Origin of the sequence: uncultured Massilia sp., assembly GCF_913773735.1 — a bacterium.
Lineage (GTDB): Bacteria > Pseudomonadota > Gammaproteobacteria > Burkholderiales > Burkholderiaceae_D > Telluria.
Genome location: NZ_CAJYEB010000030.1, coordinates 57,672 through 115,342, shown reverse-complemented (window position 1 = coordinate 115,342; position 57,671 = coordinate 57,672). Strand labels below are relative to the sequence as shown.

Annotated in this window: 37 protein-coding genes and 1 pseudogene (2 of these 38 cut by a window edge); 20 read left to right on the top strand and 18 right to left on the bottom strand. The window is 65.7% G+C overall.

Translation table 11 applies throughout. The annotated features are described in order from the left end of the window. The 6 genes in view from QZ749_RS14885 to QZ749_RS14860 are tightly spaced (at most 47 nt apart) and all read left to right on the top strand, a layout consistent with a single transcriptional unit that may run on beyond the window. A protein-coding gene (locus tag QZ749_RS14885; RefSeq protein ID WP_296948403.1) for a virB8 family protein crosses the window boundary here: on the top strand, window positions 1-720 show its 3' portion. It extends 147 nt beyond the left edge of the window; the window shows 720 of its 867 coding nt (coding positions 148-867); the start codon falls outside the window, past its left edge; the stop codon is at window positions 718-720. Then, complete coding sequence (locus QZ749_RS14880) at window positions 717-1,523, top strand: TrbG/VirB9 family P-type conjugative transfer protein (protein ID WP_296948400.1); 807 nt, start codon at window positions 717-719, stop codon at window positions 1,521-1,523. The genes QZ749_RS14885 and QZ749_RS14880 overlap by 4 nt, the downstream gene beginning before the upstream one ends. Next, the gene (locus QZ749_RS14875; RefSeq protein WP_296948397.1) at window positions 1,520-2,731 is read left to right on the top strand and encodes a TrbI/VirB10 family protein; all 1,212 of its coding nucleotides are present in this window, start codon (window positions 1,520-1,522) and stop codon (window positions 2,729-2,731) included. The genes QZ749_RS14880 and QZ749_RS14875 overlap by 4 nt, the downstream gene beginning before the upstream one ends. A gap of 47 nt (window positions 2,732-2,778) precedes the next feature. Continuing rightward, window positions 2,779-3,810 (top strand): P-type DNA transfer ATPase VirB11, encoded by a 1,032-nt coding sequence (gene virB11 / locus QZ749_RS14870; RefSeq protein ID WP_296948395.1) that lies wholly within the window; start codon window positions 2,779-2,781, stop codon window positions 3,808-3,810. A 10-nt stretch (window positions 3,811-3,820) separates the two neighbouring features. Beyond that, window positions 3,821-5,764, top strand: coding sequence for a type IV secretory system conjugative DNA transfer family protein (locus tag QZ749_RS14865; RefSeq protein ID WP_296948393.1), 1,944 nt, complete (start codon window positions 3,821-3,823; stop codon window positions 5,762-5,764). 1 nt (window position 5,765) lies between these two features. Beyond that, window positions 5,766-7,451, top strand: coding sequence for an LPD7 domain-containing protein (locus QZ749_RS14860; protein WP_296948392.1), 1,686 nt, complete (start codon window positions 5,766-5,768; stop codon window positions 7,449-7,451). A 159-nt stretch (window positions 7,452-7,610) separates the two neighbouring features. Here the strand turns inward: QZ749_RS14860 and QZ749_RS14855 are convergent. After that, window positions 7,611-7,990: pseudogene (locus QZ749_RS14855) on the bottom strand (transposase); the annotation flags it as partial. A gap of 199 nt (window positions 7,991-8,189) precedes the next feature. Between QZ749_RS14855 and QZ749_RS14850 the strand changes: the two are divergent. Together QZ749_RS14850 and QZ749_RS14845 are read left to right on the top strand one after the other, a co-directional pair. Further along, window positions 8,190-10,550 carry an ATP-binding protein gene (locus QZ749_RS14850; RefSeq protein ID WP_296948390.1) on the top strand — a complete coding sequence of 787 codons (2,361 nt, stop codon included), beginning with the start codon at window positions 8,190-8,192 and terminating at the stop codon, window positions 10,548-10,550. Then, a complete protein-coding gene (locus tag QZ749_RS14845) occupies window positions 10,547-11,458 on the top strand; it encodes a hypothetical protein (protein ID WP_296948388.1) in 912 nt (303 codons plus the stop codon). The genes QZ749_RS14850 and QZ749_RS14845 overlap by 4 nt, the downstream gene beginning before the upstream one ends. A gap of 119 nt (window positions 11,459-11,577) precedes the next feature. Here the strand turns inward: QZ749_RS14845 and QZ749_RS14840 are convergent, their stop codons facing one another. From QZ749_RS14840 to cphA (QZ749_RS14785), 12 genes are all read right to left on the bottom strand, one after another. Beyond that, entirely contained in the window at window positions 11,578-12,027 is a 450-nt protein-coding gene (locus tag QZ749_RS14840) for a very short patch repair endonuclease (protein WP_296948385.1), read from the bottom strand. Between the two features lie 33 nt (window positions 12,028-12,060). Continuing rightward, complete coding sequence (locus tag QZ749_RS14835) at window positions 12,061-17,592, bottom strand: ATP-binding protein (protein WP_296948382.1); 5,532 nt, start codon at window positions 17,590-17,592, stop codon at window positions 12,061-12,063. Then, complete coding sequence (locus QZ749_RS14830) at window positions 17,585-19,120, bottom strand: hypothetical protein (protein ID WP_296948380.1); 1,536 nt, start codon at window positions 19,118-19,120, stop codon at window positions 17,585-17,587. The genes QZ749_RS14835 and QZ749_RS14830 overlap by 8 nt, the downstream gene beginning before the upstream one ends. After that, window positions 19,117-21,048 carry a hypothetical protein gene (locus QZ749_RS14825; RefSeq protein ID WP_296948378.1) on the bottom strand — a complete coding sequence of 644 codons (1,932 nt, stop codon included), beginning with the start codon at window positions 21,046-21,048 and terminating at the stop codon, window positions 19,117-19,119. Before QZ749_RS14825 ends, QZ749_RS14830 begins: the two co-directional genes overlap by 4 nt. Before the next feature lie 211 nt (window positions 21,049-21,259). Continuing rightward, window positions 21,260-22,591 (bottom strand): DNA cytosine methyltransferase, encoded by a 1,332-nt coding sequence (locus QZ749_RS14820; RefSeq protein WP_296948375.1) that lies wholly within the window; start codon window positions 22,589-22,591, stop codon window positions 21,260-21,262. Window positions 22,592-22,834: 243 nt separating this feature from the next. Further along, the gene (locus tag QZ749_RS14815) at window positions 22,835-24,562 is read right to left on the bottom strand and encodes a DNA cytosine methyltransferase (protein WP_296948373.1); all 1,728 of its coding nucleotides are present in this window, start codon (window positions 24,560-24,562) and stop codon (window positions 22,835-22,837) included. A 480-nt stretch (window positions 24,563-25,042) separates the two neighbouring features. Then, window positions 25,043-25,366: a hypothetical protein gene (locus tag QZ749_RS14810; protein ID WP_296948370.1), complete on the bottom strand. Its 324-nt coding sequence runs from the start codon at window positions 25,364-25,366 to the stop codon at window positions 25,043-25,045. A gap of 170 nt (window positions 25,367-25,536) precedes the next feature. Continuing rightward, on the bottom strand, window positions 25,537-26,670 hold the full coding sequence (locus QZ749_RS14805; protein ID WP_296948367.1) for an NYN domain-containing protein: 1,134 nt from the start codon (window positions 26,668-26,670) through the stop codon (window positions 25,537-25,539). A gap of 1,299 nt (window positions 26,671-27,969) precedes the next feature. Further along, window positions 27,970-28,599: a PEP-CTERM sorting domain-containing protein gene (locus tag QZ749_RS14800; protein WP_296948366.1), complete on the bottom strand. Its 630-nt coding sequence runs from the start codon at window positions 28,597-28,599 to the stop codon at window positions 27,970-27,972. Window positions 28,600-28,736: 137 nt separating this feature from the next. Then, window positions 28,737-29,108, bottom strand: coding sequence for a hypothetical protein (locus tag QZ749_RS14795; RefSeq protein WP_296948363.1), 372 nt, complete (start codon window positions 29,106-29,108; stop codon window positions 28,737-28,739). A gap of 270 nt (window positions 29,109-29,378) precedes the next feature. Next, entirely contained in the window at window positions 29,379-31,949 is a 2,571-nt protein-coding gene (gene cphA, locus QZ749_RS14790) for a cyanophycin synthetase (RefSeq protein WP_296948360.1), read from the bottom strand. A 64-nt stretch (window positions 31,950-32,013) separates the two neighbouring features. After that, window positions 32,014-34,194 carry a cyanophycin synthetase gene (gene cphA / locus QZ749_RS14785; protein ID WP_296948357.1) on the bottom strand — a complete coding sequence of 727 codons (2,181 nt, stop codon included), beginning with the start codon at window positions 34,192-34,194 and terminating at the stop codon, window positions 32,014-32,016. A 331-nt stretch (window positions 34,195-34,525) separates the two neighbouring features. Here cphA (QZ749_RS14785) and QZ749_RS14780 point away from each other — a divergent pair, with 331 nt between their 5' ends. Both QZ749_RS14780 and QZ749_RS14775 read left to right on the top strand, forming a co-directional pair. Continuing rightward, window positions 34,526-36,805: an ABC transporter ATP-binding protein gene (locus QZ749_RS14780; RefSeq protein WP_296948354.1), complete on the top strand. Its 2,280-nt coding sequence runs from the start codon at window positions 34,526-34,528 to the stop codon at window positions 36,803-36,805. A gap of 3 nt (window positions 36,806-36,808) precedes the next feature. Further along, a complete protein-coding gene (locus tag QZ749_RS14775; protein ID WP_296948352.1) occupies window positions 36,809-37,279 on the top strand; it encodes a DUF1854 domain-containing protein in 471 nt (156 codons plus the stop codon). Between the two features lie 131 nt (window positions 37,280-37,410). On the opposite strand, the gene QZ749_RS14770 is transcribed toward QZ749_RS14775, so the two are convergent. The 4 genes from QZ749_RS14770 to QZ749_RS14755 form a co-directional block, all read right to left on the bottom strand. Then, on the bottom strand, window positions 37,411-37,893 hold the full coding sequence (locus QZ749_RS14770) for a nucleoside deaminase (protein WP_296948349.1): 483 nt from the start codon (window positions 37,891-37,893) through the stop codon (window positions 37,411-37,413). 57 nt (window positions 37,894-37,950) lie between these two features. Then, window positions 37,951-39,030, bottom strand: coding sequence for a BMP family ABC transporter substrate-binding protein (locus QZ749_RS14765; RefSeq protein ID WP_296948347.1), 1,080 nt, complete (start codon window positions 39,028-39,030; stop codon window positions 37,951-37,953). 32 nt (window positions 39,031-39,062) lie between these two features. Further along, the gene (locus QZ749_RS14760; protein WP_296948344.1) at window positions 39,063-39,947 is read right to left on the bottom strand and encodes an outer envelope protein; all 885 of its coding nucleotides are present in this window, start codon (window positions 39,945-39,947) and stop codon (window positions 39,063-39,065) included. 310 nt (window positions 39,948-40,257) lie between these two features. Continuing rightward, window positions 40,258-41,151 (bottom strand): GntR family transcriptional regulator, encoded by an 894-nt coding sequence (locus QZ749_RS14755; RefSeq protein WP_296948341.1) that lies wholly within the window; start codon window positions 41,149-41,151, stop codon window positions 40,258-40,260. A 276-nt stretch (window positions 41,152-41,427) separates the two neighbouring features. Between QZ749_RS14755 and QZ749_RS14750 the strand changes: the two genes are divergently transcribed. From QZ749_RS14750 to QZ749_RS14740, 3 genes are read left to right on the top strand one after another with little or no spacing between them, the layout of a single operon-like run. Next, window positions 41,428-43,032 carry an ABC transporter ATP-binding protein gene (locus tag QZ749_RS14750; RefSeq protein ID WP_296948339.1) on the top strand — a complete coding sequence of 535 codons (1,605 nt, stop codon included), beginning with the start codon at window positions 41,428-41,430 and terminating at the stop codon, window positions 43,030-43,032. Then, on the top strand, window positions 43,019-44,125 hold the full coding sequence (locus QZ749_RS14745; RefSeq protein WP_296948338.1) for an ABC transporter permease: 1,107 nt from the start codon (window positions 43,019-43,021) through the stop codon (window positions 44,123-44,125). Before QZ749_RS14750 ends, QZ749_RS14745 begins: the two co-directional genes overlap by 14 nt. Next, window positions 44,115-45,038 (top strand): ABC transporter permease, encoded by a 924-nt coding sequence (locus tag QZ749_RS14740; RefSeq protein ID WP_296948335.1) that lies wholly within the window; start codon window positions 44,115-44,117, stop codon window positions 45,036-45,038. Before QZ749_RS14745 ends, QZ749_RS14740 begins: the two co-directional genes overlap by 11 nt. Here the strand turns inward: QZ749_RS14740 and QZ749_RS14735 are convergent. Next, window positions 45,025-46,653: an ATP-binding cassette domain-containing protein gene (locus QZ749_RS14735; RefSeq protein ID WP_296948332.1), complete on the bottom strand. Its 1,629-nt coding sequence runs from the start codon at window positions 46,651-46,653 to the stop codon at window positions 45,025-45,027. The two genes, QZ749_RS14740 and QZ749_RS14735, sit on opposite strands and share 14 nt — an antisense overlap. Before the next feature lie 112 nt (window positions 46,654-46,765). On the opposite strand from QZ749_RS14735, the gene QZ749_RS14730 reads away from it, so the two are divergent. From QZ749_RS14730 to QZ749_RS14700, 7 genes are all read left to right on the top strand, one after another. Continuing rightward, window positions 46,766-48,211, top strand: coding sequence for a nucleotide disphospho-sugar-binding domain-containing protein (locus QZ749_RS14730; RefSeq protein WP_296948330.1), 1,446 nt, complete (start codon window positions 46,766-46,768; stop codon window positions 48,209-48,211). A 2-nt stretch (window positions 48,212-48,213) separates the two neighbouring features. After that, window positions 48,214-49,305: an SDR family oxidoreductase gene (locus QZ749_RS14725; RefSeq protein ID WP_296948328.1), complete on the top strand. Its 1,092-nt coding sequence runs from the start codon at window positions 48,214-48,216 to the stop codon at window positions 49,303-49,305. A gap of 202 nt (window positions 49,306-49,507) precedes the next feature. Beyond that, window positions 49,508-52,060: an excinuclease ABC subunit UvrA gene (locus QZ749_RS14720; RefSeq protein ID WP_296948704.1), complete on the top strand. Its 2,553-nt coding sequence runs from the start codon at window positions 49,508-49,510 to the stop codon at window positions 52,058-52,060. A gap of 114 nt (window positions 52,061-52,174) precedes the next feature. After that, the gene (locus QZ749_RS14715) at window positions 52,175-55,639 is read left to right on the top strand and encodes a response regulator (protein ID WP_296948325.1); all 3,465 of its coding nucleotides are present in this window, start codon (window positions 52,175-52,177) and stop codon (window positions 55,637-55,639) included. Continuing rightward, complete coding sequence (locus QZ749_RS14710) at window positions 55,612-56,466, top strand: protein-glutamate O-methyltransferase CheR (protein WP_373896823.1); 855 nt, start codon at window positions 55,612-55,614, stop codon at window positions 56,464-56,466. Before QZ749_RS14715 ends, QZ749_RS14710 begins: the two co-directional genes overlap by 28 nt. Next, the gene (locus QZ749_RS14705) at window positions 56,466-57,131 is read left to right on the top strand and encodes a chemotaxis protein CheB (RefSeq protein ID WP_296948321.1); all 666 of its coding nucleotides are present in this window, start codon (window positions 56,466-56,468) and stop codon (window positions 57,129-57,131) included. Before QZ749_RS14710 ends, QZ749_RS14705 begins: the two co-directional genes overlap by 1 nt. Next, window positions 57,128-57,671, top strand: partial view of a hybrid sensor histidine kinase/response regulator gene (locus QZ749_RS14700; RefSeq protein WP_296948319.1) — the start only. Its footprint extends 680 nt past the window's final position; the window shows 544 of its 1,224 coding nt (coding positions 1-544); its start codon is at window positions 57,128-57,130; its stop codon lies off the right edge, out of view. The genes QZ749_RS14705 and QZ749_RS14700 overlap by 4 nt, the downstream gene beginning before the upstream one ends.

Sequence of the window (57,671 nt, the reverse complement as noted above, 5' to 3'; positions counted from 1 at the left end):
AGGACGGCATGGCGGGTGGCGGCCGGCGCCTCCGGACTGTCGGTTGCTGCCTTCGCGATCGCCGCCGGCGCGATCCACACGTCGATGCGGCCGGCGCCTCCGCCGGAAGTGCTGGTCGTCGACAAGTCGACCGGCGCCGCCAGCCCGCTGATGTCGCTCGCCGCCTACCAGCTGACGCCGGAAGACGCGACCATCCGGCGCAGCGTCTCGGCATTCCTCCGGGCGCGCGAGGGCTACACGTTCGACACCGCCGAGGACAGCTACTACGACGCCGCCGCCTTCATGAGCCCCCGCCTGCGCGCGCAGTGGGCCGAGTACTGGGATACCGCGAACCCGGCATCGCCGATGAACGTCTACAGGAAGGACGGCAGGGTCAGGGTGCAGATCGGGGCGATCACCATCCTGCGCAACGGCTTCGACACCGCCACCGGCGTGCGCGTCAGCTTCACGTCGCGCGTGTGGCGCGCGGACCAGCCCTCGGGCGAGGCGACCAGCTGGATCGCGACGATTCCCTTCCGCTGGGTGAACGTGGCCAGCGACGAGCGCACCCGCCGCGTCAACGACCTCGGCATGGAGATCACGGACTACATCAAGGATCCCGACCTCGGCGCCGCGTCGCCGGCGGTACGCCAGCCGGAGGCGCCGGCCGCGGAGACGCGGCAGGGACGTCCCGTCGCGCTGGCCGCGCCCGTCGCCACCGCGAGGGAGGTGTCGCCATGAAAACCAGGCTGATGGTATGCGCGCTGGCCGGTGTGCTGTCGCTGGACGCCCGCGCCGCCCAGGAACCGGTGCCGTCGAAGGCCGATGCGCGCGTGCGCTTCGTCGACTACGACCCGAACAACGTGGTGACGATCTACGGCAAGGTCGGCACCGCGACGATGATCCTGTTCGAGCCGGACGAGCAGCTGATCGACATGGTCGGCGGTAACACGGACGCGTGGCAGGCCGCAAGCACCGGCAAGCGGAACGGCGTGTTCTTCAAGCCGGCCGTGAAGGCGCCGACGACCAACATCCAGGTCGTCACCGACAGGCGCGCCTACACATTCGACATGAGGCTGGCCCCGGCCAACGAGACGGGCTACCTGACCGTGCGGTTCCGCTACCCGGCGACGGAACGCGCCGCGGAAGCCCGGGCAAGGGAGCGCGAGCGCGTCGAGAAGCTGCTCGACCAGGGCGCCCCGGTACGCAACCGTGACTACACGGTCCAGGGCGCGGGCGAACTGGCGCCCGTCGAGGCGTGGGACGATGGTGTCGTGACCTATCTCCGGTTCGCGGCACGCACCCAGCTGCCTGCGATCTACGGTGCAAGCGAGAGCGACGACAGCGTCAAGCGGATCGAGAACTTCACCGTCGGCGCAGACGGGACCGTCGCGATCCATGGCGTGCGCCCGAAGCTCGTGCTGCAGTCGGGATCGCTGGTGGCCTGCGTGTTCAACGAAGGCTACGACCCGGGCGCGCCCCGGGCGGCGACGAACACCTCTTCGCCGCAGGTCGAACGTATCGTGAAAGGGGAGCGGAAATGAACATCTTCCGGTTCAGGCAGGACAAGGACAGCGCGGACGATGCTGGCATCGACGAGGTCATCGAGGGCGAGCGCGACGCCGCCGAGATGCGGCGCGGACTACGCCTGCAGAGCAAGCTGACCAACCTGCTCATCGTCGCCGGCGTGGTGGGAGTGGCGGGCCTGGCCCTGTGGCGCTACTACGCCGCCATATACGACCGGCACCAGGCGGCGACCGGGCCGTCCAGCGAAACCGTCGCCGCCGTACCCGCCACGCTTCCGCCCCTGAAGACGCCAGTGTTCCAGGAAGCCCGCCAGGAGGCGCCATTGCCTGCGATGCCGGCGGCGGCACAGGCCGCGCTTCCCGCTGGCCCGGCGGTCCAGGCCGGAAGCGTGGGCACCACCGGCATCGCGAGCGGTCCCCGACCGCTGACGCCGGCACAGGAGCGCATGCGGCAGCGGCTCGAATCTCCCCTGGCCTTCAAGCTGGCGGATTCGCAGGGGCCGAGGCAGGCCACTGGCGGCGGCGTCGACGGGATGGTGCCGGGCGGCACCGCCCCGTCCGGGCAACCGGCGCCGGACCGCGCCGGCCACCAGCTGCGCGGGACGGGTTCGCGGGCCTACATGCTGGCCGACCCGGGCATGATGATCACCCAGGGCACCAGGATTCCCTGCAACGTGGTCGAGGCGCTCGACACGACCTTGCCGGGCCTCGTCACCTGCATCCAGGCCGAGGACGTGCGCAGCGCCGATGGCAGGGTGGTACTGCTCGAGCGCGGCACGAAGTGGGTCGGCGAGCAGGCCAACGGCATCGCGCAGGGCCAGCGGCGCGTTGGCATTGTCTGGGCGCGCGGCGAGACGCCGAACCATGTGCTGGTCGACGTCGACTCCGGCGGCGCCGACTGGCTGGGCCGTCCCGGCATCGCCGGGGAGGTCGACAACCATTTCTGGGACCGCTTCGGCGCCGCGATCCTGCTGAGCGTGATCGGCGACGTCGGCCCCTACCTGACCGCGCTGCGGCAGGGCGGAGGCAGCAACAACACGACCATCGCCTTTCCCAACATCACCGGCGGGGCGCAGCGCGTCATGAGCGACGTGCTCAAGTCTTCCCTGGACATCCCTCCGACCCTGACGGCACCCGAGGCCTCCCGGATCGTCATCCACGTCGCGCGCGACCTGGATTTCCGGGATGTGTACGCGCTGCGGGAACGTCCGACCGCAACCCGATGAGGCCCGCCATGCATGCCATGACAAGCAGCACGCACGAGAAATCCACGATGGCGCTCGCGCTCGAACCGCTGTCCGCCTTCCTCGACGATACCGGGATCACCGAGATCGTCGTCAACCGGCCCGGCGTTTTGATGGCCGAGCGGGAAGGGCGGTGGGAAACGCACCGCCTGCCCGCGCTGACCTTCGAGTGGTGCCTCGACCTGGCGAAACTGCTGCGCAACCGCGCCAGCCAGGACATCACCGAAGCGCTGCCGCTGCTGGGCGCCCAGCTTCCCGACGGCCAGCGCATCCAGGTCGTCATACCGCCGGCCGTCCCGACCGGGACCGTATCGATCACGATCCGCAGGCCGAGCACGACGGTGTTCGCACTGCCGGAACTGGTCGCGAAGGGCGCATTCGCGGACACCCGTCGCGAGCAGTCGCTCCTCGTCGGGCAGGACGAACGCGAGCGACTCGAGGCGGCGTTGCCGCCGCTCGATCGCGAGCTGCTGGACCTGTTCCACGCCGCGGAGTGGGAGGCGTTCTTCGGCCTCGCGGTCCGTGGCCGCAAGAACATCGTCTCGTCCGGGGCGACCGGCTCCGGCAAGACGACGCTCGGCAACGCGCTCGCCGTGCTGATTCCCCGGCACGAGCGCATCGTCACCGTGGAAGACGTCCCGGAAATGCGCATGGCACAGGAGAACCAGGTCAACCTGTCGTATCCGAAGGGCGGCAACGGCGTTTCGCAACTGTCCGCGCGCGACCTGCTGGAAGCCGCCCTGCGGATGCGCCCGGACCGGGTACTGCTGGCCGAACTGCGCGGCGACGAGTCGTTCTTCTTCATCCAGAACGTGCTCAATTCCGGCCACCCGGGAACGATCACCACGGTACATGCCACGCGCGCGAAGCTGGCGTTCCGGCGCCTGGCGCTGATGATCAAGGGCAGCCCGGAGGGAGGAGGACTGGACCTCGCCGACATCATGGCGACGCTGCACGCGCTGGTCGATGTCGTCGTGCAGATGGAGCGCTTGCCGGATGGACGGCGCGTGGCCTCTGAGGTCTATTTCGACCCGGCTTTCGCGATGCGCCAGCTTGGATAAGGAGACGGACATGCTCATCACTCCCGCTGATACCGACCGACATCGCCTGCTGGCCGTGGCCGGCATCCTTGCCGGCGGCGTCGTACTCGCCTTCTACCTGGCCAGTTATCTCTTCCTGGTCAAGCTGCACAGCCCGCAGCTTCCGCCCCACGCGGCCACGCCGTTCACCGTGCTGGCCTACTGGCAGCAGTATGGCGACGAGCCGTACACGCGCCGCTGGCTGGTCATGTGCCTCGCCGGTGGATGGATCGCCGCGATCACGATCGGCGCCTGCCTGCTTCGCCCCGCGAAGCGTTCGCTGCATGGCGATGCCAGGTTCGCGACCCGCCGCGAAGTGGCGGAGGCCGGCCTGTTCGACGAGGGCGGCCTCGTGCTCGGCCGCTGGGGCGGCTTCCTGGGGCTGGGCGGCAGGCTGATCATGCTCGGGCAGCAACGGGGCGCGTTCTGCGCCGCCGGCCCGCGCAGCGGCAAGGGCGCCGGCCTGGTCCAGCCGAACGCGCTCACATGGCGCGGCAGCTTCGTCATCAACGACACGCGCAAGGAGTGCTACCGGATCTCGGCCGGGTGGCGCTCGCTGTTCTCGCAGGTCTTCCTGTTCGATCCGCTCTCGCCGACCGGCCGCACGGCGCAGTGGAATCCGATTTCGCGCTTCTACGTACCGGACGATCCGGCCCTGCGCATCAATGCGCTGCAGAAGATCGCGAACATGCTGTCGCCCGACCCGGCAAGCGGCGATCCGTTTTGGCCGGCGTCGTGCCGCGACCTCTTCCTCGGCCTGGCGCTGTACGTGATGGAGACGCCGGCGCTGCCGCGCACGATGGGCGAGATGCTGCGGCAGATCATGTATGGCGAGGCCGAAGGCATCGGCGACCATTGGCGCGCCGTGATACGGCGCCGCGACAGGAGCCGAGAACCGCTGTCGCCGACCTGCAAGCGCATGCTCTACGACTTCATCAACCTGAGCCCGCAAACGCAATCGTCGATCCGCAAGACATTCACCGCCAAGCTGCAGCTCTGGGCGAACCCGCTGGTCGACGCGGCGACCAGTGGCGACTCCTTCGACCTGCACGACCTGCGTCGCAAGCGGATATCGATCTACTTCGGCGTGAATCCCGACGACCTGGGCATGCTTGGGCAGCTTCTCAACCTGTTCTTCACGCAGCTCTATGGCTGCAACATGGACAGGATGCCGGAGGACGATCCGGGCCTGAAGTACGAGGTCGCCGTGATCAAGGACGAGTTCACGGCCATGGGACGCATGCCCATCGTGCTCAATTCCATCGGGCTGATGGGCGGGTACGGGCTGAGGCCGTTCATCATCGTGCAGGCGGTATCACAGCTGCGCCAGGTATATGGCGCCGACGGCGCCGAGACGATCATGAGCTGCTGCGGTGCGTCGGTCATCTATGCGCCGCGCGAGCAGAAGTACGCCGAGGAGATCTCGCGCATGCTTGGCACCTATACGGCCGAAGTGGTGTCACGCTCGCGCCAGCGGTTCACGTTCTCCGGCAAGTCTGGTGGTGGTGGCAGCACGGTCTCGCACTCGGCGCGGCCGCTGATGAACCCGCAGGAAGTCAAGCAGATGGGCAAGGACAACGAGATTATCGCCGTCGAGGGCATGCTGCCGATCCTGTGCAGGAAGATCTGGTTCTGGAAACTCGGATTGTTCGCGGGACGGGCGAACCTGCCGGTACCGCCGATCAAGCCGATCAGGATCACGATGCCGCAGGCCGTGACGATGCCGGAGGGCAGTATCGAGGCCGATGGCGCCGCAGGTTCGCCAAGGTCCGTCGAGCCGGCGGATTTTGGCAGGCTTGGCGCGCTGGACCTGACCGCGTACGCGGTCGACTTCGCGAAGGTGGAGCTACCGAAAGGAGAACCTGTTACCGATAACGACCTGGCGAAGGCGTTTGGTTCATTCATGAAGGCCGTTGAAAACTCTCAGGAGCAATGATATGAGCGAACAGCAGAAACACAGCGGCGCCGATGGCGCAGCGGATACGGTTCCGGCGGCGCAGGCGTCGGACAACCCGGCGCAGGTGGGCATCGAAAACGCAGGAGCGGAGGTCGCCAAACCGAAACGACGGTCGTCCAGCAAGGCCAAGGCGGCGGCCGAGATCGGCGATGAGCCGGCGAAGCCGAAAAAGACGCGCTCTTCAACACGGGGCGCGAAACCCAGGAACGTGCTCGACGAACGGACGCCGACCAGCGCCGAAGGAGCGCCGGCGGAAGTGGCGGCGCAGGTCGATCCGGACGGCCTGCCGCCACTGCCCCCTGCGCCGGTGCCGACGCCCGAAGGTATAGCGTTCATGCAGCAGCATGCGGTCTACCAGGGTGCGCTCGAGGAAAGGATGCGGCTGCGGCACGAACGGTTGACGCGTTCGATGGAGGCGGCGAGTGGAAGTGTGCGGACGGCGGATGCATCGACCGCAGAGCTGCTTGGAGCTAAGGAGCCTGCAGCGGAGTCGCGCGACGGGGCCGACGTGGCGGCGACTGCCAATACGGTGAAGCCAGCCGCCTCCAGGCGCGCCAAGGCACTGGTCGAGAACTCGATCGAGCCGGGGCCGGAAATCAGCAAGGAGCAGGTCAGCGAGGCCGAGATACAGGTGGTCAAGGACGCCGAGGATGCCGGGCTGCTACGCAAGCTGCTGGAACGCTCCCGGGCGCTCATTGGCGCGCGCAATACCGCGCCCGCCGGCGAGCGCGGCGCGGCGACGGCCCAGTCCGATGTCGAGACGCTGCGCACCATCAAGGATGCCTTCGCGCGCAGGCTGGGGCTCGCGGTTGCTGACCGTAACAGGCAGGCGGAGTCGGAATATAGGAAGGAATTCGACAAGCTGGCGCCGGACCTGAGGACGGCTGCGCAGGACGCCGGCGCTTCCGCTTCGGCTGTCTTACCGCCGCCGAGTTCCCCGACTGGCGAGCCGGACATGAAAGCGAAGGCCGCGTCGACGGCCGTGCCAGACTCGGTAAGCAAGCGATTCCTGAAGGTGGACAGCGAATATTACTTTCCCGACCGTTCGCCGGCGTTCGTGGACCGGGGCGCGAAACTCGCGACGAGGGGAGAGCATCCGGAGGTGGTCGCGGCGCTCATCGAGATCGCCAAGGAACGTGGCTGGAACAGCGTCACCGTGAAGGGTACGGAATCCTTCCGCAGGGCCGCATGGATGGAGGCCGCCCGGAACGGGTTGCAGGTTACCGGCTACAAGCCATCCGAACTCGACCTGGCACAGCTGAACCAGAACCAACCGAAGAACCTTGTCGAGCCAAGCGCGGTTAGGGAACAGGCCACTACGCGTCCGGTGTCGCTCGAAAAACCGGTGGATAAAAGCGAGGAAATCGCCCTGGGCGAGAAGCTGTCGGCCTTCGCGAACGACAAGCCGACGCTGGCGGTGAAGAAGTATCCGGAACTGGTACAGGCATATGCCTTGCTCGACGCTGCCCGGAAGTTTGCCGAGGCTTACATGCCCGGACAGGAAAAGCAGTTCGTGGCGATCGGGAAGGAGTTGATTGCACAGCAGATACGCGAGGGCAAGGATGTGATCGGGCCGAAGGTTGATCCGGAGCAGATGCGCCAGCCTCGACGTCAGAAAACAGACGTGACCGTCACGCGGTCGGATGCGCCGGTGCAGGAGCGATAGGTAAATGGCCGTCGTCCCGGGCATAATTGGGAAGATCAGAGGTTGCGGTTGGGCTGTCCGGATAAGGGGAGCGCCGCAGCCTCAGGTACTCTGATTTTTTCGGACACTCTTGTTTGATAAATTTCACCAACAAGCGTGTCCGTTATTGACAGTATGCCTTATTTTGATGCGCGTACTGTCGACTGGCAGGTGCAATCCTGTCGTCAACTGTGCCCCGATTGTTACCGAAAGATGCTTCTAGCGCCGGCTAACTGTGCTGAAGTCGGGCACTTGCCAGTCCAGTCCAACCAGCGCGAGCAGACTCTGCGTCATGCCCATCGCCTGACGCAATGGCAAATTGAACAGGCCCTTGAAGGTCGGGCAGAACTGGATAGTTGTCTCGCTGTACTTCCGACTGCGGCCTCGCTTGCCATTTGCACTGCCGTTCCAACACATCTCCTTGTCATCTAGCCAGATCAGCAGCGAGCCACAGGCTTTCAATGCCGCGTTGTAGTCTTCCAGTTAGTCGTTCGGCACTTCGGTTTTGCACGGGCTGCCATGCCTTCAGTTTACCCCGTGCGCTACTCTGGCCGGTGAGGGCCAATTTGTGCAACAAAGCCACTCGTTTCGCTGAACAACATCGTGGTACACAATTGCTTAAAAGAGACAATATTCTCACCATAATGGGTGTTTGGAATATAATGCATCTGGGTAATTTTGCGATCGAGTGATCTCCGCAATGGGAGCGTAAGGAATGACGTGGCAACTGATTTACACTTTGACGTAAGTAGTGGTCTCAAGAGTGTGCTGGGCAGCGACCTCATTACAGATGATGAGGTCGCAATATTCGAGTTAGTCAAAAACTCGTTTGACGCTGGCGCAAAGCAGGTCGATCTTTATTTCGGGGATCGACGGATAGTTATCGCTGATAACGGCGTCGGCATGACCTACGACGATATTCGCAATAAGTGGCTATTTGTCGCTTATTCATCAAAACGCGGGAAGAATAGGTCAAACGATTTTCGGGATGACATAGCTGACCGCCATCACTATGCCGGTAGCAAGGGCATCGGCAGGTTCTCTTCAGACCGTCTAGGGCAGGTAGTCCGCCTCCAGACGAGACACCGTACGGAAGGTGGCAGCAACGTACACTCGTTGGTGGTCGATTGGAGCCTTTTTGATAGAGACCACTTGAGGCATTTCGAGGATATCGAGCTTGGCTATTCAGCCCATTCGCCGGCTTTCGAATTGCCAGAGGAAGTCGCTGATCGAGCGCATGGTACAGTCATAAGTATCGAGAACACGCGCCGCGAATGGAATAGAAGTGCAATTTTAAGGCTAAAGTCGGCGCTTGCAAAGCTCATCAACCCGTTCGGGGCAGAGGTCGACGGATTTAATATTGCGATCCATGCTCCCGCAGAGATCCAGCAGGACCGTTTGTATCTAACAAATGGAAAGCGAAAAGACAGCGAGCCAGCTCCAAATTCCATAGTAAATGGCCCGGTCGGGAATTTCATTTTTTCGACGTTGCAGGAAAAAACCACGTTTATAAGTGTTCGTATTGACACTGTCGGTGAATTTATAGAGAGTTCCCTGATCGACCGAGGTGAGCTAATCTATCGGATCCGGGAGCCGAATGAATATCCTTTGCTCCTTCATTCTGGTTTTCGTTGCCAGATTTTTTTCTTGAATCAATCAGCAAAGCAAACTTTTTCTCGACGTATGGGGGTCCCCTCCGTTCAATTTGGTGCTGTATTCCTTTTCCGAAATGGTTTCCGAGTTTTTCCGGTTGGAGAGGAAGGTGACGATTGGTTCGGAATGGATCGGCGCAAGCAACAAGGGTATGCGAGATTTCTAGGAACGCGAGACGTAATCGGACGAATCGACGTATCAGGGACAGATGATGATTTTCATGAGCCATCGAGTCGTGATGGCGGTCTGGTAGAGACACCGGCAGTCGTTCAACTCAAAAGATGCTTCTATGAACATTGCTTGAAGAGGCTTGAGCGCTATGTCGTCCCTGTCACATTTGTTGATAAGGAGGACAAGCATTCAGGCGATATATCCAGACTGTTGACTGACTCAGGCAAAGCCCGCGTAGCAACGGCAGTCGCCAAGCTTGTAGATAGTGCTGGAATTGAGTTAATCGAGTACAGCAAGCAGCTCATCAATATTCTAGACGAGCGATCGACTCAATTTGAAGGCTCTCTAATAAGTTTACGGGCCATCGCCGAAAAAACAAAGGATGCCGATCTTTTCCAAAATATAGAGAGCGCGGAACGTAGATTTGTCGAGTTACGTAAATCGGAAGAAGCAGCAAGGCGACAAGCTGATGAAGAAAGAGCTGCAAAAGAAGTTGCCCTTGAACGAGCTCGAGTAGCTGAATATGCATCAGCAAAAGCGCAAGAACAACTGTTAGAAGAGAAGAAGCGCAATTTATTTCTGACTTCGATCTCTACGCTGGATACGGATACAATCCTTAACCTGCATCATCAGGTGACAATCTATTCTGTTGATATCAATCAGCAACTCGAGAACTTTTTTGTTCATATTGCTGGGAAAGAAGTCGTGCGGACAGAGGATATTGTTAACGCGCTTGAACGGATTGCCTTGATCAATAAGCGAATTATGGGTGTCTCCAAATTTGCCACGAAGGCCAATTTCAGGTTGGCGTCTGAGAAGATCGAAGCCGATGTCGGTGAGTATGTGAGGGAGTACATCGATGGTGTTGCTCGTGACTTCCTCCATGGTCCCATGGAAATAAAGGTGGAGAGCGACGGGCAACTGTTTGTGCAAAAGTTCAAACCCATCGATATTTCAGTCGTAATAGATAACCTTGTTGCCAACGCAAAGAAAGCGCGCGCTGGAACTATAACTTTCAAAATTAGCCATCCCAACAAAGGCGGTTTGCACATTGACGTCATCGACGATGGTAAGGGATTTAGTAGCAAGATAGAGCAGCTTGATCGAGTCTTCGAAAAAGGGTTTACTACTACTGATGGGTCGGGGCTCGGGCTGTATCATGTCAGGCACGTTTTGGGTCAGATGAATGGTTCGATTGACGTTTTTCACGGGCCCAACGGTCGCGGCGCCCACTTTTTGATCAGGATTTCGGAATGAGGCTGGATTTTAACGTTTTATGGGTCGAGGATCTGCAGGATAGTGTTCAAGCGCAGAAAGAGAGGCTCGAACGACTAATCAGGGCAGAAGGCTTTCGTCTAAAGGTGCAGTTTGCGATTTCGGTCGAGGAGGCGAAAAAATATATAACGGACAATGTGTTCTCCGATCATATTGACCTGATTTTGATGGACTATAACCTTGATAATGGTCCTAATGGTGATGAAGGCCTGAAGGAAGTGCGCCGTAACCTACCGTTCAAAGATGTAATATTCTATTCAGCCCAAGCGAACAATCTTCGCGAGTACCTTAGGGCAGCAGATGTTAGCGGAATATATTTATCCAGTCGCGACGATTTACCTGACACTGCAGAGGGGGTTTTTCAAACCCTTGTAAAAAAAGTACTGGACATCGACCATTCACGAGGCTTGGTGATGGGGGCTACGAGTGACATTGATCATTACGTGAACGATAGCCTGCTTCATATATTCGAGAAAGGTGACGATGAAAGACAAAAAGAAATATTGGAAAAGATTCTCGAGAAAGTCGACAACATCAAGGAAAAATTCGAGGCGCATATAGGTGAGCTCCAGAAGATTAGCCACATTTCTGAGCTATTTGATAAGCATCTCGTTTATACAAGCGCGGATCGATTGCATCTATTGCGCAAGGCTTTGCGGCTCATAGGTGGCCATGATAAGCACGATAAGGAATTGCTGGAGTATGCTGAAAAAATTATGCCAAAAAGAAACGATCTTGCGCACGTACGCGTCGAGATAGACGGCTTTTCAAGGAAGCTTCTAAACAAGAAGGGAGAGGAATTTACTAGCGAAGAAATGCGCGAACTGCGACTTGCACTGCTGAAAAAACAAGAGGCGTTCGAGGAGATCTTTGCCTTGTTAAAAAACTGAGGGTTGGGCACAAGTGGTGGGGCATGTAATCGCTTACCACTCGAAACATCTCTATTACACTGACCGACATTGGAGCGGTAGGCTTGCTGATCTATTGTCCAGCTGGTCATTACAGCTATTTATTGACATACTTCGTTGGCCGCCGGTTGGGTACCGCTGCGGATTGCTGACACGAGCTGCTCTCCAGTACTCTGTAGTTTGCTCGGTGAAAGCTCGCATTCCCATACGACAAATACGCGCCATCCGAGTTCCCTGAGCGTAGCCGCAACACGCGAATCACGTGCCACGTTCTTCTCGAACTTCTCGACCCAGAAGGGTGTGTTGCTCTTCGGGGTTGTGGCGATGTTGCATCCTCCGTGCCGGTGCCAGAAACAGCCATGGACGAAGACGACTGCCTTGTAGCGCGGGAAGACAAGGTCGGGCTTCCCCGGCAGTTCCTTGGCGTGCAACCTGTAGCGCAGGCCCTGGCGGTGGAGGACGCGTCGCAAGGCAAGCTCTGGCTGGCTGTCCTTGCCGCGGATGCGGGACATCCGCTCCGACCGCTGGGCAGGAGTAAGGAAATCAACCATCTCGCGGCCTTTCACCTAACCCTTGCGCCATGCCTATTCCTCCTTGATGACCTCGTAGAATGGATTTCCCCTGATCACTTCCCCCGCCACGTTGAACGACTTGTAGAGGCAGTGATGATTCGGCAAGGTCTTGACCCGCTCCGACAAGTCCCCGAGGTCGGAAGTGAACCCCAAGGTGCCGAGTTCCCCTGGTGCCACGTTGGGTACCTTGTGGATGAACCATGTCATCAATGGTTCCTTATAGTCGGTTGCGTTGGCCTTGAAGTGTCTCAGGTACTGCGACGCCAGGATTATCCCTGCACCGAACTCCCGTCCTTGGAGAAGCAGCTTCCGAAGCACGTCGAACTCGTAGCGCATGATGTTATCTGCCTCGTCTACAAGCAAGTACGAGTCAATGACGCGCAGCTGCGGGTCGCTTCCCTCGAAAGGGCGCTTGGGTGTCCGGAGCATGTTCTCGTAGAACATGTTTAGCATTATAGCGACAAGCATGTTCTTGCTGCGGTCGTCTTGTCCTAACGTATCCAGCGACACGACCACGATGCCATCCATGAACTCGTCGAACGTCTTCGTCTTGCCGGAATCGCGCTCGAAGATCTCCATGTCCACGAGGTCGTCGATGATCGCCATCGGGGAGTCGGATTTTCCACCGAGTAGTTCACGATATTCGGCATGAATATCGTATATGGTCGGCTGTGCCTCCCGCGCATTGCAGGATTCGTAGGCATTGCGGACAGCCCCCTTCAGCTTGTCGCGCTGGACCGGCCCGATGCCGGAATACACCTTGTCGAGGACATCCGTGAAGAAGCGGAACCTGTCCAGCCAAGGCGTGAACGACTCGGAAATCGGCGTCGTGTCGAAGAGGTTCAATGGCAAGTGCTGCGGTTTTACTACCTTCGCGCCGGTGGCTGCAACGAATTCCGGGTTGCTATAGTCGCGCTTGTAGTCGAAGATGAGGAAGCGTGGTTTGATTCCCCTGTTCTCCTCTCGGGCTCTGGAGACTTGGAAGATGAGTGACTTCAGGAACTGCGTCTTGCCCGTGCCAAGGTCTCCGACGACGCCGATGTTCAGGTTGTTAAGCCTGGTATCGGAGATATTCAAGGCAAGGCGCCTCGGCTCGAAGCCGTCGACGGTGCGGCCGACGGAGAGTTGGATGCCCGTGCAAAGCTTGGCTGCAGGGTGCGGGACCGCGTCCGCCTGGTCGTCGTCGCGCTGCGGCACGCAAGCACCGGCCCCGGTTCCTGCCTCGCTACTGGCGTCCAGGCCAAATAGGGTTGGCTCGGCCGCGGGAAGCACCTGCTCGCCGTCGTGGGGTGCGGTCTCGGGACCGGCCGTGCCGCCGGTCTCCCTTGCGACGGGAAGCAAGTCCCAGTCGCCGACCTTGGCGCGGACCGCGTCGTAGAACGCTTGTGCATCGCCCGCCACGACCTTGCCGGCATCCGACGTGGATACCACGATGGTCTCGCAGAAGCCATCCCCGTCGTGGTCGCGCGGGAGGCTTTCCGGGGTCGCGTCGACGACGACGAGGCGTCCCTTGTCGTCGATGCCAATGGCCGAGGGGGCGGCCTCCAGGATCGCCGAGGCGATGCGCTCGTGGTAGCTGGCCCAGACCTTCTGCTGCTGGGCGACCAGCGGGTGCAGGCTGTACACTCGCAGGCCGAAGCCAACCATGGAGAGTAAGAGGTGCTGGAAGGCCAGTTGCCAGGCCACGGACTTGGTGGCACGTTCCTGCATCGAGTGGAACAGGGTGGAGAGCGCCTTGGCTTGCCCGAGCGCGTCCTTGGCATCGGCCGAGGTAAACGTGCTGCCTTGGCGGAACTTGACCTCGATGGGCGTCAGGTGGAGCCTTGTCCCGCCTTCCCCGGCCTGGATGCCAACGACTAGCAAGTCGGGGCGTGACAACGACAAGTCCTTCTTGCCATTCCCGAGCGACCGGGCGATGTCTGCAAGGTAGCCGCGGAACGGGTCGACCGGGATGACGAGGGCGATTGAGGCGTCGCCTTCGGTGCCAGAGAGCACCGGCAACAGGCTGTCCAGATTGCCCGATGGGCGGAACTGGTCTTGCAGCAGCCGGGCGGCGATGAAGAGCCCAAGGTCTCCCGTGGCCCCCGTGTCGTCGCCCGATAGTCCGCGGACTGTCGGGATGCCACGCCGCGCGACTTCGAGCAATACCCCGTCGAGGGCGGTCGTCGCCAGCGCCGTGGTTCCCAGCAATGGCTTGAGGACGCGCGACAACGCATCGCGGTCGGCTTCCCTGACTTGGGACAACAGGTAGTACCCGCTTGTATCCCCGGCCCGCTGGGAGTAGGACGGCAGGTCGTAGTCCCACAGGTAGGTGCCCGGGATCCATCCTCCCAGGAAGCAGGCAGGGTCGATCGCCGAGGACGATACCGCGACGAATCCAGCGCGGTGCTCGTCGAGCATGCTCGAGACTGCATGCACGTCGGGTGCGAACTGGAGGCCGGTCCGGCCGTTGCTGCCGTTCTCGAGGGCGAGGATGCAACTAGCGACTTTGTCGGCGAAGGTGTTGCCGGACGGCGGCCTCGGGCGTGCCTGCCGCGACTCGCTAAGGAAGAAGCTGTTGAGCTGGCGCCTGACCCGGTGGCGGACCAGGCCGCCCAGCCCAAGCGGCGAACGCGTGCCCACCTCGGCCGTCTCTGGCTGGGTCGAGTCGAGTTGGGCGATGATGCCGAGGTCGGGCTTGGTTCCAGGCGGTTGCTTGTCGAACCAGCGCACTAGGTTGTGCGTGTCCTCGGAAAGGTTCGCGATCGTGGCCTGATCGGGCCGCAGGTTCGCCGCACGGGTGTCGTACACCTCCATGAGCCTTGGCCCGACGCCTTGCCGGGGAGCCGTCCTTTCGTCGCTGCCGAACCGACGCGCGCACCAGGTGGCGAGTCCTTCGTTGCACGCATCGGTGGTACCGCCTGCGCTCGAGACCACGAGGCTGATCTTGGGCTTCGCGGCAAGGAGGTCGGCCACGTCTTCCAGTGCACGGCCGACTTGTGCCGGGCTGAAGCCACTCGCGATCCCGCCGACCTTGAGGCCGAATACGCCGTCGAAGGGCGCTTGCTGCGAGCGCGCTGGGAGCGTCCCTAGCTGGGTGCCGTTCCATAATACCGACCAGTAGTCGGAGTCGCATTCCACGGAGATGAAGTCGTGGCGGTCCACGCCACTAGGCCCGCCGGGGGACTGGAGCGGCAGCTCCAAGATGTCCGGGACGCAATCAGGATCCAATATGCTTGCTGCAGGGCAGGGCATGTCCTCGTCGCCCTCCACGCCGTCATGCAGTACTTGCTGCGCAAGGCAATGCCACGCCAACCGGAGCGGGTGTAGCGGCGATAGGATGATGGCCTCCGGGACCCGTGCGAGGGTCCGCCCGCCTGGCTCGCGCCGGCACACCGCGATCGTGTCCACCCAGCTGGCCACGTCGCGATCCGACGCGAGCCAGCTCGAATAGCTGTCGAGGTATGCCTCGACGAGCTCGCGGAAGCCGTCCACGTCCCTGGCGAGCCACTTCCCGAGAGGCGACGACTCCACCAACCCGAGCTGGTCGTCGCCCGTGCTGGCCCTAATGCGCGCCGCGATCTCCTCCCGTGCCTCGATGAAGCGTGGTGGCGGGGAGAACCGGGCTGGCTCGGGCCTGGGGTCGTGGAGGAAGCGAGCCTTGGACATGACCGGGCCGCCGGGAGAGTCCCAGTCCGGGGGCGCCCAGACGGAGCCATAGTCGTCGGAAAGCACGACCGGGACGAAGGATCTGGCAACGGCCTTGTCGTCGAGCAGCCACGACTGCAGGCTGGACAGGCGAGCGTTGCGGTCGAGCCGGATGACCGACTTGCTATCGAGCCGGTCAAGGTGCTGGCGGTTGCGCCTGATGAGCCGCTCGAACTCGCTCCGGCAGCCTTCTTCCCGTGCTTCCTCGCATGCGATGAATACCGTGCAGGTCTCGGCAGCCTTGCTCCCTCCGCGCACGTATGAGACGTCGAGCTGGTACTTGCCCTCTACCTCGACCTCGACTTGGTACTCGCCTTCGCGCAACTCGCGGACGTCGAGTGACTTCCGTTCGCTGTCGAGTGTTTCCGTGGCGTCGTCGGGCATGCAGTTGGCCTCGACAATGCTCGTGCCGGGTCCGACTAGCAGGAGGAGTTCGTAGCGTCCCGAGCCGGGTAGCGACAGCGTGGACACCCACTGGGCGCCGCCGCTGGCCCGCGCGGGCTTCTTAGGAGGCGCGAGCTTGGTCGCCATCCTCGCGGTCACGATGATTCCCGGTATCCAAGTGAGGAGCGAGATGACCTTGGTCGACGCCGGCTTGTGCGAATCGGATTGGACCTTGTACGCGATGGGCGACCTTTGGCCGGCATGGGGTGGCACGTCTACCACCGGCTCCTTCCCGCCTACCTCGACGGGGAACCCGTCCTTCCCGCGCGAGCCACCGGCCAATGTCGCCTCCACGGGCCGGTCGTCACCGCGGGCGGTGGCAGATATCGCGAGCTCGACATTGTCGCGCACGATGGCTGGCATCCCCCTTGCCACGGGGATGATGGCGTTCGTGCACGCGATCGACAGTTCGCCCATGGTGCCGTCGTCGCCTGGCCCTTCGGACAGGAGCTCGGCCCATTGGTCCGTGGCCAGATGCAGCCACCAGAAGGGCGGAGTCTCCAGGGTGTCGCCGCCGGATGGCAGGTAGAACGCAGGAGTCGCGCGATCGAACGCCGTGGGGATGTTGCACTTGGCCTGGACATGCGCCAGGAAGCCGGCAAGTGCTTGTCGCGTCGGATCGTCGGCCCCGGCGGCGATCCGGTCGACGCCGGTCCTGAACCCGTCGGCCATTTCGTCGGCGACCTTCGAGAGGACGTCGAGTTGCTCCCTGGCCGAGACGCTTCCATCCGCCATCGGCGGGACGCCGCAGGCCAGCGCCAGAGCCTGGCCGGGCGACAAGTCCCCCTTGGCGTCCGCGATCGCGAAGATGCGCGCGAGCAGCCGCCACGCGGCCTTGCGGCTTCCCTTGTGCTGGTCCATGTCGTCGAGCGCCTCGGCGGCATGGCCGACCATGGACCTTGCATCCTCGGAGTCCCGTTCAAGCCCGGCGACCCGCAGTCCCTCTAGTAGCAGGTCCTGGACAAAGCCATCCTTCCACCATTCATCGAAGCTCGCATGGACCCTGTTGCCGGCCGGGGCGATCCCGAATTCCTCAGTGGTCGAGGTGACCGACCGGTTGTTGTACTGTCCGGGGGGCACCAGCGCGACGAAGCTCGGGCTACCGGGATCGTTGCGAATGTCGAGGAGGTGGCTCTCGTCGCATCGCCCCGAACGGCCGATGCCGGGGTTGGGGCCAGCGATCGCCTCCTGCGGGAGTTGCAGGAGGACGGGAATGGACGCAGGCGCCTGTCCCGCCTGGCTGATCTGGATGCCGCCATCCCTGGCTAGTTCTTCGAAGACCGCGTCGAGGATTTCCAGCGGCGGGCCGTTGAAGATGAAGCGGGATTCCAGCCGCCCGGTGCCGCGCCCCTGGGTGGCCGCGACTACCTTGTTGCGGACGATGCTTGCGAGTGCTTGGACGAGTCTATTCATTTGTCGGGGTCTTGCCGGGCTTGTTCAGGGTAAACGGAGGGAGCAACAACATGCCGCTCTCGGCATCGGGACTGTCGAGGACCAGGCCGAGCATGCGCAACTGGTGCCCGAGGTCGTTCGCGGCAATCTCGTGCCGGTCGATCGCGATGCCGTAGGCGCCGAGGTGCTGGCCCAGCCGGTGGATCGAGCGAGGCCCCGACATTCCCGCCAGCGAGCAGTGCACCAGCGCGAGCACCGCCACGGGACCCAGGGATACTACCCAGGGCGCGGAAGCACTGTTCCCTTTCTTCTTGAGGACGTAGCCTTGGTCGTATCCACGGAGCAGGGGTTCCGCGGTATCGCGCTGGCCCAGCACATGTCGCGCGAACTCGAACATGTTCGCGCCGATGCCCTTCTTGCAGCCCATGGCGCGGGATTCTCGTTCGCGCAGGTCCAGGAAGGCTTGCACCGTCCCGCGGTCCGACAGGACGGCGTGGTGGTCCCGGACGTGCTGGCACAGCGCCGAGATGCCATGGCTGGACGAGATGTCGCCTGTGTAGGGGCTCCCCGCTTCTTCCAGCGCCCAGAGGACCGTGTTGATGCCCAGGCGCGCGCCAAGGTAGCCGGAGATATAATCCTTCAGCCCAGGCAAGGCCTTCCCGCCGTAGGTCATGTATTGGGGGCGCGACGGGAAGATCGACTCGCGTACCTGATCGGCGCCCACCGGGCCTCCACGCGATAGCGCATCCGACAAGCATTGCCAGGTACGCGCCTGCACTTCGCACAGCCAGGTGACGTGGGCGACCGAGGCAAGCCTGAGCATGGCCTCTAGCAGGCTGGTCCACTGGCGCCGCGTCATTGAATCCTTGGCCTCCATGACTGCCCGCAGGTCCTTCGCAAACTGCCTGGCTGGCAAGAATCCCACTTGGGCAAGGTCGTCCCCGTCCAGGCTTGCTTCTTCCGGGGGGATGGCAACCAGGTTCCACTCCTGGCCAGGCAGCCAGGCGTGGTTTTCCGCCTCGAGCCACTGTGCAAAGATGTCGTCATTGTCTTCCACGGACAGTGCCGAGAAAAGATCCTTCCACAGCGATTCGGCTTCCTCGCGACCGAGTGAGCCAAGCGACACCATCCTCCGCACCAGACTGCCTGCCGGCCAGGAGTTCGCGGTAAGGCGGGCGGATCCGGAGAAGAGGGCGGTGCCGGGCACTAGCGGCGTGACCTGCAGGAACCGCTTGGAGGACTGGTTCTTGAGCTTGGGACTCTCGAGGATCCCATGGAGAACCGTGTTCCAGGTATCTGCGCTGGCGCTGGCGCCATCGCCGGCCGGCTTGCGCTTTTCCCTCAAGCGCTGGATTTTCTTGTCTAGGTCGCGCCCTGCCTGCGGGATGCCTCGCTCGTTGACGCCATCGAAGCCGATCGTCCGGCAAAGCGATGCCAGGATGACCTCGGAGCTTGCATATTCCGGCGCCGGGCTTACCGCGAGAGAGGACTTACGGTAGACCTCATGTGATTTCTGCCAAGGTGCCTTCTTGAACTCGTCGAGGCTCATGCTTGTTGGTCCTTCCCGGTAACGACGAAGCGATCCCATGACTTGCTAACGCTGGTCCCGTCCGCGCCGATCATGATCGTCGCGTTCTCGAGGACCTCGGGGTCTCGCACGATGGGACCGGCCAGCTTGGCGCGGGTCGTGTCGAGCAGCGCGACCACGGACTGTGGCAACGACGCCGGGGAAAGGCCGCGCTCCAGTTCCTCGACCGCCTTGAACAGGTCGTAGGTCAGCGCGATCGGCTGGGCGGACCTGCCTTGCCCGACACGGAGGAAGCGGATCGGTGGCGGGGGACGGCCCCCGGTCGCCGGGGGAAGCGGGACCACTGATTGCGGCGGTACGACAAGGATTGCCTGGCGCGAGCCTGGCGGCATCGGTTGCCCGAACGTAGTCGTCAAGGAAATCTCGAAGCCGTGCCCTTCGTTCAAGAGGTTTTTTACCTGCTTGGCGACTTCATGGATTCTCTTGCCTTGGCCGTCCTCTACCACGAGCTGGAACGAGCGCAGGCTCGACGCGTCCGCGACGACCGCGCTGCGGGTACAGATGCTCCGGCGCACCAGGCGGCATGCGAAGTCGCGCACGGTCCGCTGGACACGGCCTGCCGCCCCGGGCCTCTTGCGCCGGACCGCGGGCGTGGAAAGCAGCTTGTCTGCCTCGCCGAGCCTCGAAAGAAGCTCGAGCTCGCTCGGGGAAAGCACCTGACGTTTCCGCATGAAGTCGATCCCGTCTGCAAGGGAACGACTGAACCTCGCGTCGATGTCCGCCAGGACGACCGGCCGGAGGCCAGTAAAGGCGACCTCGCCATCGGGGTCGGCAAGCGCCGGGTCCAGGGAGGCGGCAAGGCTCGAAAGCACCGGCGCAATGGTCGCGGGCAAGTAAGGCTTCTTGCGGTCTTGCAGAAAATACTGAAGTCCTCGCAACGTCGAGTGGACAGCCTGATCGTGGTCGCCAAGCGAGAGTTCCTTCAGGTCCTGGGCGAGGGACGCCGCCGCGCTGTGGTCCCACGCATGGAAGAGGGCATGCTGGTAGCTCGACGTGGCAAGCTGGAACATGGCGACTAGTTCGCCTCGCGACGGACGCGCCAGTCGTTTTCGCGACTCGTCCAGATGGAGCAACCGGGCAGCCCATCCACAGGGGTCGGCATCCTGGCCTGGCTGCCCTTGGTAGTGGCCTGCCAGTAGGTAGGACATGAGGGAGAACAGGTCCCTGAAGCTCCATCGCTTGCCACTCCCGAGCTCGTACCAGCGAAGTACCTGTAGCAGGGCGTCGCGCTCATCCTGCTTCTCGAGCAGCGCCTGGCCATGGCAGAAGGGGCAGTATTGCCCTGCCGCGCAGCTCCCCGCGGCCGGCCAGTCCCGCCCGTTGGTAGCATGCTCGAGGAGCACCGACGCGGGCGAGGGCACGCCGTCGCCGGGCGCCACGAGCAAGGATTCGGCATCCATCGGCCAGATCGCGACGGCATCATGTCCCTTGAGTGGCCAGCATGATGGCGCATCGCTGGAAAGGCTGACCGAGCGGGTGATGTCCTCGAGGAGGGATTGTTCCCTGTCCAGCCTGCGGTCGAGCGCAAGGATCAGGGCGTCGTCGAGCACTCCGCGGTTGACGCAGCATAGGTAGAGCGACGAGTCGCCTGCATCGAGAAGGCTGGATAGTTCCTCGAGGAGCAGCTCGGGCGCGGTCCTGCCACCTTGGTTGGCGGTCACGGACGCATCCTGGACGATGCCCAGTTCCAGCCCGTGCCGGCCCGGGACGAGGCCATCGAGGCTGGCACGGACCATCCTTGGCACTGGCTGGCCGGCAGGCGGGTGGAACTCGCTGGCGAGCCTGGCCACGAGGTTGCCGCCCGCCCCGAGCGCGTCGTCGAGGTGCCTGATCGTGTGCTCGATCGCCTCGGTCTTGCCGTTCCCGGGGCCTCCGACGAGGAGGAGCATGCGCGGGGCGCAGGGCCCGCCAGCCGCGATGTCCTTTGCCCAGGCCTCGAGCCTTGCTATGAGCCTGGTCCGGAGCAACTCGCGTCCGGGTCGCCCGCTAAGGTCGTCGAAGAGCCGCTTGACGCCGCCGGAATGATGCCCGGCCCATTCTATCAATCCCTTCGGGAACCTCGGGTTCCCTGCCTGCCCATGCTCCATGGTCCAGCTCCTCTCATTCCAATGCAAATTCCATCTGCCCCGGCTTGGGCGTGTCCAGCGGTCGCAATGGCCCGGTGAACCTCGTTGCTTCGTCGAGGGAGGCGACGATTGCCAGCCCGATCGCGCGACCCAGGTACGGCGGGACCGCATTCCCGACCTGCGTGTACCGGGGGCATTCCTTCGTGCGCCTATCGCCCCCGGTCGTGAAGTTCCCCCGGAAGCGGAACCAGTCAGGAAAGCTCTGGAGCCGTGCACTTTCCCTGACAGTAAGTATTCGTGGCTCGGCGTAGTGGAGCACGTCGTCCGGAAGGGTGGTGATGGTTGGTGCCGGCTGGTCGGGCGACATCGGGTGTATGCGATGCTTCCTTAGCCCGTGCTTGTCCCGGCTCGCCTTGTCCATTAGGACGCCAAGCTTGCATCCGTCCTGGATCGCAGCGAAGCGAGACCGTACCGCAGGCGAGTGCCTTGCAAGGCGCATGCTGTCCATGGAGCCAGCGTTGCAGTCGTCGTGCATCAGCCGTTGGTAGGGAGTTCGTGGCTCGCGATACAAGACTTCGTCGAAGCCCCCCCGGGAGTCGGGGTCGACGCAGGGCCTCTTCTCGGCACGGTCGGCCTCGAGGTCTGATATCGCTTCCGGCGCCGTGATGGCTTCGCCAAGGCCTAGGTTGCGTAGCTGGGCGACGCGTTGTTCCTCGAGTAGCTCGAAGACTCGCTCGATCCCGCCGGGCAGGCGCGCGGCGAGGTGCTTGTCCAGGCCTAGCACGATCAGGCGCGACCGCCTCTGGGGTACTCCGAAGCGCGATGCATCCAGGACCTTTGCATGGACTTCGTACCCGGCCGCGTCGAGTTTCTGCCGGAGCTTGTCGTAGTAGGACTCGCGAGCCTTGCTCCGTCCCTTGCCCGATCCGTCCTGGGTCGAATGGGCCACGCCCATCCCAGGTACGTTTTCCAGTACCAAGGCACCGGGCCTGATCGCATCGACGACCTGAACGTATTTCTCGAAGAGCTGGTTGCGCGGATCCGATGCCTGGCGCTTGCCTGCAAAGCTGAAGCCTTGGCAGGGCGGACCGCCTGCCAGCACGTCGATCTGATTCCTGAGTCCCGAGAGGTCGGCAAGGTGCTTGCCAAGCAGTTCGTCGATCAGCCATGCCCGCCGGTCCAGCCACGGAGGCCAAGCGAACTTCGTGATCGGCACGTCCCGTTCACTCAGGAAGTTGTGCTCGAAGGTCTTGAATGCCATCTCGTCGCGCTCGATCGCGAATTGCCCCTCGAGCCCTGCCAGCGACAGGCCCAGCGAGAGGCCGCCGCAACCAGCGAAGAGGTCTATGAATTTATGCTTGCTCATCTCGGGGTCGTGCTGGTCGCGCCTCCGTGGCGGGGCAGTGCAGGCATGGACTTCCAACGACGGGATCAGGCGGACGGCATGGACTGCGGCTCTACATCCAAGCTTGCTCGCTTGGCGTGTTCATAATTATTGTAGTCGAGAATTTAACAATAAGAAATGGCAGTTGCGCCCGAGTCACATTGGAAAGACATGCTGCACGGCGTCCAGCCTCCATAGGCGCCGTCACATGCTCTATCAGGCTGTCTAGGCCGCATCCTTTAACAAAGCGTCCGAGGCAGGGGACAATTCTTCCTCACACGTGGCGAGGAGGTACTGCACGAGTTGCCCTAGCGCCTTGCCAAGCAGTGGCGGGACGGCGTTGCCGACTTGAGTGTACTGCGGGACCTGGTATTTCCTCTCCGGGCCGCCGGTTGTGGCCTTTGAGCGAAACACGAAATTGTCCGGGAAGGACTGAATGCGCGCCATTTCCCTGACCGTCAGCGTACGCAGGCCATTCAATTCGCCATGGAAATGACACATGTCATCAGGTATGGACAGTGCAGCTGGTGCCGGTTCGTCGTCTATCAACGCTTTTTGGGAGTGCTTCCCTGTCTTATGTCCGATAAGGAATTGTTCGAGCGCACCCTGATTCGGAAATTTTCCGAATGGCAGCCCTTCGTTGATATAGAAGGTCTCATGACGTAGCTCTTCCCACGCATCGTTGGGCAGGACAGTTTTCTTGCCCTTGAGTATCTTTGAGGCGGCCAGTGCAGTATCGGGAGAAACCTTGCTCAGCACCTGATATATCCGGAAGCGGCGCTTGACCTCAATACGGTGGGTGCGCTGAACATGGTTCGCCAGCGGCTGCGGTCCGGCCTGCGTGCCGGGAACCGGTCGTACTGAGCGGCCTAGCGCTTTGTCTAGGCGCCGGACGTATTCCGACGGCGCAGGCCCGCCCGGCAGGAGGTCGTCGATTGCGGCCCTGGCCGTGGTCGGGGCGAAATGCACTAAGCGCTCGAGGAGCGTCCCTTTGAAGCTGGCAGGACCCTTAGTCGCATCGTGGACAAGCAGGTCCGCCCTGCCTACAGGGTCCCCGGCCCGTACCTTCTTGAAGAATTCTTCCGCGGATAGCAAGAGTTTGCGATCCTCTCCCCTCAACCGCAGTTTCAGGCGGTCGAAGATGTCCTGTCGGAAAGAGAGCATGATGAATCTAGTCCGATTCTGTGCCACGCCGGCATATTTTGCGTTGACGTGCAGGCACAGCGGTACGTAGCCTTTCACGGCCATGCCAGGACCGTCGCACGTTCCCGTGCCAATTTGTACGAACGCCTTCGCTACCTCGACGTGGGCAAAGACCTCGTTCCCATCCACTTGGAAAGGCCTGAGGATGCCGGTTACGTTCTCGAGCAGCGCAAACTTCGGCTGGACGAGCTCGACGAATCTGGCGAATTCCCACGGCAACACGTTACGCGCATTAGCATATTCACGCATACCAGCCATGCTGAAGCTCTGGCATGGAGGCCCGCCAGAGACGAGGTCGACGTTCCCCGTCCCGAAACCACGCCGCAATGCCTCCAGCGCGCCAAAGTTGCGGGGATCCTTTAGCCATGCATTCAGCTGGACCACGCTGCCGACGACCAGCGAACCCTTAAGGTCCTTTCGGTCGCTATCCTTCTGATCGCCCTGCAGATCTCCGAACTTTTCTCCCAATGCAGGGTATTGCTGGGGGTTTTCGTTCAAGCGCGAGGTCAGGTCGCTCGATCCATGCTTGCTGCTCAGCCACTTCGTTTTCAGGAGAGTGCGCTCCGATGGTGGCTTGGAAGCTTCCCTACGAAGATCTTCCCCCAGCAGGTTGTAGGCAAACGTCTCGGCGGCCATAGGCGACAACTCGTTGGCAAGAAGCATTTCCCCGCCAGCTGCCCGGAGCCCGAGTGATAGGCCGCCGCATCCTGCAAATAATTCTATGTATTTCATATCTTGGTAGCTGGCCATGATTGACACGGCCGAAGGTGCATTTTATCAAGACGAAGCATTGTCTAGTTGCATTTCTTTGCAGGCTAAAAAGGGATTTATTGTCAATTTATAAATATTTTATTTGCACTTTATAGTATTATTTTATTAATAATTGCTTCGGCCCAATAATTGCATTTTTCGAACTGAGGATGGCGTAGTGCATCGTCGGTCACTAGTTACATGTGGGGGGCTGGTTAACGACACTTAGCAAGTCGGTTTCATGAAAAGCCGTGCGCTGCCCATGCTTTGAAGTGCTGTCTCGGGAGAGAAGCATATCGTCAAAATCATAGCGTCCACAACTCACTTGAGCTGAATAGTTAGTAGAATGGCCGGCGGCGCACGGTGTCAGCGTAGGGCTGTGCTATGTATTCGATGCTGGGAGAGGCGAAGTAAAGTTGTTATGGCCGATCAGCTTCGACTATGTTCGGGAAATAAGATTGTCGACGGAAGGTAGGATGTTCAACGCAATGCTGCTGGCAGCGATTGCAAAATCAAATCATAAAGTTTCAACGCGCGTTGACGGAACTCTTCATTTTGAATAGGGTCAATAGCTCCGCTGAACATCTTGGCAGGGCTTTGTAGAAGTTGTATCGAATACGCGCCGAGCGCCTCAATTTCAGCTTGAAGAATTCCTTCGGTCTCAATTGAAAATAGCTTTTTACCCATGCTGCCATTCTCCGCATAGAGTCTAACAACTTTAGGCAAAATTACTTCAAGCGGCTCGTCCATTTTGAGATTATTCGTTTCTCGACGTTGATTCGTTTTCTGATTTTCGTAATTCATATGAAATATCGATCTTATCGAAGCTCCGCGCTTCTGCCTAACTGGCGGTTCCCGCCATCACTCACGGGCACCTTTTTTTTCTTAACTGATTAATTATCGTGTTAACTATTGACGCAACATTGGGCCAACGGGAATAAGGTTGCGTTTGTTTCTTTCAGCATTCAACGCGCTCACAAAAGTGCCTTGAATGCAATGCGAAGCTGACGCTTCTCAGGCTCGCTCAGCATCCTTCCTGCGTAAGCTGCGCCAGTGCGCAACACAGCCCTGTCGACAATATTGGGCAAAGGTTGAGCTCCACTGGAAGCTGTTGCGAGCAGACCGGCATTTTGGCCTGCCGCAATCTTGGTGCGCGCTTGGCTCGCAATGGCTGCGAAATCGGCTGCGGCAAGCGTAGGGAGGACTGGTTTTGGCAGGGTAGCGGCGGGAGAGTCTGGCTGGACCGCGGCCGGCGTTCCTTGCGTAAGATTTCCCTGCGCCATGGAGACCGATGTTCCAATGCTCGCATTCGATGCCGGGGCCGCGGCTGCGGGCGGCTGCTGGGCAGGTGCTTCCGGGTTGGCAGCGCGCGCTGATAATGCGGGCGGTTGGTTCGCTACGGGGGCTAATTGTGGCGCAGCCGCAGCCGCAGCCGCCAACGTCGCCGTTAATGGTGCTGGAGTCTGAGGCAAGGACGTTTCGGCCCCTGCAGCCTGAGCGCTAGGCGCAGCACTGTGCGCTGGTGAAGTCGGGGGGCTCGTTGACGTCGAGGCGTGCGCGGGCAGAGGCGCCGCGGGCTTTGCGAACGAAACCACGACACTCGGATCCCATACGATTTTTTTGTCCGCCTCTGCGGCGAGATACGGCGATGTGCTCGCAGGCGGGCCGATAGTAACCAAGTGCACTCGCAACCCAAGCGCCTGCGCCGACACAACGCCCGGAGTCAAATCGGCGTCGCCAGTGATCAAGATGGCGTTCTCGATCGCGCGCGACTGAGCGAAGGTCAGCAGGTCCGAAATGAGCATCCCATCGACGGCTTTTTGCTGACCCGTCACATTGCGCGTGCCAAGACGAAGCTTGAAGTCGTCGAGTAGATCGATGGCGAGATGGTCTGGGCCCTTCGAGCCATTGGAGTCCGGACCGTCATACCAATACACCCGAAGAAGATCCTTGCCCGGAAACTGCGCGGCGACTTCATCCAGCACTTTCTTATGCAAAGCGGTATAGTCGATCGTCAGGCTTGTGCGCGCGCCGCGAGCACCGAAAACAACATGGGTGGCTTGGACCCAAAAGTACCCCGCGTCAATGAATACTGCCACTCTGCTCATGCGTGCTCCATCTTCAAGACGAAGGCGCGGACGCCGCCTCACAGCATACCGCTGCCAGAAAGAGAAAAGGGCGCCGAGGCGCCCTTAGTAGAGGGTGTCTTTGGGACACCAAATAGAGGATGCCGTTGGGCACCAATTAGTCTGGAAATTATACACTAAAAAAAATGATTTACAAGTTTTGCGTCGCAGAATGCAGCCCTTTTTGGAGTGATTTTTGCGATGCGATCCTCATGTGTCAAACTAGTCTTCCAAGAGAGACGCGTCACTAGCTCAGGTGAGGGGCGTAGCTTTACGGGGGGGCGCCGCTGGAGGGGACTGAAAGCACATGCTCCCGAGGTTGACGCCCAGCGAGACCCGGCTAGCATCAAGCCGCCATGCGAGGTCTTGTCGCCCTGCACTATGATGGGTTGCATAGATTCCTCTCGTTCAATGTCACAATGATGAGAGCTAAATGAAAATCGTCAGAATCGATGCTTGCGCCATGTAAAACTGAAGCTAACAGGTAATGTTAATAACGCGATGGTAGAGCAAGTCGGCGGACTGTCGACGGTCCGCTCGGAGCTGCCGAGGAATTGGGTCGCGCTGTATACTACGGAACAGATTAGTGTTCAGATTGGACCGAAGCCGGAGGCAGCTCTGGTTACCAGCCCAAGTTGGTCAGTCTGGTCCTACCCAACATGCTGTTCAGGGACATACGTTCACCGAAGATCGGCGTGCACTATGCATTCAAGGGTGGGGAGCCGCGTGTCATTGGCTGGGCCGCTGATCAATGACTCAAGCGCTTCGATATCCAGGGCGATGAACTGCTGGGCTACAAGGCAAAGTTGCTCGACGAACCGAAACTGACGAAGGAAACGACGTTGCCGGACCGGCTTTGGCTTCTGGTAGGGACGGCGCCACTGACGTGACGGCACTTTGTCGCGAATCTGGTAGACGTTTAGCGAAAGCGACATCCGTGCTTGCAACCGCCAAGTGCCGGACCCGACCGGCGTAGCTCCAGGCGTCGCTTTCGCTACTTATCGTCCTCGCTTATAGACGAACACCCCGATGCATCATGGGCGTGTGCTTTTCGGTCGCGAGGCGCTTGGCCGCGTCGGCATTGATTTCGCGTGGAACGTTCATGTGGTCGAGTCGAGAAGGCAAGGACAGAGGGTCTTGCCAGGGACGCCATTTTACCGCGTTCGACCGGTCACGGGACAGCCGGGTTGCCGGGCCTGGCAACCTGGACATCCGGCATGGCGGCTTCGGCGCCAAAGAAAAAGCCCGCATGAAGCGGGCTCATCAGGAGTATCCCGGCGCTCAGCGTCGCGCCTTCCGGCGCCGCGCGGCCGCCACGCCCGCCATGCCCAGCCCGACCAGCGCCAGCGACGCCGGTTCCGGCACTGGTGTGCCCGGAGGATTCTGCGGGTCGCGCGAGGTATAGGTCGCGTAGATGTCGTCCAGCAGGTTATAGGCGTGGCTGCTGGTAAATACGACCGAGGCCACGCCCAGGATGTCCTTCGGCAGCGCGCCTTCTCCGGTCAGGTCGACCGAGCCCCAGCCGGCCGCGGTCAGCGTCAGGATGCCATTGGTGCTGTAGTTCAGGTCGAACAGGTTGAACAGGCCGCCGTCGGCGGCCGTCAGCACGACATAGGCGCCGTCGCCGTTTTCCTTGCCGTCGTGCCAGTTATAGGTTTCGCTTTCGCCCGCGTCGCCGATGTGCAACTCGGTGGCCGCCAGGGCTTTCGGCCCGTACAGCGTCAGCACGAAACCGTTCTCGGTATAGGACAGGGAAGTATCGGTACGGACCATGTTCGGTCCCAGACCGTGGGTGCCGCCATACTGGCCCGACAGGCTGTCGAAGGTCATGACCGCTGCATTGGCGCTGGCACCGGCGAACAATGTTGCACAGGCGAGCAGGGTGGCGGCAAGCTTGGAAGTCGGTTTCATGGTGAATTTCCTGCAATTATTACCATATATGGTAGCAGGAAATTATGCCGGGAATAAATTGTTTCTTTCTATAACGCGATCATCCTTGCGCGTAAAAACCACACTATTGCCCGCATCGGGTAGCGATCATGCCGGCTTCATGACAGCCGCGCATGGTTCAGGATCACCCATGCCACCGTGATCACGACCATGCCCGTGAGGGTCACACAGGACCAGGTGAAGAACCAGGCCGACAGCAGGCCGGCCTGCAGCACCTTTTCGAACAGCACGCCCAGCATGAAGTCGAAGGCGGTCAGGAAGGACCAGCGCCGCAGGTAGACGGGCAGGTAGCGGCTCATCTTGCGGTTGTGCTGGTGGGCGGCGTGGCGCTCGATGCGGTCGCGGGCGGCGCTGACGTCGCGGAACAGCCAGTCGAAGAACAGGAAGCGATAGAGCAGGCGGCGGAACGGCATCTCCGGCGCCGGCGCCTGCTGGTCGGAAGTGGGCTGCTTGTCCTTGTCAATGGTCATGTTCGCACCGCCTTGTCTGATGGCTTCGCTGCCCTGCCGCTTGCCGGCGCACGAGCGCGATTGCCCATGGTATGCCAGATGCCGGTCCGGGCACGTTCGCTGGCTAACGTAGCGCGCGCCACGCCGGGCGCGCATCGGCCCATTTTCCGCCGGAATCCCAGCCATATTCTGCGCGGAATCGAACAGCGGTGCAGGCGCCGGCATGGCGTGCGTCGCCCAATGACAACGGGCGCCCGCAGGCGCCCGTCGCGGCCGGAGCGAGGAGCCGGATCAGCCTTCGGCCACGCGCTTGGCGATGTGGGCCAGCGCCTCGTCGACCTGGTCGATCAGGATCAGCGACAGGTCGCCCGGCTGCAGGCGACCCAGCGCCGTGTCGATGGCGACGAACTCGCCCTTGATCTCGGCGACGTGGCTGGTGCGGGTCGCGTCCGCCAGGCCCTGGCGCAGCAGCGCCACGACTTCGCCTTCGGAGCGGCCGCGCTGGCACTGGTCCTCGTACAGCAGCACGTCGTCGAAAGCCTTGCCGAGGATGCGGGTCTGGTCACGGATGTCCTCGTCGCGGCGGTCGCCGGCGCCGGAAATCACCACCGAGCGGCGCTTGGCCGGCATCGATTCGACGGCGTTGACCAGGGCCTGGATCGCGTCCGGGTTGTGGCCGTAGTCGGCGATCACGGTGGCGCCGCGATAGTCGAACACGTTGAAGCGGCCCGGCGCATTGTCGCTCTCGCCGACGAAGGTCTTCAGGCCCAGGCGGATCGCATCCCAGGAGATGCCGGCGGCCCAGGCGGCGGCCACGGCCGCCATCGTGTTCTCCACCTGGAAGCCGACCACGCCGCCGCGGGTGATGGGCACCTCGGCCAGCGGGATCCGTTCCTCGGTCTTGTCCTGCACGGCGACCAGGTGGCCGTTGTCGACGTGGACGATGCGCCGGCCCGACGCACGGTGCTTCTGCATCAGCGGCAGCGAGCCGTCCTGGGCGAAGTAGGTGACGTCGCCGCGGGTGTTCTCGGCCATGCCGGCCACGATCGGGTCGGCCGCGTTCAGCACGGCCATGCCGCCGGGCGCGACGTTCTGCACGATCACGCGTTTCAGCACCGCCAGGTCTTCCAGCGTGGTGATGTAGTTCAGGCCCAGGTGGTCGCCGGCGCCGATGTTGGTCACCACCGCCACCTGGCAGCGGTCGAACGCCAGGCCTTCGCGCAGCATGCCGCCGCGCGCCGTCTCGAACACGGCGGCGTCGACATCCGGGTGCATCAGCACGTTGCGCGCGCTGCGCGGGCCGCTGCAGTCGCCGCTGTCGATGCGGCGGCCCTGGATGTACACGCCGTCGGTGTTGGTCATGCCGGTGCGCAGGCCGGCACTGGCCAGCAGGTGCGCGATCAGGCGCACGGTGGTGGTCTTGCCGTTGGTGCCGGTGACCGCCACCACCGGAATGCGGCCGTCGTCGCCGGGGCCGTACAGGGTGTCCATGATCGCTTCGCCGACCGCGCGGCCCTTGCCGAACGACGGCGAGATGTGCATGCGCAGGCCCGGCGCGGCGTTCACCTCGACGATGCCGCCGCCCTGTTCCTCGATGGGTTTCAGCACGCTGTCGCACACCAGGTCGACGCCGCAGATGTCCAGTCCGACCATGTGCGCGGCCGCGATGGCGCGCGCCGCCACGTCCGGGTGGACGTCGTCGGTGACGTCGGTGGCCGCGCCGCCGGTCGACAGGTTGGCGTTGTTGCGCAGGGTGACGCGGCGGCCCTTCTCGGGGACGGATTCGGCGTCCAGGCCCTGCTTGGCCAGGCTGGCGAGCGCGATGTCGTCGAAGCGGATCTTGGTCAGCGCGGTGCCGTGGCCGCTGCCGCGGCGCGGGTCCTTGTTCACTTCCTCGACCAGTTCGCGCACGCTGTGCGTGCCGTCGCCGACCACGTGCGGCGGATCGCGGCGCGCGGCGGCGACCAGCTTGTTGCCGATCACGAGCAGGCGGTAGTCGTGGCCGGGCAGGTATTTCTCGACCATGATCTCCGCGCGGAACTCGGAGGCGGCGGCGAAGCCGGCGTCGAGCTGCTCGCGGGTGGTGACGTTGACGGTCACGCCCTTGCCCTGGTTGCCGTCCTTCGGCTTGATCACGACCGGCAGGCCGACTTCCAGCGCGGCGGCCCAGGCGTCGTCCGGATCGACGACCGAGCGGCCCAGCGGCACCGGCACGCCGGCGGCGTCGAGCAGCTTCTTGGTCAGTTCCTTGTCCTGGGCGATGCTTTCCGCGATGGCGCCGGTGGCGTCGATCTCGGCGGCCTGGATGCGGCGCTGGCGGCTGCCCCAGCCGAACTGCACCATGCTGCCTTCGGTCAGGCGGCGGAACGGGATGCCGCGCGCGACGGCGGCCTGCACGATCGCGCCGGTGGAGGGGCCGAGGCGCACGTCCTCGTCCAGTTCGCGCAGTTGGGCCAGCGCGCCGTCGAGGTCGAAGGGCTGGTCGTCGCGCGCGGCGACGCACAGCTGCTCGGCGAGCTGCAGGGCCAGGCGGCCCACGTCTTCCTCGGAGTATTCGACGACGACCTGGTAGATGCCGCGTTCGACGGTGGCGGTGGAACGGCTGAAGGTGACGGGGCAGCCGGCCTGCGCCTGCAGGGCCAGCGCGGCCACTTCCAGCACCTGGGCCAGCGGGATGGTGTCGTCGTGGCCGGTCGGCTGCAGCGGCCAGATCTGCGGGAACAGGGCGCGCAGGCGCGTCTCGAAACCGGCCAGGGCGCGGATCGACTCTTCTTCCGGCGGGCACGACACGATCGCCTCCACCGAGGTGTGGTGGCTCCAGAGGTTGGGGCCGCGCAGGGCCCGTACGCGTGTTACTTCCATAAACCTATGATCCTTTACTGGTCTCGCGCCGGGCCGCGTGGCGGACGGCGCGTTCGCATCATGTTCAGTGTGTAGACTTCTGCTTCGCCGCCGGGTCGAACGTCCGCAGGCCGGCGCAGATCAGGTCGGGCGACACGTCCAGCGCCCAGCTCGCGCACGCCGCGGCCAGCACGGCGCCCGGCTGCGCGGCCACGGCCGGCTTCAGCTTGTCCAGGCCCAGCAGGCCGGTCTCGTGCGCGCCCTCGGCCAGCACGACGTGCCCATCGCGCACGAAGGCCACGCGGCCGCCTTCGGCCCGGTGCGCCTGCAGCGCCGCGTTGGCTTCGTGCAGCGCATACAAGAGCACGGCGCCGTCGGACAGCTCGGCCAGTTCCACGGTGCGCTCGTCGTCCGCGTTCAGGACGGAGGCGCCGTCGGACAGCACCACGTCCACCTGGCTGCGCACGACGTTGTACAGCGCCTCGTCGTCGCGCACGTAGAGGTCGTGCACGCTGGCCGCGTCGCCCATCTCGGTGACGATGCCGACCTGGCAGCGGTCGTAGGGCAGGCCCTCGGTGAGGATGGTGCGCGGGTTCGATTCGAACACGGCGGCCTGCACGGTGCGGTTGATCAGCAGGCGCTGGCCGGCGTCGAAGCGGGTGGCGTCGCGCGCGTCGACCTGGCGGCCGTCGAGGAACAGGCCCTCGCGGTTGGCCACGCCGACGTGCTTGCCCGCGTGGTTCAGCACGGTGCCGACCAGGCGCGCGGCCAGCGCGGCGTCCACGGAGCCGGTGATGCCGATCAGCGGGATGCGGCCGCTTTCGCCTTCGGCGAACAGGTGTTCGACGATGTCGCGGCCGACGTTGCGCGGCTCGCCCGAGGCGGGCTTGATGTGGGCCAGCAGGCCCGGGCTGGCGTTGACTTCGATGATGGCGCCGCGTTGCTCGTGCAGCGGACGCCCGATGTCCTCGGCGACCAGGTCGATGCCGGCGATGTCCAGGCCGACCACGCGCGCGGCCAGCGCCGCCATGTAGGCCACCTCCGGGTGCACCAGGTCGGTCACGTCGTCGGCGACGTTGCCGTTCACCTGGATCAGCACCTTCTGGCCGGCCGGCGGCACCGAGTCCGGCGCCAGGCCCTGGCGCTTGAGTTGCAGCTTGATCTCGTCGCTTTCGGCCGGCAGCACGGGCGAGAGCGGGAATTCCTCGGCCTCGCCGCGGCGCGGGTCGACGTTGATCTGGCGGTCGCACAGCGCGACGATGGTCGAGCTGCCGTCGCCGGTCACCCATACCGATTCGCCGCGCGCGGCCGCCACCACCTTCTGGCCGACGACCAGCAGGCGGTGCTCGTTGCCGGAAATGAAACGCTCGACCAGCACGGCGCGCGATTCGCCTTCTTCCGACGCGATGGCGTAGGCGGCGTGCACGTCGGCCTCGGTGAGCAGGTTCAGCGACACCCCGCGGCCGTGGTTGGCGTCGACCGGCTTGATCGCGACCGGCAGGCCGATGTCCTGGGCTTCTTCCCAGGCCGCCTCGGCGCTGCGCACGACGCTGCCTTCCGGCACCGGCACGCCGCAGGACGCGAGCAGCGTCTTGGTGAGGTCCTTGTCGCTGGCGATGCTTTCGGCGATGGCGCTGGTGCGGTCGGTCTCGGCGGTCCAGATGCGGCGCTGGGCGGCGCCGTGGCCCAGCTGGACCAGGTTGCCGTCGGTCAGGCGGATCGAGGGGATGCGGCGGTCGGTGGCGGCGTCGACGATGTTCGCGGTGGACGGCCCCAGGCAGTAGCGGTCGACCAGTTCGGTCAGCGTGAACACGGCGGCGTCTAGGTCGAACGGGGTATCGTTGATGGCGGCCATCAGCAGCGCATGGCCGGCGTTCAGCGCGGCGCGGCCGACGATGCCGTCGCGGGTGCGGAACGCCATTTTATAAATGCCGCAGTCGGCCGTGGAGCGCGTCTTGCCGAAGCCGGTCTTCATGCCGGCCAGGTTCTGCAGCTCCAGCACGATGTGTTCGAGGATGTGGCCGGACCAGGTGCCGTCGCGCAGGCGCTCCAGGAAGCCGCCGCGCTCGCCGACGCCGCAACGGTGCTCGACCAGGCCGGGCAGCCAGCCGGTCAGGCGCTCGTACAGGCCGGGGAGGGTGTTCGAAGGACATTCCTCGAGTTCGCCGATGTCGAGCCATGCTTCGATGACGGGGCGGTACGTCCAGATGTTCGGTCCACGCAGGTGGGTTACACGAAGGATGTCGATGTCTTTCTTGTTCGTCATAAATGTCCGGCCACGTGGCGACCGCTCTCTCGCCACACAGCATTGCCTAATTGTGCGCATCGCATGATAAATCGTTCGATCTCTCTCGATCTGTAAGTATTTTCCGCAATGCACATGTTGTATACTTGTCGAAACGAAGGCCGGTGCGCCTGCCGGTTCCTGCCAGTTCCGCCCCTGCCGCATGACGCGCCGCGACGATCGCGGCGCCGTTCGGCGGGGCGCCCTGTCAACCGAGGCGCATGACACAGCGTTCCAACGTACAAGCTCTGCCTCCGCATTCCGATTCCACATACCTACAGGATGGAACCTTCGCCTTCACGGCGGCATCACCATGACAAATCAACAACTCGTTCCCTCTGCGCCGCTGGCGGTAGCCGCCAGTTTCCTGCCTGAGCACTGGCAGGCGGACGTCGAGAAAAAGCTTGCGCCAGGGGAAAACGTTCTAACCAGCGTCGAGGTTGACCTCGATTCGAAATTACGTTTCACGAAGGGCTTGCTGGTCGTCACCGACCGTCGCCTGCTGGCCCGCGCCCCGGGCGAGACGGCCTGGCGCGACTGGCCCTACCGCGCCGGCCTTTCCCTGCGGCATCACGACCACGCCGGCGTCGGCCACCTCGAACTGGTGGACGGGCAGGGCCTGCTCGGGGCCTGGCGCTTCACCCTGGGCCAGAACCTGCAGGCGATCCGCGTCGTCGACCAGTTCCGCGACCAGCTGGAAAGCCACCTCACCGGCGTCGCCGTGCAGCCTCCCGAACAGCATACCTGCCCCAGCTGCAAAGCGCCGCTCGATCCGGACCAGGAGGATTGCCCGATCTGCACCAAGGTGCTGCACACGCCGCCGTCGACCTGGACGCTGTTCCGGCTGTGGCGCTTCGCCCGGCCCTACCAGGGCCAGCTGCTGCTCGGCTTCCTGCTGCTGCTGGCGAGCACGGCCGCGCACCTGATTCCGCCTTACCTGACGATGCCGCTGATGGACAATGTCCTGATTCCTTATCAGAACGGCAAGCAGATCGATACCTCGCTCGTCTTCCTGTACATGGGCGGACTGCTCGGCTCGGCGGTGCTGGCCTGGGTGCTGGGCTGGGGCCGCACCTACATCCTGGCGCTCGTGTCCGAGCGCATGGGCGCCGACATGCGCTCGGAAACCTACGAGCACCTGTTGCGCCTGTCGCTGGAATTCTTCGGCGGCAAGCGTACCGGTGACCTGATGAGCCGCATCGGCAGCGGCTCGGACCGCATCTGCGTGTTCCTGTCGCTGCACCTGCTGGACTTCCTGTCCGACGTGCTGATGATCATCATGACGGGCATCATCCTGTTCAGCATCAACGCCAAGCTGGCCCTCGTGACCCTGGTGCCGCTGCCGATCATCGCCTGGCTGATCCACATCGTGCGCGACAAGCTGCGCACCGGCTTCGAAAAGATCGACCGCGTCTGGGGCGAGGTCACCAACGTGCTGGCCGACACGATCCCGGGCATCCGCGTGGTCAAGGCCTTCGCCCAGGAAAAGCGCGAAGCCGCAAGGTTTCGCGAGGCGAACAAGCACAACCTGGCCGTCAACGACAAGCTGAACAAGGTGTGGTCGCTGTTCTCGCCCACGGTCTCGTTCCTGACCGAACTGGGCCTGCTGGTGATCTGGTGCTTCGGCATCTGGCAGATCAGCAAGGGCGAGATCACGGTCGGCACCTTGGCCTCGTTCATCGCCTACAGCGGCCGCTTCTACGTGCGTTTGGATTCCATGAGCCGCATCGTGTCGGTGACGCAGAAGTCGGCCTCGGCCGCCAAGCGCATCTTCGACATCCTCGACCACGTGTCGAGCGTGCCGGACCCGGTCAACCCGGTCAAGGTCGACAAGGTCGCCGGCAACATCACGCTGCGCGAAGTCGGTTTCCGCTACGGCAACCGCGCCGTCAACCGCGGCATCTCGCTCGACATCAAGGCCGGCGAGATGGTCGGCCTGGTCGGCCATTCCGGCTCGGGCAAGAGCACGCTGGTCAACCTGATCTGCCGCTTCTACGACGTGGCCGAGGGCGCCATCCTGCTGGACGGCCGCGACATCCGCGCGTTCGCCGTGGCCGACTACCGCCGCCACATCGGCCTGGTGCTGCAGGAACCGTTCCTGTTCTTCGGCACCATCGCCGAGAACATCGCCTATGGCAAGCCGGATGCGACGCGCGAGGACATCATCGCCGCCGCCCGCGCCGCGCACGCCCACGAATTCATCCTGCGCCTGCCGCAGGGCTACGATTCGATGGTCGGCGAGCGCGGCCAGGGCCTGTCGGGCGGCGAGCGCCAGCGCATCTCGATCGCGCGCGCGCTGCTGATCGACCCGCCGATCCTGATCCTCGACGAAGCCACGTCCTCGGTCGACTCCGAGACCGAGAAGGAGATCCAGAAGGCGCTCGACAACCTGGTGCAGGGCCGCACGACGATCGCGATCGCGCACCGGCTGTCCACGCTGCACCGGGCCGACCGCCTGGTGGTGCTGGACCGCGGCGTGGTGGTCGAGGAAGGCAGCCACGACGCGCTGATGCAAAAACAGGGCGCCTACCACCGCCTGTACGAGGCGCAGGCGCGCAATGTGGACCAGGACCCGGACGGCAAGGAAGACTGAACGATGAACGATGTGACTTTTCGACTGCGCCGCGACCCGTTCGGCAAGCTGGTGCTGACCAATGCCGAGGGCGAGGAATTCGTCGGCGTGGCGCCGGTGCGCTCCTTCCCGGTCCAGGCGCCCACGCGCGGCATCTCGCTGGTGCGCGAAGGCGGCAAGGAAGTGGCCTGGATCGACGACCTCGCGGCGCTGCCGGCCGACGTGCGCGCGCTGGTGACCGAGGAACTCGACGGCCGCGAATTCATGCCCGAGATCCTGTCGATCAAGGGCGTCTCCAGTTTCGCCACGCCGTGCACCTGGACCGTCAGGACGGACCGCGGCGACACCGAGTTCGTCCTCAAGGGCGAGGAAGACATCCGCCGGCTGGGCGCCTATTCGCTGCTGATCGCGGACAGCCACGGCATCCACTTCCTGATCCGCGACATGTTCGGGATCGACAAGGGCAGCCGCAAGATCCTCGACCGGTTCCTGTAACCTGGCGGGGCGCGGTGCGCGCCCACCCTGCGGCGCCGTTCAACACCGGGGTCGGAGCCCTTGGACATCGACACGGGGCGCCGACCCCTGCGTGGGGTGGGCACCCCGTGCCCACCGTGCGCCACCCGGCATCACGACTGCCGCCAGAACCCCGCATGCGCCACCCTGGCCTCGTCCTCGCGCAGCGGCCCGATCACCTCGGTCGGCCGCTGCCCGGCCGCGAACACCTGGCGGCAGGGCAGGGACAGGGTCGGGTTTTCCGGGTCGCTGCCGGTCAGCGCCAGCAGGCTGGTTTCCGACATCCCGTACACCACGCGACCGACGCCGCTCCAGTAGGTGCCGCCGGCGCACATCGCGCACGGTTCGGCATTCGTGTACAGCGTCGCGCCGGCGAGTTCCGCCGGGCCGTGCCGGCTGGACGCCTGGCGCAGCGCGTTCATCTCGGCGTGGGCCGTGCGGTCGGCGCTGGAGGCGTTCATGGCTTCGGCGATGATGGCGCCGTCGGCGCCGACCACGATGGCGGCGAAAGGATGGTGGCCCTCGTCGCGCGAGCGCTGGGCGAGGGCGAAGACGCGGGTCAGGAAGTCGTGGTCGCGGGGTGTCGGTGCGGGCATGGCGGTCCTTGTCGTGTGCCTGGAAATCGGGCCCCGGCCTGCGCCGGGGCGACGTGCTTACTTCGGAATCGTGCCCTCGACGCCCTGCACGTAGTAGTTCAGCGCATGCAGTTCCTTCTCCGGCATGTCGGCGCCGGCGGCCACGCGCACCGTGCCCGACTGGTCCTTGATCGGCCCCTGGAAGGGCTTGAGCTTGCCGGCGACCAGCGCCGCCTTCTTTTCCTCGAAGAGCTTCGCCACGTCGGTCGGGATCGCCTTGTTCAGCGGCGACATCTGCACCATGCCTTCCTTCAGGCCGCCGCGCGTCTCGCCGGTCTTCCAGGTGCCGGCCATGACCGCCTTGGCGGTGTCGGTGTAGAAGCCGCCCCAGTGGTTGGTGCTGGCGGTCAGGTGGGCCTTGGCGGCGAAGCGCGCCATGTCGGAATCCCAGCCGAAGGCGTATTTCCCCTTCTGCTCGGCCACCTGCAGCGTGGCGGGCGAATCCGTGTTCTGGCTCAGCACGTCGGCGCCCTGGGCGATCAGCGTCTCGGCGGCCTGGCGTTCGCGCGCCGGGTCGTACCAGCTGTTGACCCAGATGACCTTGGTCTTGATCTTCGGATTCACGCTCTGCGCGCCGAGCGTGAAGGCGTCGATGTTGCGGATCACTTCCGGCACCGGGAAGGAGCCGACGAAGCCGATCGTGTTGGTCTTGCTCATCTTGCCGGCGATGATGCCCTGCAGGTAGGAGCCCTCGTACTGGCGGGTCTCGTACACGCCCATGTTCTTCGCCGTCTTGAAGCCGGTCGCGTGCAGGAACACGGTGTTGGGGAAGGCCCTTGCCACCTTCTCGGTGCCGTTCATGAAGCCGAACGAGGTGGTGAAGATCAGCTTGTTGCCGTCGGCGGCGAGCTTGCGGATCACGCGCTCGGCGTCGGCGCCCTCGGGGACGTTCTCGACGTAGACCGACTTGACCTGGCCCGCCAGGTTCTTTTCCATCTCCAGGCGGCCCTGCTCGTGGGCATAGGTCCAGCCGGCGTCGCCGACCGGGCCGACGTAGACGAAGGCGACCTTCAGCGGGTCGGCGGCGCGGACCGGCATGCCGGCCAGGGCGAACGAGGCGGCCAGGGCGGCCAGGGAGAACAGCTTGCGACGATTCATGGGTATTCCTCTTTCAGGTTGGCGTGGAGGGATCAGAAGTGGTATTCGGCGCGGACCATCGGCGTCCTCGCGGTGGCGCCGGGCACGGTGTCGGACGGGTTGCCGAACTTGTTCTTCCAGTACTGGTATTCGACGCCGACCTTGAAGGTGTTCTTGGGCGCGCCGACCGCCGCGCTCATGTCGTACATGACCTGCATGTCGACGTTGATCTCGACCGCGGTCGGCCCGCCGAACTCGTTCCTGCCCTTGGTGCCGATATAGTTGGCGTAGCCCTCGAAGGACAGCGGGATGCCGGCGCTGAACGGGATCGCCCAGGCCGCCGACAGCATCGCGTGGTTGTCGTAGGTGTAGCGGCGCGTGGAGGTCTGGGTGAAGCCGTTGAAGGGCGCATTGCTCTCGCGTAGCGCGTACAGGCCGACGTCGAGGAAGCCCGGGACGTCGAAGCTCAGCGTCGGGCCGACGACCAGCATGCGCTTCTTCGAGTTGTAGCCGGCGTCGGTCTTGCTGTTGACGTCGAAACCGGCGGTGAAGCCCACGCTGCGCACCGGGCCGAAGGCCAGGTTCCTGTCCATGATCTTGCCCAGGTCGAAGGTATGGCGGTACACCGCATAGGCTTCGTGCGCGCCGCTGTCGGCGCCGACCGCGGACGGATCGTGTTCGTCGGACAGCAGGAAGTCCACGCTGAGGAAGTTCTTGCCGTACTTGTAGCCGCTGACGTGGCTGAAGTTGACGACGTGCTTGGCGATGTCGTCGTCGATGAACGGTTCGGCGAACTTGGTGCCGTAGCGGTAGCTGAGCGCGGTGTCGCTCCAGTCGGCGGCGCGGGCACCGCCGGCGGCGAGCAGGGCGATCGCGAGGACGGCGAGAGGCGTGGCCAGGCGTGTGGGTGTGGCGGGGGCGGGGCGGTGGGGCTTCATGCGGTCCTTCTTTCAGGTTGGAATAGGAATAGGAATAGGAACAGGAACAAAGCGCGGCTGCGGGATTGCATCCAATCGTCGATCCGATTGCATGCAATCTTTGAATGTCTTCTTAGCAAATACCGGGCCAGTGCCCGCCGGCGGATCGCGGATGCGCCCGTTTCACTCTGGCGGACCGGGCACCCGGCCGGAAGACGGCACGCGGCGCGCGCGCAGCGTGCACCGCGGCGGCGCGCGACGACGACGGTCCGGGCGAGATGATGGTGCGATCCCTGCCCCAATTTGTATCCAATCCGATGCGCCCGTGCCGTCAGCAACCGGCGAGCGCGTCCGCCAGCCGGACCTTGCGCTCCGGCTCGCCCAGGTGCAGGCGCGCCTCGATCTCCAGCAGGTGGTGCTCGATCAGGTGCACGGCCCGGTCGGCCTCGCCCCGCTCGATCAGCGCCAGCAGGTCGCCGTGGTGGTCGCTGCCGCACATCGGCGCGCCCGGCTTCTCGTACAGCGCGATGATCAGCGAGCAGCGCGACACCAGTTCGCCCAGGAAGCGCTGCAGCACGGCGTTGCCCGCCAGCTCGGCCAGCAGCAGGTGGAATTCGCCGCCGCGGCGGATCCAGGCGGCGCGGTCGCCGGCGCGGCGCGCCGCTTCCTCGGCGTCGAGCGCGGCGCGGATCGCGCGCAGCGACGCCGGGGTGGCGTTGCGCACCACCAGCGGCACGATCTCGCGCTCCAGCGCGCGGCGCGCGGCGAAGATGTCGCGCGCTTCCTTGGGCGTGGGCGAGGCGACGACGGCGCCGCGGTTCGGGCGCAGTTCGATGATGTGGTCGTGCGCGAGCCGCTGCAGCGCCTTGCGCACCGTGGTGCGGCTGACCTGGTACAGCTCGCAGAAATCGGCTTCCGCCAGGCGCGTGCCGGGCGGCAGGCGGTGGCTCATCACGGCGTTCACCACGGCGCGGTGGATGCGCAGGTCGACGGCGGCGCCGCGCGCGCCGGCGGGCGCCGGGGCCAGTGCAGGGTCCGCGTTCGCCTGGACCTGCGCTTCCGTCTGCGCACCGTTGTTCGCGCTCGTGCTTGTCTGCGCGCCCGCCGGCGCGTTCGTGTCCTTGCGCGTCCTCGTCGTCGTGGTCGCGCGCGCGCCCGCCGGTGCGGTGGCGCCAGCCGGCTTGCGCAGGCCTCGTGGGCTCGGCGCAGTCGTGTGCTTGCTCATGCTTTCTCCATTGTGCGTGGGCGGGGTCGCCGCCGGTTCTTTTCCCGGATAAAGCAGGAATCGTGCGCGGGCGAACCGGCGGGCACGCCACGCCCGCGCACCCGTGTGTGCGCGATGCTGGTGAAATTGTCGCATCGCGATGGTGCAGTTTGTATACAAGTCGTGCATCCGCGTGCGTCCGTGGCGGCGCGGCAGGAGGGCGGCCGCGTGGCATGGTACTTGCAGTGCTGTCAAGGAAACGACACCGTTTCCACGCAACCGACGATGGAGCATCCGATGACAGACCCCCAGGGACCGCCGCCGCAGGCGGTCCGAGACCGCGTCGCGCCGCGCCTGCAATTGCTCGGCATTTCCAAGATCTATCCGTCGGTGGTGGCCAACGCCGACGTCGACCTCACCGTCATGCCGGGCGAGATCCACGCCGTGCTGGGCGAGAACGGCGCCGGCAAGAGCACGCTGATGAAAATGATCTACGGCGTCACCCGTCCCGACGCCGGCGAGATCGTCTGGGAGGGCCGGCAGGTCGAGATCCCGTCGCCGTCGCACGCGCGCCGGCTGGGCATCGGCATGGTGTTCCAGCATTTCGCCCTGTTCGAGACGCTGACGGTGGCCGAGAACATCGCGCTGGCGCTGGACGACAGGATCTCGCCGGCGCAGCTGGCGCCGCGCATCCGCGCCGTGTCGGCGCAGTACGGCCTGCCGCTCGACCCGGAGCGGCGCGTGCACAGCATGTCGGTGGGCGAGCGCCAGCGCGTCGAGATCGTGCGCTGCCTGCTGCAGTCGCCGCGCCTCCTGATCATGGACGAGCCGACCTCGGTGCTCACGCCCGACGCCGTGCAGACGCTGTTCGTCTCGCTGCGCCAGCTGGCCGCCGAAGGCGTCAGCATCCTGTACATCAGCCACAAGCTCGACGAGATCCAGGCCCTGTGCGACAAGGCGACCGTGCTGCGCGCCGGCCGCGTGGCCGGCACCGCCAATCCGCGCGAGGAAACCGCGCAGTCGCTGGCCGAGCTGATGATCGGCGGCGACCTGCCCACCTGTTCGCTGGCGCCGCGCGCGCCCGGCGAGGTGCGCCTGGCGCTGGACCGCCTCGACCTGGCCAGCGCCGACCCGTTCGGGACGAGCCTGCACGACATCGGCCTGGAACTGCGCGCCGGCGAGATCGTCGGCCTGGCCGGCATCTCCGGCAACGGCCAGCAGGAACTGCTCAAGGCCATCTCGGGCGAAGCGGCGGCGCCGCGGCCGGGCGCCGTGCGCCTCCTCGGCCACGACGCCGGCCACCTGGACGCCGCCGCGCGGCGCCGCCTGGGGCTGGGCTTCGTGCCCGAGGAGCGCCTCGGGCGCGGCGCGGTGCCGGCGCTGGCGCTGGCCGACAATGCCTTGCTGACCGGCTGGCTGGCGCCGGACGCCGGCATGGTGCGGCGCGGCCTGGTGCGGCGCAGCGCGGTGCGCGCGTTCGCCGACAAGGTGATCGCCGGCTTCAAGGTCAAGTGCGGCGGCGCGGATTCGCCCGCGTCCAGCCTGTCCGGCGGCAACCTGCAGAAATTCATCGTCGGGCGCGAGATCGGCCTGGCGCCCAGGGTGATGGTGCTGGCCCAGCCCACCTGGGGCGTCGACATCGGCGCCGCCATGCTGATCCGCCAGCGCATCATCGACCTGCGCGACGCCGGCGTGGCCGTGCTGGTGGTGTCCGAGGAACTCGACGAACTGTTCATGATGTGCGACCGGATCGCGGTGCTGGCCAAAGGGCGCCTGTCGCCCGTGGTGCCGGTGGCCGCCACCGGCGTCGACCAGATCGGCAGGTGGATGGGCGGCGATTTCGCCGGCGCCCCCGCCACCGCCGCCACGCCCGCCCAAGGAGTCGCCCATGTCCCGGCTTGAAGCCCGCCCCGAACCCTCGCGCGCCATGATGCTGGCCTCGCCGCTGATCGCGGCCGCCGCCATGCTCGCCACCGGCTCGCTGCTGTTCCTGTTCCTCGGCCACGAACCGCTGCACGCGTTCCGCGTCTACTTCGTCCAGCCGCTGTCGAGCAGCTACGGCATCGGCGAACTGCTGCTCAAGGCGACGCCGCTGATCCTGTGCGGCATCGGCCTGGCGCTGGGCTTTCGCGCCAACGTCCACAACATCGGCGCCGACGGCCAGCTGACCATGGGCGCCGTCGCGGCCGGCTGCGTGGCCCTGTACTTCGACGGCGTCGACGCCTGGTGGGTGCTGCCGCTGATGCTGGCCGCCGGCGCGCTCGGCGGCATGGCCTGGGCCGCCGTGCCGGCGCTGCTGCGCACGCGCTTCAACACCAGCGAGATCCTGGTCAGCCTGATGCTGGTGTACGTGGCCTACCTGTTCCTCGGCTACCTGGTGCACGGGCCGCTGCGCGACCCGGCCGGCTTCAACTTCCCGCAATCGAAGATGTTCGGCGAGTCGGCCACGCTGCCGTTGCTGGTCGAGGGGCTGCGCGTGAACGCGGCGTTCCCGCTGGCGCTGCTGGTGGCGGCCGCGGCCTGGTTCTTCTGCCGCCACACCTTCGCCGGCTACCGCATGCAGGTCAGCGGCATGGCGCCGGCGGCGGCGCTGTACGCCGGCTTTTCCGAGCCGAAGAACGTCTGGCTGGCCTTCATGGCCAGCGGCGCGCTGGCCGGCCTGGCCGGCGTCGGCGAGGTGGCCGGGCCGCTCGGGCAGCTGCAATCCTCGGTGTCGCCCGGCTACGGCTTCGCGGCCATCATCGTCGCCTACGTCGGTCGCCTGCATCCCGTCGGCGTGGTGCTGGCGGCGCTCCTGATGTCGCTGCTCTACATCGGCGGCGAGACGGCGCAGATCGAGCTGCAGCTGCCGTCGGCGATCACCGGCCTGTTCCAGGGCCTGCTGCTGTTCTACCTGCTGGCGGCCGACCTGTTCATCCACTACCGCATCAAGCCGCGCGCGCGCACCGCGCCGCCGGCGCCCCTGTCCATGGAGACCGCCCGGCATGAATCCTGACTACCTGATCGCATTCCTGGCCAGCACCGCCGGCGCCGCCACCCCGCTGGTGCTGGCGTCGACCGGCGAGCTGGTGGCCGAACGCTCCGGCGTGATCAACCTCGGGCTCGAGGGCATCATGGTGGTGGGCGCGGTGGCCGGCTTCTCGGCGGCGCTGCACGGCGGCTCGATCGGCCTGGGCTTCCTGGCCGCGCTGGCGGCCGGCATGGCGCTGGCCCTGGTGTTCGCCTTCCTGGTGCTGACCCTGCAGACCAACCAGGTCGCCACCGGCCTGGCGCTGACGCTGTTCGGCCTGGGCCTGTCGGCCTTCGTGGGGCGCGACCTGGTCGGCCAGACCGTGGCGCCGCTGGCGCACCTGCATTTCCCGCTGCTGTCGGACCTGCCGTTCGTCGGCCCGCTGCTGTTTCGCTTCGACCCGATGGTGTACGCCTCGCTGCTGCTGGTGGCGCTGGTCGGCTGGCTGCTCGCCAAGCGCCGCATCGGCCTGCTGGTGCGCGCGGTCGGCGAGGCCCCGCACGCCGCCCACGCGATCGGCATGCCGGTGGTGAAGCTGCGCTATGCGACGGTGCTGTTCGGCGGCGCGCTGGCCGGCCTGGGCGGCGCCTACCTGTCGCTGGCGCTCACGCCGATGTGGGTGGAGGGCATGACGGCGGGACGCGGCTGGATCGCGCTGGCCCAGGTCGTGTTTGCGACCTGGAAGCCGCGCGGCCTGCTGCTGGGCGCCTACCTGTTCGGCGGCGTCACCGTGCTGCAGTTCCATGGCCAGGGCCTGGGGCTCGACGTGCCGTCGGAATTCCTGTCGATGCTGCCCTATCTCGCCACCATCGTCGTGCTGGTCGTCATCTGCCGCAATCCGCAGACGATCCTGCTGAACAAGCCGATGTCGCTGGGGCAGGGCTTCAAGGCCGACTAGCGGCGCCGGCCGCCCAGCCGGCCGCGTCCCAGTCGAGCCGGTGGGTCGGGCCGATGCCGTCCAGGAAGCGCTCGTCGTGCGACACGACGGCCAGCGCGCCGGGCCAGGAGGCCAGCATCGCTTCCAGCGCCTCGACGGCGGGCAGGTCCAGGTGGTTGGTCGGCTCGTCCAGCAGCAGCAGGCGCGGCGCCGGCCGGCGCAGCACGGCCAGCAGCAGGGCGCCGCGCATGCGCTCGCCGCCGCTGAGCGTGGCCGCCGGGCGCAGCACGCGCTCCGGTCCCAGGCCGGCCAGCGCGAGCATCTGGCGCAGCCGGCCTTCGTCGGTGCCGGGCGCCGCGCGCGCCAGCTGGTCCAGCAGGTCGAGGTGCGGGACCAGCAGGTCCAGGTGCTGGTCCAGCAGCACGGCCGGCACGGTGCGCGCCTGGCCCGCGAGCGGCGCCAGTTGGCCGGCGAGGATGCGCAGCAGGGTCGACTTGCCGCAGCCGTTCGGTCCGCGGATGGCGATGCGCGCCGCGCCGTGCGCGCTCCAGGTCAGCGGCGTGCGCGGCCCCCACGGCGCCACCAGCCCGTCCAGCGCCAGCGCCGCCCGCCCATCGGGAATGGCGGCGTCCAGGCGCGGGAAGGCGGGTGCCTGGAGCATGGCGTCGAGCGCGGCGAAGGCGGCGCTGGCCTCGTCCTGCAAGTCCTGGCGCCGGCGCGCGTGGCGTTCGGCGCGGGCGCCGTCGGTGCGCTGGGCGCGCTGGGGCTGGGCGTTGAGCACGATGCGCGGCTGGCCGCCGGCCTGCGCCGCGCGTTCGCCGCGGGCCTGGCGGCGCGCCGCGCGTTCGGCCTGGGTGCGCATCGCGTCCTCGCCCTGGCGCCGTTCCACGCGCGCGCGCTCCAGGCGCGCGCTGGCGCCGGCCAGTTCGGCCGCGCGCGCCGCCTGCACCGCCGTCCAGCCGCCGCCGTGGCGGCGCAGGCCGCCGGCGCGCACTTCCAGCGTGCGCTCGACGTGTTCCAGCAGCGCGCGATCGTGGCTGACCAGCAGCAGGCCGCGCCCGGCCTGGCGCCAGGCGCGCATCCGTTCGAGCAGGAAGGCGCGGTGGCCGCGGTCCAGGTGATTGCCGGGCTCGTCCAGCACCAGCAGGTCGGCGTCGCTGCAGAAGGCGCCCACCAGGCCCAGCAGCGTGCGCTGGCCGCCGGACAGCGCCGCGGGCGCCAGCGCCGCGTCCAGCCCCGCCGCGTCCAGCATCGCTTGCCAGCGCGCCGCGAGGTCCCAGCGCTCGCCGACCAGGTCGATGTCGCCGTCGCGCGCTTGCCCCGCGGCCAGGCGGCGCAGCGCGTCCAGCGGGGCCGCCACGCCGGCGACCTCGGCCAGGCTGGCGGCGTGCAGCGGCCCGGCCTGCTGCGCCAGGTAGCGCAGCCGCCCCGGGCGCGCGACGCGGCCGCCCGTCGCGGCCAAGTCGCCCGCGACGACGCGGGCCAGCGTGGTCTTGCCGCTGCCGTTCGGGCCGATCAGCCCGACGGTTTCGGCGCCGAACGCCTCGTGCATGTCGTGGAAGAGGATGCGCCCGTCGGGCAGGTGGATGTCGACCCCGTGCAGGGTCGCGAAGCAGGGATGCGAAGCAAGCGCCATGGGTGATTCCTCCATGTGGAATTCCTGTATGCCGGGAAGCCGGGCCGCAGCGGTGCCGCTGGCGGGATGGGTTCGTTGCCGTCGCGGGACGGCGGGCATTACAGGCGCATGGGTGGAATCTCCTCGGTGGGTCGACGCCATTCTGGCAGGGGAGGCCGCGCCGCGTCAAGCGCGCCGCTTTTCGCGTAGAGTAGCGCAAACGGTCAGCCCACCACGCCGGGAGAACGCCATCGCGCCGCAGCACGTTTCGCCACCTGTCCACTTCGTCGTCGCCACCATCGGCTCGGCCGGCGACCTGTTTCCCTTCCTCGCCCTGGCGCTGGCGTTGCGCGCGCGCGGCCATCGCGTCAGCTTCCTGGCGCCGGAACAGCACGCGCCGTACGTGGCGCCCACCGGCCTGGCGTTCACCGGCCTGCCGGCCGACGCCGCGGTGCTGCACGACCCCGACCTCTGGCATCCGACGCGCGGCTTCGGCGTGGTCTGGCGCGCGACGCGGCCGGCGATGGCGCGCATCGTTCCCTTCGTGCGGGCGCTGCCGGCGCACGAGGCGTGCGTGCTGCTGGTCCACCCGCTGGCCCTGCCCGAGGCGGCGCTGTGCCGGGCCGACCGCCCCGGCCTGAAGGTCGCCACCGCCTGGCTGGCGCCGCAGAACCTGCCGACCGTGCACGACCCGTTGCTGGTCGGCCCCTGGCGCGTGCCCTCCTGGGTGCCGCTGGCGGCGCGGCGCGCCTTGTGGCGCTGGGCGATGCGCACCTTCGTCGACCCGGTGGCGCTGGCCGACGTCAACGCCGCCCGCGCCGCGCACGGCCTGGCGCCGGCGCGCACGCTGGCCGACGCCGTGTTCGCCGTCCCCGACCTGTCGCTGACCCTGTTCCCCGCGTGGTTCGCGCCGACCCAGCCGGACTGGCCGCAACCGCTGCAGCGCGGCGACTTCCCGCTGTACGACCCCGCCCCGGACGCGCCGCTGTCCGCCGAACTGCAGGCCTTCCTGCGCGCCGGGCCGGCGCCGCTGGCCTTTACCCACGGCACCGGCAATACCCAGGCTGCCGCCTACTTCCGCGCCGCGCTGGACGCGGCGCGGCAGGTGGGCCGGCGCGCCATCCTCCTGACCCCGCACCGCGACCAGTTGCCGGCCACGCTGCCCCCGGGCATCCTGCAGCAGGACTACGTGCCGCTGCGGCGCCTGCTGCCGCACCTGGCGCTGCTGGCCCACCACGGCGGCATCGGTACGACGGCCGAGGCGCTGCGCGCCGGCACGCCGCAGCTGGTGGTGCCGCTGGCCCACGACCAGTTCGACAACGCCATGCGCGTGGCGGCGCTGGGCGCCGGCGCCGGCCTGCCGGCGGCGCGCGTGGATGCCGCGCGGCTGGCGCGCGCCCTGGCGCGCCTGCTGGACGACCCGGCCGTGGCGCAGCGCTGCCGCGCCGTCGCCGCCCGCTTCGACGGCCGGGACGCGGCCGCGGCGCTGGCCGCGCGCCTGGAAACGCTGGCCGGCGCGACGCCCGGACGCGATATCGGCGACAATCCCGCACGAACAACGATGTCGACGAAAGGATGAACATGCAACGAAGCGCACTCGTGGTCGGTGCCAGCGGGATCGGCGGGCGCTACGCGGCCCGCGAACTGCTGGCCCATGGCTGGACCGTCTACGGCCTGGCCCGCCGTCCACCCACCGACCTGCCGGGCCTGATCCCGGTGCCGGCGGACCTGATGGACCCGGCCGGCCTGGCGCGGGCCTTCGACGCGGCCTTCGGCGCCGGCAACCGCGAAGCGAGCCCGACCCACGTCTTCATCACCACCTGGATGCGCCAGGACAGCGAGGCGGACAACATCCGCGTCAACGCCGCCATGGTGCGCAACCTGCTCGACGCCCTGGCGCCGCGCACGGCGCTGCGCCACGTGGCCCTGGTCACCGGCCTGAAGCACTATCTCGGCCCGTTCGAGGCCTATGCCAGCAGCGGCACGCTGCCCGACACGCCGCTGCGCGAAGCGCAACCGCGCCTGCCGCTCGACAATTTCTACTATGCACAGGAAGACGAGGTCTACGCCGCCGCGGCGCGCGACCGCTTCACCTGGAGCATCCACCGGCCGCACACGGTCGTCGGCCTGGCGGTGGGCAATGCGATGAACCTGGGCACGACGCTGGCCGTGTACGCGTCGATCTGCAAGGAAACGGGGCGCCCGTTCCAGTTCCCCGGTTCGCAGGCGCAGTGGGACGGCCTGTCCGACGTCACCGATGCGCGCATGCTCGCCAGGCAGTTGCGCTGGGCGGCCGACACCGATGCCGCGAAGAACGAAGCCTTCAACATCACCAACGGCGACTATTTCCGCTGGAGCTGGCTGTGGCGGCGCCTGGCGGCCTGGTTCGGCGTGCCGGCGGCCGGTTTTTCGGGCGAGGTCCAGCCGCTGGAACAACTGATGGCCAACGACCGCGCGCTGTGGCTCGACATGGCCCAGCGCTACCGGCTGCAGGAAGCCGACCTGGACCGCCTGGCCTCGCCCTGGCATACCGACCTCGACCTGGGCCGTCCGATCGAGGTGATGACCGACATGGCCAACAGCCGCCGGCTCGGCTTCGCGGCCTGGCAATCGACCGAGGATTCCTTCTTCGACCTGTTCGCCGAATTGCGCGCGCGCAGCCTGATTCCCTGAACCGCCGCCGGCGCGCGCCGGCATGCGGCGGGGCGGCGCCCAGCGTGGCCGCGCGCACCGACGGTGCGCGGCCGGACGTGCTCCAATGGCGCCTCGGACCGCAAGCGGGAGGGAACACATGCGCAGGAAACAGCAGATGCCTCGGGACACCACGCCGCAGGGCATTGCCCCGCAGGACACGTCGCAGGACACGCCGCAGGACATGAGGCCGGCGGGCACCACGACGCCGGGCGCCGCGCGCGCCGGCTTCGTGCGCGTGCGCGGCGCGCGCGAGCACAACCTGAAGAACGTCGACCTCGACATCCCGCGCGACGCGCTCGTCGTGTTCACCGGCGTGTCCGGCTCGGGCAAGTCCTCGCTGGCCTTCGGCACGCTGTACGCGGAAGCCCAGCGGCGCTACCTGGAATCGGTGTCGCCCTACGCGCGCCGGCTGTTCCACCAGATGCCGGTGCCGGAAGTCGACGACATCGACGGCCTGCCGCCGGCCGTGGCCCTGCAGCAGCAACGCGGCACCCCGACGGCGCGCTCGTCGGTGGGCAGCGTCAGCACGCTGTCGAATTCCCTGCGCATGCTGTATTCGCGCGCCGGCGACTATCCGCCCGGCCAGGAACTGCTGTATGCCGAGTCGTTCTCGCCCAACACGGCCGAAGGCGCCTGCCCGCGCTGCTCCGGCCTGGGGCGCGTGTACGACGTGACCGAGGCGTCGATGGTGCCGGACGACAGCCTCACCATCCGCGAACGCGCGGTGGCGGCGTGGCCGCCGGCCTGGCACGGCCAGAACCTGCGCGACATCCTCGTCACGCTGGGCTACGACGTCGACACGCCCTGGCGCGACCTGCCGAAAAAGGACCGCGACTGGATCCTGTTCACCGACGAGGCGCCGACGGTGCCCGTGTACGCCGGCTTGAGCCCGGCGGAGACGAAGAAGGCGCTCAGGCGCAAGGACCCGCCCAGCTACCAGGGCACCTTCACCGGCGCGCGCCGCTACGTGCTGCAGACCTTTGCGAACACCGAGAGCGCCGCGATGAAGAAGCGCGTGGCGCGCTACATGGTCGGCGCCGACTGCCCGCTGTGCCGCGGCAAGCGCCTGCGCCAGGAAGCGCTGTCGGTCACCTTCGCCGGACTGGACATCACGGAACTGTCGCGCATGTCGCTGGCGCGGCTGGCCGATCTGATGCGCCCCTACGCCGCCGGCGGGCGCTGCGCCGGCAAGCCGCCGGAACAGGCGATCGTCACCCGCCGCATCGCCGCCGACCTGTGCGCCCGCCTGGACGTGCTGCTCGCGCTGGGCCTGGGCTACCTGACGCTGGAGCGCAGCACGCCGACGCTGTCGCCGGGCGAGTTGCAGCGCCTGCGCCTGGCGACCCAGGTGCGCTCGAACCTGTTCGGCGTCGTCTACGTGCTGGACGAGCCGTCGGCCGGCCTGCACCCGGCCGATGCCGAGGCGCTGCTGGACGCCCTCGCGCGCCTGAAGGCGGCGGGCAACTCGCTGTTCGTCGTCGAGCACGCGCTGGACGTGATCCGCCATGCCGACTGGATCGTCGACGTCGGCCCGCAGGCCGGGGAAGGGGGCGGGCGCATCCTGTACAGCGGCCCGCCCGCGGGCCTGCGCCAGGTCGCCGGCTCGCACACGCGGCGCTACCTGTTCCCCGACACGGCCGACGGCGCCGCGCCGCCGGCGCGCACGCCGCGCGCGCCGGCCGGCTGGCTGCGCCTCGAAGGCGTGAGCCGCAACAACCTGCACGACCTCGACGTCGCCTTCCCGCTCGGCGTGCTGACCGGCGTGACGGGCGTGTCCGGCTCGGGCAAGTCGACGCTGGTCAGCCAGGTGCTGGTCGACCTCGTGGTGCGCGGGCTGGGCCAGGCCGAGCCGGACGCCGAGCCGGAAGCGGCGCTGGAAGCGGGGACGGAACTGGAGCGCGAACCCGAGGTCGAGACGCTGGGCCACCTGTCCGGCCTGGAGGGCGTGCGCCGCCTGGTGCGGGTGGACCAGAAGCCGATCGGCCGCACGCCGCGCTCCAACCTGGCCACCTACACCGGCCTGTTCGACCAGGTGCGCAAGCTGTTCGCCGCCACCCCGGCCGCGCGCAAGAAGCGCTACGACGCCGGGCGCTTCTCGTTCAACGTGGCCAAGGGCCGCTGCGCGCACTGCGCCGGCGAGGGGTTCGTGATGGTCGAGCTGCTGTTCCTGCCCAGCGTCTACGCGCCGTGCCCGACCTGCGGCGGCGCGCGCTACAACGCCGACACGCTGGCGGTGAACTACGCGGACCGCAACATCGCCGAGGTGCTGGCCATGACGGTGGACGAGGCGCACGCCTTCTTCGCCGCCGAGGAGGGCGTGGCGCGGCCGCTGCAGGTGCTGCGCGAGGTCGGCCTGGGCTACCTGCGGCTGGGCCAGAGCGCCACCGAGCTGTCCGGCGGCGAGGCCCAGCGCATCAAGCTGGCCACCGAGCTGCAGCGCGCCACCCGCGGCGGCGCGCTGTACGTGCTGGACGAGCCGACCACCGGCCTGCACCCGCTCGACGCCGACCGCCTGCTGGCCCAGCTGCAGCGCCTGGTCGATGCCGGCAACACCGTCATCATGGTCGAGCACACGATGCGCATGGTGGCGGCCTGCGACTGGGTGATCGACGTGGGTCCCGGCGCGGGCGAGGAGGGCGGACGGGTCGTGGCGGCGGGGCCGCCGGTGGACGTCGCCCGGGCAAAAAGGAGCCGAACGGCCCCCTATCTGGGCCAAATCGTCGGGAAAGCGTGATATCGTCGGCGAACATTGTAAATACTCAATAAAAAACCCGTTCAACGGGGCGCTCCCGTTTTGCCCTTTGCGTTACACTTTGGACATTTTTTCCAATGAGTGTTTCAAATAAGCATGACCGGCCCGAGTATTGATAGCGCCCAATTTCGCCGCATCCTGTCGCGCAACGTCGCCATGCCCCTCGGCATGGGCGTGCTCAGCGCGCTGGTCTTCGTCGGCATCATCAGTTACCTGATCAGTGTCCTGAGCTGGGTCGAACACTCCGAACACGTGATCGGCCGCGCCAACGAGATCAGCAGGCTGTCGGCCGACATGGAAACCGGCATGCGCGGCTACCTGCTGTCCGGCGACCAGGACTTCCTGGCGCCGTACAGCCTGGCCAAGCCGCGCGTCGACGCCGAGCTGGGCAACCTGACCACGCTGGTGAACGACAACCCGATCCAGGTCGACCGGGTCAACCGCATCCGCGCCGCCCAGGCGCAGTGGCAACTGTTCGCCGACGACGTGATCGCGCGGCGCAGCAGGAACGACGAGTTCATCGACCTGATCAAGAGCGGCCGCGGCAAGCAGCTGACCGACGACGTGCGCCGCCAGTTCGCCAACTTCATCGCCGAGGAACAGCGCCTGCTGCAGGAGCGCAACCAGTCCTCGCGCGAAGTGATCGGCTGGTCGGTCGGCGCCTTCCTCGTGTTCAGCCTGATCGTGGCCGGCTTGCTGGCCCTGTTCGGCCGGCGCGAGCTGATGCACCTGTCGTCCACCTACAACGAGACGCTGGAGCACGAGGCCCAGCACAATGCGCTGCTGCGCCACCAGGACTGGCTGCGCGCCGGCCAGACCGAACTGGCCGCGCGCACCATGGGCATCAACGACCTGGCGCCGCTGGCCCAGGCCGTGCTCGACTACGTGGTGGGCCACCTGAACGGCGCCGTCGGCGCCATGTACGTGCGCGACGACGACGGCGTGCTGCGCCGCATCGGCACGTATGGCTTCGCGCCCGACGCCGCGCATGCCCAGGTCATCCAGCCGGCCGATTCGCTGGCGGCCCAGGCCGCCAACCAGAACCGCGTGCTGACCCTGCGCGAACTGCCCGACGGGTATGTCAAGGTGGTGTCGGCGCTGGGCGAGGCGTCGCCGCGCGAACTGCTGATCGCGCCGATCTCCAATTTCGGCAAGATCAAGGGCGTGATCGAGATCGGCTTCCTGCACGGCGTGCGCGAGCGCGACATCGAATTCATGCAGACGATCGCCCAGGGCGTCGGCGCCGGCGTGGCGTCCGTGCTGTACCGCCAGCGCCTGCAGGCGGCGCTGGAAGAACAGCAGTCGCTGAACGAGGAACTGCAGGTCCAGCAGGAAGAGTTGCGCACCGCCAACGAGGAGTTGGAAGAGCAGTCGCGCGTGCTGGAAGAATCGCAGAGCGCGCTGGAAAACCAGCAGGCCGAGCTGGAGCAGACCAACGAGCAGCTGGCCGAGCAGGCCACCCACCTGGACAACAAGAACACCGCGCTGGTGCAGGCGCAGGAACAGCTGCGCGAGCGCGCGCTGGAACTGGAGCGCGCCAGCCGCTACAAGTCCGAGTTCCTGGCGAACATGTCGCACGAACTCAGGACGCCGCTGAACAGCTCGCTGATCCTGGCCAAGCTGCTGGCCGACAATGCCGGCGGCAACCTGGACGAGGAACAGGTGCGCTTCGCCCAGACCATCTATTCGGCCGGCAACGACCTGCTGAACCTGATCAACGACATCCTCGACATTTCCAAGGTCGAGGCCGGCAAGCTGGAGCTGGTGCCCGAGGACATCCCGCTGCGCCGCACGATCGAGGGCCTGGCGCGCGTGTTCGAACCGCTGGCGCAGCAGAAGGACCTCGATTTCGTGCTCACGGTGGAGCCGGACGTGCCGGCCGCGATCCATACCGACCGCCAGCGCCTCGAGCAGATCCTCAAGAACCTGCTGTCGAACGCCGTGAAGTTCACCGACAAGGGGCGCGTCGCCCTGACGGTCGGCGCCAGCGGCGAAGGCTGGATCCAGTTCAGCGTGCAGGATTCCGGCATCGGCATCGCCGCGGACCAGCAGGAAAAGATCTTCGACGCCTTCCACCAGGCCGACGGCACCATCAACCGCCGCTTCGGCGGCACCGGCCTGGGCCTGTCGATCTCGCGCGACCTGACCGGGCTGCTGGGCGGCACGCTCACCGTGGCCAGCACGCCGGGCGAGGGCAGCACCTTCACGCTGAGCCTGCCGCGCAACGGCGCCGTCGCCGCCACCCCGCCGGCGCCCCAGCGCGTGCATGCGGCGCCGCCGGTGCGCCAGAGCGCGCCGGTCCAGGCGCCCGAGCCGCAGGCGCAGGAAGATGGCATCCCGGCGTTCGCCGACGACCGCGCCCAGGCCGCCAGTGGCCGGCGCACCGTGCTGGTGGTCGAGGACGACCCGGAATTCGCCCGGATCCTGTACGGCCTGGCGCACGACATGGAATTCCGCTGCCTGGTCGCGCACCGGGCGCAGGAGGGCCTGGAACTGGCCGCCGCCGAAGGGCCGGACGCCATCCTGCTCGACATCCGCCTGCCCGACGGCTCGGGCCTGTCGGTGCTGCAGCAGCTCAAGGACAACCCGGCCACCCGCCACATCCCGGTGCACGTGGTGTCGAGCCAGGAGAACGGCGGCGAGGCGCTGCACCTGGGCGCGATCGGCTATGCGCTCAAGCCGACCTCGCGCGAGCAGCTGGAAGACGTGTTCCGCAAGCTCAAGGACAAGTCCTCGCAGACCGTCAAGCGCGTGCTGCTGGTCGAGGACGACGAGCGCCAGCGCGACAGCGTGGTGCAGCTGGTGTCCGACACCGACGTCGAGATCGCCGCCGTCGGCACCGGCGAGGAAGCGCTGCACCTGCTGCGCACCCAGATCTTCGACTGCATGATCATCGACCTGAAGCTGCCCGACATGCAGGGCAACGAATTGCTGCAGCGCATGTCGATGGAAGAGCTGTGCTCGTTCCCGCCGGTGATCGTGTACACCGGCCGCAACCTGACGCGCGACGAGGAAGCGGAGTTGCTGAAATACTCGCGCTCGATCATCATCAAGGGCGCGCGCTCGCCGGAGCGCCTGCTGGACGAGGTGACGCTGTTCCTGCACAAGGTCGAGTCCAAGCTGTCGTCCGAGCGCCAGAGCATGCTCAAGACCGTGCGCGGGCGCGACCGCGTGTTCGAGGGCCGCACGATCCTGCTGGTGGACGACGACGTGCGCAACGTGTTCGCCCTGACCAGCGCGCTGGAACAGCGCGGCGCCCAGGTGGTGGTGGGCCGCAACGGATTCGAGGCCATCGCCCGCCTCGACGAGAACGACGCCATCGACCTGGTGCTGATGGACGTGATGATGCCGGGCATGGACGGGCTGGAGGCGACGCGCCGGATCCGCCAGGACAAGCGCTTCGCGCGCCTGCCGATCATCGCGATCACGGCCAAGGCCATGAAGGACGACCAGGAACAATGCCTGGCCGCCGGTGCCAATGACTACCTGGCCAAGCCGATCGACCTGACCCGGCTGTACTCGCTGATGCGCGTATGGATGCCGACCCTGGAGAGAATTTGAAGCACCAACCGAGCGACACCGACATCGAATTGCGGATGCTGGTCGAAGCGGTGTACCTGAAGTACAACTACGACTTCCGCGACTACACCGGCGCCTCGCAGAAGCGCCGCGTGCTGGCGGCGATGAAGGCGATGGACTGCGAAACCATTTCCAGCCTGCAGGCGCGCGTGATGCACGACCCGGCCGCGTTCGCGCAGCTGCTGCAGTACCTGACCATCCCGGTCACCGAGATGTTCCGCGATCCGGAGTACTACCTGGCGCTGCGCCAGCAGGTCGTGCCCTTCCTGAAGACCTACCCGTCGCTGAAGGTCTGGGTGGCCGGCTGCAGTACCGGCGAGGAAGTGTATTCGCTGGCGATCCTGCTGCACGAGGAGGGCCTGCTGGAACGCAGCCTGATCTACGCGACCGACATCAATCCGGCCTCGCTGGACGCGGCGCGGCGCGGCGTGATGCCGCTCGACCGCATGCGCCTGTACACCGAGAACTACCAGAAATCGGGCGGGCTGCGCGCGTTCTCGGATTACTATACGGCGGCGTACGGCGGCGCGCTGTTCGAGCGCTTCCTGGTCGAGAACGTCACGTTCGCCGACCACAGCCTGGCGACGGACAGCGTGTTTGCCGAAACCCACCTGATCAGCTGCCGCAATGTCATGATCTACTTCAACCGGCGCCTGCAGAACCGGGTGCTCGGGCTGTTCCACGAATCGCTGTGCCACCGCGGCTTCCTCGGCCTCGGCAGCAAGGAAAGCATCGATTTCTCGAGCTATGCCGAGCGCTTCGAGTCGCTGGCGCGGCGCGAACGCATTTTCCGCAAGGTAGGTCCCTGATGCGCGCCGCAGCCCCGACCCCGCTGCCCGCCGCGCCGGCCGCCGCCCTGCCGGGCGGCCTGCACGACGACCTGCGCGCGACCCTGCGGGGCCGCCGCTTCGAGGCCGTCGTGATCGGCGGCTCGGCCGGCGGCGTCGACGCCATGATCCAGCTGCTGCCGGCGCTGCCGCGCGACTACACGCTGCCGGTGTTCTGCATCCTGCACCTGCCGGGCGACCGCGAAAGCCGGCTGGCCGAGCTGTTCGCCGAGCGCCTGCCCGTGCCGGTGCGCGAGGCCGCCGACAAGGAAGGCATCGTGCCCGGCACCGTGTACTTCGCCGGCTCCGGCTACCACCTGTCGGTGGAGTGCGACCGGACGTTCTCGCTGAGCTGCGAGCCGCCCGTGCATTTCGCCCGCCCGGCCATCGACGTGCTGATGGAATCGGCCGCCGATGCCTACGGCCCCGGCCTGGCCGGCATCCTGCTGACCGGCGCCAACCACGACGGCGCGGCGGGCATGGCCCATATCCACGCCTGCGGCGGCCTGACCGTCGTCCAGGCGCCGTCCGATGCCCAGGTGCCGACGATGCCGCTGGAAGCCATCCGTCGCTGCAGCCCGGACCTGATCCTGCCGTTGGAACGCATCCACGCGCTGTTGCCCATGTTGGAGAACGATAAATCATGAGCGCACCCGATCCCAGCAAACTCCTGATCGTCGACGACCTGCCGGAAAACCTGCGCGCCCTCGATGCCCTGATCCGCGACGAGCAGCGCCAGGTCTACCAGGCGCTGTCGGGCGAGGAGGCGCTGTCGCTGATGCTCGAACACGAATTCGCGCTGGCGATCCTGGACGTGCAGATGCCCGGCATGGACGGTTTCGAACTGGCCGAGCTGATGCGCGCCACCTCGCGCACGCGCAATATCCCGATCGTGTTCGTGTCCGCCGCCGGACGCGAACTGAACTATGCGTTCAAGGGCTACGAGACGGGCGCCGTCGATTTCCTGTACAAGCCGCTCGATCCGGACGCCGTGCGCAGCAAGGTCAACGTGTTCGTCACGCTCGACCAGCAGCGGCGCGAGATGCGGCGCCAGATGGAGGCGCTGGAACAGAGCCGGCGCGAGCAGGAGATCCTGCTGCAGGAACTGAACGCGACGCAGGCCGAGCTGCAGCGCTCGCTGCGCATGCGCGACGAATTCATGTCGCTGGTGGCGCACGAGCTGCGCA

What these genes read in the sequence shown, in the direction of transcription:
- QZ749_RS14880 (WP_296948400.1), top strand. Translation starts at nt 717, where the DNA reads ATGAAAACCAGGCTGATGGTATGCGCGCTGGCCGGTGTGCTGTCGCTG.
- QZ749_RS14875 (WP_296948397.1), top strand. Translation starts at nt 1,520, where the DNA reads ATGAACATCTTCCGGTTCAGGCAGGACAAGGACAGCGCGGACGATGCT.
- virB11 (WP_296948395.1), top strand. Translation starts at nt 2,779, where the DNA reads ATGGCGCTCGCGCTCGAACCGCTGTCCGCCTTCCTCGACGATACCGGG.
- QZ749_RS14865 (WP_296948393.1), top strand. Translation starts at nt 3,821, where the DNA reads ATGCTCATCACTCCCGCTGATACCGACCGACATCGCCTGCTGGCCGTG.
- QZ749_RS14860 (WP_296948392.1), top strand. Translation starts at nt 5,766, where the DNA reads ATGAGCGAACAGCAGAAACACAGCGGCGCCGATGGCGCAGCGGATACG.
- QZ749_RS14845 (WP_296948388.1), top strand. Translation starts at nt 10,547, where the DNA reads ATGAGGCTGGATTTTAACGTTTTATGGGTCGAGGATCTGCAGGATAGT.
- QZ749_RS14840 (WP_296948385.1), bottom strand. Translation starts at nt 12,027, where the DNA reads ATGGTTGATTTCCTTACTCCTGCCCAGCGGTCGGAGCGGATGTCCCGC.
- QZ749_RS14835 (WP_296948382.1), bottom strand. Translation starts at nt 17,592, where the DNA reads ATGAATAGACTCGTCCAAGCACTCGCAAGCATCGTCCGCAACAAGGTA.
- QZ749_RS14830 (WP_296948380.1), bottom strand. Translation starts at nt 19,120, where the DNA reads ATGAGCCTCGACGAGTTCAAGAAGGCACCTTGGCAGAAATCACATGAG.
- QZ749_RS14825 (WP_296948378.1), bottom strand. Translation starts at nt 21,048, where the DNA reads ATGCTCCTCCTCGTCGGAGGCCCCGGGAACGGCAAGACCGAGGCGATC.
- QZ749_RS14820 (WP_296948375.1), bottom strand. Translation starts at nt 22,591, where the DNA reads ATGAGCAAGCATAAATTCATAGACCTCTTCGCTGGTTGCGGCGGCCTC.
- QZ749_RS14815 (WP_296948373.1), bottom strand. Translation starts at nt 24,562, where the DNA reads ATGGCCAGCTACCAAGATATGAAATACATAGAATTATTTGCAGGATGC.
- QZ749_RS14810 (WP_296948370.1), bottom strand. Translation starts at nt 25,366, where the DNA reads ATGAATTACGAAAATCAGAAAACGAATCAACGTCGAGAAACGAATAAT.
- QZ749_RS14805 (WP_296948367.1), bottom strand. Translation starts at nt 26,670, where the DNA reads ATGAGCAGAGTGGCAGTATTCATTGACGCGGGGTACTTTTGGGTCCAA.
- QZ749_RS14800 (WP_296948366.1), bottom strand. Translation starts at nt 28,599, where the DNA reads ATGAAACCGACTTCCAAGCTTGCCGCCACCCTGCTCGCCTGTGCAACA.
- QZ749_RS14795 (WP_296948363.1), bottom strand. Translation starts at nt 29,108, where the DNA reads ATGACCATTGACAAGGACAAGCAGCCCACTTCCGACCAGCAGGCGCCG.
- cphA (WP_296948360.1), bottom strand. Translation starts at nt 31,949, where the DNA reads ATGGAAGTAACACGCGTACGGGCCCTGCGCGGCCCCAACCTCTGGAGC.
- cphA (WP_296948357.1), bottom strand. Translation starts at nt 34,194, where the DNA reads ATGACGAACAAGAAAGACATCGACATCCTTCGTGTAACCCACCTGCGT.
- QZ749_RS14780 (WP_296948354.1), top strand. Translation starts at nt 34,526, where the DNA reads ATGACAAATCAACAACTCGTTCCCTCTGCGCCGCTGGCGGTAGCCGCC.
- QZ749_RS14775 (WP_296948352.1), top strand. Translation starts at nt 36,809, where the DNA reads ATGAACGATGTGACTTTTCGACTGCGCCGCGACCCGTTCGGCAAGCTG.
- QZ749_RS14770 (WP_296948349.1), bottom strand. Translation starts at nt 37,893, where the DNA reads ATGCCCGCACCGACACCCCGCGACCACGACTTCCTGACCCGCGTCTTC.
- QZ749_RS14765 (WP_296948347.1), bottom strand. Translation starts at nt 39,030, where the DNA reads ATGAATCGTCGCAAGCTGTTCTCCCTGGCCGCCCTGGCCGCCTCGTTC.
- QZ749_RS14760 (WP_296948344.1), bottom strand. Translation starts at nt 39,947, where the DNA reads ATGAAGCCCCACCGCCCCGCCCCCGCCACACCCACACGCCTGGCCACG.
- QZ749_RS14755 (WP_296948341.1), bottom strand. Translation starts at nt 41,151, where the DNA reads ATGAGCAAGCACACGACTGCGCCGAGCCCACGAGGCCTGCGCAAGCCG.
- QZ749_RS14750 (WP_296948339.1), top strand. Translation starts at nt 41,428, where the DNA reads ATGACAGACCCCCAGGGACCGCCGCCGCAGGCGGTCCGAGACCGCGTC.
- QZ749_RS14745 (WP_296948338.1), top strand. Translation starts at nt 43,019, where the DNA reads ATGTCCCGGCTTGAAGCCCGCCCCGAACCCTCGCGCGCCATGATGCTG.
- QZ749_RS14740 (WP_296948335.1), top strand. Translation starts at nt 44,115, where the DNA reads ATGAATCCTGACTACCTGATCGCATTCCTGGCCAGCACCGCCGGCGCC.
- QZ749_RS14735 (WP_296948332.1), bottom strand. Translation starts at nt 46,653, where the DNA reads ATGGCGCTTGCTTCGCATCCCTGCTTCGCGACCCTGCACGGGGTCGAC.
- QZ749_RS14725 (WP_296948328.1), top strand. Translation starts at nt 48,214, where the DNA reads ATGCAACGAAGCGCACTCGTGGTCGGTGCCAGCGGGATCGGCGGGCGC.
- QZ749_RS14720 (WP_296948704.1), top strand. Translation starts at nt 49,508, where the DNA reads ATGAGGCCGGCGGGCACCACGACGCCGGGCGCCGCGCGCGCCGGCTTC.
- QZ749_RS14715 (WP_296948325.1), top strand. Translation starts at nt 52,175, where the DNA reads ATGACCGGCCCGAGTATTGATAGCGCCCAATTTCGCCGCATCCTGTCG.
- QZ749_RS14710 (WP_373896823.1), top strand. Translation starts at nt 55,612, where the DNA reads ATGGATGCCGACCCTGGAGAGAATTTGAAGCACCAACCGAGCGACACC.
- QZ749_RS14705 (WP_296948321.1), top strand. Translation starts at nt 56,466, where the DNA reads ATGCGCGCCGCAGCCCCGACCCCGCTGCCCGCCGCGCCGGCCGCCGCC.